Below are 56,334 nucleotides of genomic sequence, written 5' to 3' on the forward strand. Positions count from 1 at the left end.
TACGCCGTGACGAGCATCACAGCAGCAGGGCCAATCGCTCCAGGATCAGCACGCCGAAAAAGGCCAGTCCGGCTACCAGGGTCCATTTCATGATGACCACGCCCCGCCGCCGCCAGCGCGCCTGGCCGGTTGCAATGGAGAAGGCGAAGCAGAGCACGGCCGAGAACAGCAGCAGGCCGACGACAAGGCGGGCGATCAGCATGTAAACGCTCTCATCGCATCACTCACCACGCTGGTGCGAGCTCGGCGAAGCCCTTGGGCGCCTGGCGGTCGTCGTCGAAATGGACGATCTCGTAGGCCGACTCGTCGGCCAGCAGGGCGCGCAGCAGCTTGTTGTTCAGCGCATGGCCGCCCTTGAAGGAGGTGTACGCCGCCAGCAGGGGCATGCCGGCCACCTGCATGTCGCCGATGGCGTCCAGGATCTTGTGCTTGACGAACTCGTCGTCATAGCGCAAGCCGTCGGCGTTCAGCACCTTGTAGTCGTCGACGACGATGGCGTTGTCCATGGAGCCGCCCAGGGTCAGGCCGCGCGAGCGCATCAGGTCGATGTCGGCCGTCATGCCGAAGGTGCGGGCGCGGGCGATCTCCTTCTTGTAGGTGCCCGAGCCCATGTCGAAGACGAAGCTGCTGCCGGTGGCGGCCACGGCCGGGTTGTCGAACTCAATCTCGAAGCTCAGCGTGTAGCCGTGGTGGGGCTCGAGCTTGGCCCACATCAGCTTCTTGCCTTCGCCCTGGCGCACCTCGACGGGCTTCTTGACGCGCAGGAAGCGCTTGGGCGCGTCCTGCACGAGGATGCCGGCCGACTGCAGCAGGAAGACGAAGGCGGCGGCCGAGCCGTCCAGCACCGGCACCTCGTCGGCATTGATGTCGATGATGAGGTTGTCCAGGCCCAGGCCGGCGCAGGCCGACAGCAGATGCTCGATGGTCTGCACCTTGGGGCCACCCGGGTCGCCGCCAGGGCTGATGGTGGTGGCCATGCGCGTGTCGCTGACCGACGTGACGCCGACCGGGATGTCCACCGGCGGGCAGAGGTCGACGCGGCGGAAGACGATGCCGGTGTCAGCAGGCGCGGGGCGCAAGGTCAGCTCGACCTTCTGGCCGCTGTGGATGCCCACGCCGACGGCGCGCGTGATCGACTTCAGGGTGCGTTGCTTGACCATGCTCGGGATTGTCCCAGGATCAAGCCTCGCCCTTGCGTTCCACGGGCAATCTGAGCGACAGCCGCGTGCCCATGCCCGGCGAGGAGTCGATGCGCAGCTTGCCGCCCAGACGCTGGGCGCGCTTGATCTGGCTTTTCAGACCGCGTCCATGCTGGATGGTCTGCAGATCGAAGCCCGCGCCATCATCCTCGACACGGATCTCGACATAGCTGCCGTGATGGCGCGTGACCATGCGCACGCGGCTGGCCTGGGCGTGCTTGAGGACGTTGTTCAGCGCCTCCTGCATCAGGCGCAGCACATGCAGGGCATCGGGCGGCTCCAGCCAGGCCAGCGGTGGCAGGTCCTGCACATCCCAGTCGAGCTTGAGGCCGCCGGTCTGCAGGCGCTTGCCCAGTCGGTAGCGCATGGTGGCCAGCAGCGAGACGAGGTCGTGGCCGACCGGCTCCAGCGAGTCGATGACCAGGCGCAGGTCGTCCACGCATTCGCGCAGCACCTCGACGACCTTCTCGTGCGACATATTGCCCTGCTCGACCGCGACCAGGGCCGACAGCAGCGAGGAGCCCAGGCCGTCGTGCATGTCGGCCATGATGCGCTGGCGCTCCAGCAGCAGGGCCTGCTGGCGCTCGGCCTCGCGCAACTGGGCGTTCTGCATCTGCAGCACCGACACCTGCTCGTCCAGGTCCTCCTGCAACTGGCTGTTCTCGGCCTGCACCTGCTCAACGGCGCCGACATAGCGGCGCTGCACCGCATGCAGGAAGCTGAGCATGACGGTCAGCGTCGCAAACGGCATCAGGAAGAAGTGCTCGGGCCAGGCCCAGCCGGCCAGTACGGCGAGATCGTGGCCGCCAATGACGACGCCGGTGATCAGTGCCACGGCCATGATGCGCAGCTCGGTGCGGCGTTCACGCCAGGCCAGGTAGGCCACCCAGGCGGTGCCAATGGCGGCGACGGCGGCCGTCACCGTGTATTGCATGACGACCATGTCGAGCTGGCGCAGCCACAGCGGCATGCTCAGGACGCTGACCAGGGCCACGCTGGCGGTCAGCGCCCACTCCAGCCAGAGCGTGCGCCGGCTGGCGAAGCGCAGCGCGAACAGCAGGGCCGTCAGCATGACCCAGCCCATGGAGGCATGCGTGGCCCACCAGAACCAGTCCTGGCCCACGGGCGAGGCGGGCAGGCTGACGTAGTAGTGCAGATTGCGCACCATCCAGGCCGCGGCGCCCAGCGCAAAGAGCCCGTAGATGCCTTCGTCGGGCCGGCGCAACCACAGCGTCAGCGCAAACATGCCCAGCACGGCCAGCGTCAGGCTGACCGCCTGGGGCAGGCCGGTCTGGGCGCGCACCCGCCACAGCCAGCGCTTCTCGAGCTGGTCGCGCGGGCCTATCCAGATGCGCGACACGGCGTGATAGCTGCCCGCCGGCACCGGCAGCGCCACCACCACGTCCAGGCCCTGGGCACCGGCGCCGGGCAAGGGCAGCCAGATGGGCTGCACCCATTGCTCGCGCTCGGCATGCTGGTTGTCCAGCAGCAGCTGCCAGCCGCGGTCGGTGCGGGCCAGCACGGCGGCCGACAAGGTGACCAGGCGCGGCAGATACAGGGCCATGGCCTCGTCGCCACCGGCCGGCACATGCAGCCGGTACCAGCGCATCTCGTAGCCCCGGGCGTCGCTGAGCATGGCCGCGCCCGGGCGCGTGCGCACGTCGGGCATGACCACATGCTGCCAGGCCCCCGCGGCCTCGGGCGGCAGCAGTTCGGGCGGCAGGTCGAGACGGTCGCCGCCCGCCACGCTGTGCTGGCGCAGGGTCGCCCACCAGCTGTCGAGCTGGGCGCGCGTCCAGGCGGTGGTCGCGAGTTCGGCAGGCGCGGAGTCGTCGCCCGCGACGCGCGTGCTGGGCTGGGGCAAACGTTGTGCCTGCACGGGCAGGCCGGCCAACATCACCATCGCCAGCAAGCAGCTGCGCAGGATCAGGCCGAACTCAGGCATCCCTACCTTGTCTCATAGGCATTGACATGGGGCGCGAGCATGCCACATAGGCAGGCCCCGCCCCAGCGGGCGCGCACCGCTGGTGGGCGCTCGAACGACCGTTCAGCCGCCGGCGGGCAGATGCTTGCGCGCCGCTTCCCGCAACTCCTGCGACAGCCCGTTGTCGCCCACGGCTCGAGACAGCAGCAGCGCCCCCACCAGCGTGGACAGCATGGCGAGGGCCTGCTCGCGCTGCTGCGCGGGGGCATCGGCGGGCATCTGGGTCTGCAGCGCCGCGACCAGGCTGGCGACGCCGTCGGCAAACACCTGCTGCACGGCCGGCCCACCGCGCGCCGCATCACCCGCCAGCGCCACCAGGCCGCAGCCGGCACCGATATGGTCGCGGTGGGCGTCGGACAGATAGGTCTTGACCCAGGCCTGCAGGCTGCGGTCGGTCTGCTTCTTCCACTGCTCGCGGTTGGCCTGCAGCGCACGCCGCGTCGCCTGGGCGGCGAGGTCGTCCTTGGACTCGAAATGGCCGTAGAAGCCGCCACGCGTCAGGCCGGCGGCCTGCATCAGGTCGTTCAGCCCGATGCCATCGAAGCCGCGCTCGCGGAACAGCTGGGCGGCGTTGTCGAGGATGCGTTCGCGGTTCTCTTCGGCCTGGGCGCGGCTGACCTTCATGACGTCTCCTGGGGGCTCTCGGGTGGCACTTGACGAAGTTTATATGTTGACCGACATTTATATCAATCATGTCGGTCGACATGAATAAATCGATCCGGAAGGAAGTCTCATGAAGCTCAAGAACGCCGTCGTCTTCATCACCGGCGCCAACCGTGGCCTGGGCCGAGCCTTTGCCGAGGCCGCCCTGGCCGCCGGCGCGGCCAAGGTCTATGCCGCTGCGCGCGATTCCGCCTCCATCACCCTGCCCGGCGTCGTGCCCATCGCGCTGGATGTGACCGACCCCGCCCAGGTGGCCGCCGCGGCCGCGCAATGCACCGATGTGACGCTGCTGATCAACAACGCCGGCATCTCGCAAGGCGTGGGCGTGCTTGCTGGCGACGCCATCGCCACGGCACGCCGGCATCTGGACACCAATTTCTTTGGCGTGTGGGCGCTGACCCAGGCTTTTGCCCCGGTGCTGCAAGCCAATGGCGGCGGCGCGGTCCTGAATGTGCTGTCGGTGCTGAGCTGGGTGACGCTGCCCGGCCTGACGCCCTACAGCGCCAGCAAGGCGGCCGCCTGGGCGCTGAGCAACGGCTTGCGCAGTGAGTTGAAGGCCCAGGGCACGCAGCTGACCAGCCTGCATGTCGGCTATATGGATACCGACATGACGCGCGGCCTCGACGCGCCCAAGTCCTCGCCCGCCGAAGTCGCCCGTCTGGCCCTGGCCGAGCTGGAAGCCGGCGCCTTCGAGGTGCTTGCCGATGACATCAGCCGCCAGGTCAAGCAGAGCCTGTCCACGGCCGCGCCCGCCTACGCCGGCTAAGCACCGCCCAGGAGAACGCCATGCTCGCCTCCCCTGTCCATGCCGCGCCTCTGCAGGCGCATGACGACGGCCATCTCGCCGCGGCCCGGCATGCCTTCTCGGCGCCCGAACGCGTGCCGCTGAGCGCCGAGGAGCGCGCCACCCTGGCTGGGCATGCCGAGGCGCCGCTGCGCCACGAAGGCCACAAGCTGACGCGCTGGACCCTGGGCTCGGGCCCGCGCGTCGTCCTCGTGCATGGCTGGAACAGCCGCGGCGCGCATCTGCTCGCTTTCGCGCGCCCCCTGGTCGAGGCCGGCTTCTCGGTCACCCTCTTCGACCTGCCCGCCCATGGCGACTCGACCGGTCATGCGGCCAGCGTCGTCCATGCCGGCCGCGCCCTGCGCGCGGTGGTGGCCGACATCGGCGCAGAGGTGCATGGCGTCATCGGCCATTCGATGGGTTCGGCGGCGGCGCTGCTCGCGTTCGCGCACGGCTGGCAGGTCAGGCGCAGCGTGCACCTGGCCGGGCCGTCCTCGCTGACGCCCATGGTCAAGGGCCTGGCCGCCGCCCACGGCCTGGGTCCGGCGGACGCCGCAGCCTTTGCGGGCTGGGTCGAGCGCTTCATCGGCACGCGCATCACCTATGTGGATCTGGAGCGGCTGCAACACGGCCTGCGTCATCCCGGCTTGATCATTCACGACCCCGCGGATCGCACCGTGCCTTTCGCCGCTTCCGAGGCCCTGCATGCGGCCTGGGCCGGCTCCCGTTTCGAGCCCGTTCACGACCTGGGTCATCGCCGTCTGCTGGCCGATGCCGACGTCATCGCGCGCAGCATCGCCTTCATTGCCGAGGGCCGGGCCTCATGAGCGCCGTGCCTCTGCGCTGGCTGCTGACACTGGCCGCCCTGTCGGCCCTGGCGACGCTGTCGACCAATATCCTGCTGCCCTCCCTGCCCGTCATCGCCCAGGCCCTGGGCGGCGACGAAGCGGCGCTGACCGCCTCCGTGCTCGGCGTCTTCCTCGCCGTGTTCGCGTTTGCCCAGCTCATCGTCGGGCCGCTGTCGGATCGCATCGGCCGCCGGCCCGTCGTGCTCGGCGGCCTGGTCGTCTTCGTGATCGGCAGCGCCGTCTGCGGCGTGGCGGGCACCCTGCCCTGGCTGCTCGCGGGACGTGCATTGCAGGCCATCGGCGTCGCGGCCGCATCGGTGCTGGCGCGGGCCGCGGCACGCGATCGCTTCGAGGGCCCGCAGCTCGCAGCACTGCTCGGCCGCATCATGGTTGTCATGGCCGCGGCGCCCGGCTTCTCGCCGCTGCTGGGTGGTCTGGTGCAAGCCGCATGGGGCTGGCGGGCGCTGTTTGCCGCGCTGGTGCTGGCTGGGCTGGCGTTGGCTGCCGCCTATATCGGCATCGTTGGCGAAACGCTGCCCGTGGAGCGTCGCCGCCATCAGCCGGCCGGCGCGTTGGCGCGAGGCTATGTCGTGCTGCTGGGTGATGCACGCTTCATGCGCCCGGCCCTCGCAACGGCAGCCATCCTCGGCGCACTGTTCGCCTTCTTCGGCACCGCGCCGCTGGTGCTGGCGCGCGACTTCGGCTTCAGCGCCTTGCAGGTCGGGCTGTTCTTCGCGACGTCTGTGTTTGTCGTGTTTGCGGCGGGCCAGACCGCGCCGCGTTGGGCGGCGCGCTGGGGCGGCCCGACCGTACTGCGACTTGGCGCCGCGTTGGCGATGCTGGGCGGCCTGGTGATGCTGGCCGGTGGCGCGGCGGGCCTGGCTGGCTTCGGGCTGGCGGTGGCCATCTTTCTGTTCGGCATGGGCCTGGTGTCGCCTACAGGCACGGCGCTGGCGTTGACGCCGTTTGCATCCCAGGCCGGACAGGCGTCGGCGCTGCTCGGCTTTCTGCAGATGGCTGCGGCAGCCTGCATGACGACCGCTGCAGCCACTCTGCCGGGTGCGCGCATGGCTGCGTTAGCCCTGGTGCTGGCGGGCGGCGGATTGCTGGCTTTGCTGTCCGGCGCCGCAAGGCCGGCCGCTGTGGCTCGCGCGTCCTGAAAAGCAAAAGGGCGAGCCTTGCGACTCGCCCTTTCTTGATCGAACAGAGATCGATCAGTCAGCTTGCTTGCGCAGGAAGGCCGGGATCTCGATCTCGTCCATGCCATTGGACGACAGGGCCTCGACCTTGGCGGCGGCGCTGCCCGAACGGCCATGGCGCCAGACGCTGGGCACATTGGCGTTGGCGAAGTCCCCCAGGCCCAGGCCGACATTGGCCTGCTGGCCTGCCGCCGGTGCGGCCATGGCCACAGCCTGCGTCAGCACGGGCATGCCGTCGGTGCCGTTGCGCACGACCTGCTGGGTCTGCACGACCTGCAGCGGCGCCTGCTGGCGGGCGCGGCCGGCCGTCAGGCCGGTGGCAATGACGGTCACGCGCAGGGCATCGCCCAGGCTTTCGTCGTAGGCGGTGCCGTAGATGATGTGGGCATCTTCCGAGGCATAGCGCTTGATGGCGTTCATCGCATTGCGCGACTCGCTCAGCTTGAAGTTGGCGCGGCTCGCGGCGATCAGCACCAGCACGCCTCGCGCGCCGGACAGATCGATGCCTTCCAGCAGCGGGCAGGCCACGGCGGCTTCGGCCGCCTTGGTGGCGCGGTCCGGACCGCCGGCCTGGGCCGTGCCCATCATGGCCTTGCCGGGCTCGCTCATCACCGTCTTGACGTCTTCGAAGTCGACGTTGACCAGCCCGGGGATGTGGATGATGTCGGAAATGCCGCCAACGGCGTTCTTCAGCACGTCATTGGCGTGCGCGAAGGCCTGATCCTGCGTGACGTCGTCGCCCAGCACGTCGAGCAGCTTGTCGTTCAGCACGACGATCAGCGAGTCGACATTGGCTTCCAGTTCGGCCAGGCCGGCATCGGCCGCCTTGGCGCGGCGGCCGCCTTCGAATTCGAAGGGTTTGGTGACGACGCCCACCGTCAGGATGCCCATTTCCTTGGCGACGCGGGCAATCACCGGCGCGGCACCCGTGCCGGTACCACCGCCCATGCCGGCGGTGATGAACAGCATATTGGCGCCGGCGATGGATTCGCGAATGCGGTTTTCGGCTTCTTCGGCGGCGGCCCTGCCCATTTCGGGTTTGGCGCCAGCGCCGAGACCGGAGGTGCCGAGTTGCAGCAATTGGTCGGCCTTGGAGCGGTTCAGTGCCTGCGCGTCGGTATTCGCGCAGATGAATTCAACGCCTTGAACGCCCTGGGCGATCATGTGGTCCACGGCATTGCCGCCGCCACCACCGACCCCGATCACCTTGATTTGGGTGCCTTGGTCAAACTCTTCGATCATCTCGATGGGCATATCAAACCTCCTACTGCAATTGTGCCGTGGCACTCAGAAAATGAACAGTTGCTGAAACAAATTTTTCGTGGTCGGTGTTGGTTTTGGGGGGTCAAAAATTCCCCATGAACCAATCCTTGACCCGGCCGAGCAGGGTTTGCACCGAGCCGGCCTGCTGGGCTGCCTTGAAACCCCGGCTGCGCGACAGCCGGGCTTCCTCGAGCAGCCCCATGACGGTGGCCGAGCGGGGATTGGCCACCATGTCGTAAAGGGCCCCTGAATAGGTGGGCAGACCGCGCCTCACGGGTTTCAGGAAAATATCCTCGGCGAGTTCCACCATGCCCGGCATGACGGCCGATCCGCCGGTCAGCACGATGCCGCTGGACAGCAATTCCTCATATCCGCTCTCGCGAATGACCTGGTGCACCAGGGAGAAGATTTCCTCGACGCGCGGCTCGATGACGCCGGCCAGCGCCTGCTTGGACAGCATCCGGGGGCTGCGATCGCCCAGGCCGGGCACTTCCACCTGGTCGGAGGGGTCGGCCAGCAGCTGCTTGGCGACGCCATATTCGACCTTGATTTCCTCGGCATCCTTGGTCGGGGTGCGCAGGGCCATGGCGATATCGCTGGTGATCAGGTCGCCGGCGATGGGGATGACGGCGGTATGGCGGATGGAGCCGCCGGTGAATATCGCGACATCGGTCGTGCCGGCGCCGATATCCACCAGGGCCACGCCCAGGTCGCGTTCGTCGGCGGTCAGGGCGGCATGGCTGGAGGCGCTCGGGTTCAAAACCAGCTGATCGACCTCCAAACCACAGCGGCGCACACATTTGACGATGTTTTCAGCCGCACTTTGCGCCCCGGTCACGATATGGACCTTGACTTCCAGGCGGCCACCGCTCATGCCGATGGGTTCCTTGACCTCGTGGCCGTCGATGACGAATTCCTGGGGTTCGACCAGCAGCAGGCGCTGGTCGTTGGGAATATTGATGGCCTTGGCGGTTTCGACGACGCGGGTCACATCGACCGGCGTGACCTCCTTGTCGCGCACGATGACCATGCCGGTGGAGTTCTGGCCGCGGATATGGCTGCCGGTGATCCCCGTATAAACCCGGGAGATTTTGCAATCGGCCATCATTTCGGCCTCTTTGAGGGCCTGCTGGATGGACTGCACGGTGGCGTCGATATTGACGACGACGCCGCGCTTGAGGCCATGCGAAGGCGCCACCCCGAGACCGGCGATGCGCAATTCACCGCCCGGCAAAACCTCGGCCACGACGGCCATGATCTTGGCGGTCCCAATATCCAGCCCGACGACCAAATCCTTGTATTCCTTGGCCATGTCCGTCCTCAACGTTTTCTATTTACGGGTTTACCCGGAGACTGGGTCGTCACGCCGCGCAGCTTGACCGCATAGCCGTCGGCGTGGCGCAGGTCGGCGGACAGCAGTGGGCTGCGGTAGGTCGCCGTGACCTGGGTGATGGATTGGGCGAAACGGCCGAAGCGCTCGACGACCTCGGCCTCGCTGCCCCGCCCCAGTTCGATGACGGCACCGCTGCCCAGGGTCGCGCGCCAGGAGCCACGGCCGGACAGGTCCAGCCGGTCAATGCCCTCGCCGAGCTTTTCGGCGGCCGGCGACAGCGAGCGCCACATCTGCAGCATGGCGGTCGCCGACTGGGCCGGACCGGCCAGCACCGGCAGGGTCTCGTCCTCGACATCGCCGAGGTTGGCCTGGAAGACTTCGCCGAAGCTGTTGACCAGGGCGCGCTCGGCGGCGGCTTCGGTGGCCGAGTCGGCGCCATCGGTGCGCGCTTCCCAGTAGGCGGCGGCGCGGTGTTCCTCGAGATTGACCTTGAGCCGCATCGGCCAGATGCGCGTCAGCTGGGCGTGCCTCACCCAGGGCACGGCCTCGAAGGCGGCGCGGCCGTCCCTCAGGTTCATGCTGAGGAAGGAGCCGTGCAGGCGCGGCAGCGCATTGGCGCGCAGCGAGGCGACGCTGTTGCGGCTGACGTCGCCTTCGACCTGGATGGCGCGGAAGTTGAAGGCCGGCAGGCGCACCACCCAGCGCAGAGCCGCCCAAGCCGCAGTCACCACCAGCGCAGCGACGAGCAGCGCCGACACCGCATTCATCAGGCGGACGTCGGGCGGCAACGCAGCGGTGGCGGCGGCGGAGTTCATGAAATCAAGCGCGGTCAAGGCGTGCCTGCGACAGCAGCCAGAGGCAGAGATGCGGGTAGTCGATGCCGACGGCCTGCGCCGCCTTGGGCACCAGCGAGTGCGAGGTCATGCCCGGGCTGGTGTTCATCTCCAGCAGGAAGGGCTTCATGTCGGCCTTGCGCAGCATCAGGTCGGCACGGCCCCAGCCGCGGCAACCGAGCAGGCGGTAGGCGTGCAGCACGAGTTGCCTGATGTCGGCTTCGAGCGCCGCGGGCAGCGAACCGAAGACGTACTGCGTCGTGTCGGTCTCGTACTTGTTCGCGAAATCGTAGTTGCCGGCCTCGGCGCGGATCTCGATGACGGGCAGCGCGACGGCGCTCTCGCCTTCACCCAGCACGGCACAGGTCAGCTCGGGCCCCTCGATGCACTGCTCGAACAGCAGCTCGTCGTCAAAGCCCAGGGCCAGCTCGACGGCACCCTGCATCTCCGAATAGCCCATGGCCTTGGTGATGCCGATGCTCGATCCCTCGTGCGGCGGCTTGACGATGACGGGCAGGCCGAGTTCGTCGGGGATCGAGCGCACCCGCTCCCGCGTCAGCTCGGCGCGGGACAGGGCCAGGTATTGCGGCGTCGTCAGGCCTTCAGCGGCCCAGACCCGCTTGGTCATGGTCTTGTCCATGGCCACGCCGGAGGCCGTCACGCCCGAGCCGGTATAGGGAACGCCCAGCCATTCGAGGGCACCCTGGATGGTGCCGTCCTCGCCACCACGGCCATGCAGGGCGATGAAGGCGCGCTCGAAGCCTTCGTCCTTCAGCGCCTGCAGCGGCCGCTCGGCCGGATCGAAGGCATGGGCGTCGACGCCGGCGGACGTCAATGCCGCCATCACGCCATGGCCGCTCATCAGCGACACCGGCCGCTCGGCGCTGTGGCCGCCGAACAGCACGGCAACCTTGCCGAGAGACCTGGCGTCGATGTTCAGATCGATTGGCGTCTTCATCATGCGGACGCTCCTTCAGAGAAATGCTGGGCAACGAGACGCGGCAGCGCGCTCATCGAGCCTGCGCCCATGCCGATGACGACATCGCCATCGCGCGTCAACGCGGCCAGGGCCTTGGGCATGTCGGCCACGCCGGCCACGAAGTTGGAGGTGCCGACGGCCTGCGCGAGCGCCGAGCCGGTCGCACCTTCGATGGACGCTTCGCCGGCCGAATAGACCTCGGTCAGCAGCACCACGTCGGCGCCCTTCATGACGTGCACGAAATCGGCAAAGCAGTCCCGCGTGCGCGTGTAGCGATGCGGCTGGAAGGCCAGCACCAGGCGATGGCCCGGGTAGGCGCCGCGCGCGGCAGCCAGCACGGCGGCCATCTCCACCGGGTGATGGCCGTAGTCGTCGATCAGCATGAAGCGGCCACCATCGGCGGCCGGCCATTCGCCGTGCTTCTCGAAGCGGCGGCCGACGCCGGAGAAGTTGGCCAGGCCTTTCAGGATGGCCTCGTCCGGGCAGTCCAGTTCCATCGCGATGGCGATGGCCGCCAGCGCGTTGCGCACGTTGTGTTCACCGGCCAGGTTGAGCAGCACATCCAGGTCGGCCGCCTCCTCGCGCTGGCAGGTGAAGCGCATCTGTGCGCCAGCGAGAGCCTGCACATTGACGGCCCGCACGCTGACGCCTTCGCTCAGGCCGTAGCTGACGACCGGCCTCTCGATACGGCCAAGGATGGCCTTCACGCCGGGATCGTCGGCGCAGACCACCGCTGCGCCATAGAAGGGCATGCGGTGCAGGAACTCGATGAAGGCCGCGTGCAGCTTCTCGACCGAATGCCCATAGGTGTCCATGTGGTCCTCGTCGATATTGGTGACGACGGACAGCACGGGGCTGAGCTTGAGGAAGGAGGCATCGCTCTCGTCGGCCTCGACGACGATGAACTCGCCGCGGCCCAGGCGCGAGTTGGCGCCGGCGGCGTTGAGCTTGCCGCCGATGACGAAGGTCGGGTCCAGGCCGGCCTCGACGAGGATGGCCGTGACGAGCGAGGTCGTCGTCGTCTTGCCATGCGTGCCGGCGATGGCGATGCCGCGGCGCAGCCGCATCAGCTCGGCCAGCATGACGGCACGCGGTACCACCGGGACCTGGCGGCCGCGGGCGGCCTGCACCTCGGGGTTGTCGGCGGCGACGGCGGTGCTGGTGACCAGGGCTTGCGCGTCGCCGATATTGGGCGCCGCATGGCCGATCTCGACACGCAGGCCCAGGCCGCGCAGTCTCTCGGTCGTCGCGCTTTCGACGGCGTCCGAGCCGCTGACCGTGAAGCCGAGGTTGTGCAGGATCTCGGCGATGCCGCTCATGCCGGCGCCGCCTATGCCCACGAAATGCAGCCGTTGAACCGCGTGCTTCACTTCAACATTCCTTCGATCTCGTCGGCCACGCGGGCGGCCGCACGCGGGCGGGCCAGCGAGCGAGCCTTTTCGCCCATGGCCAGCAGCGCATTGCGGTCCAGGCTGCTCAGCAGTTCATGCAGCTTGGCCGGCGTCAGCTCGGTCTGCGGCAGATGGATGGCCGCGCCGTGCTGGGCCATGAAGACGGCGTTGTCGCGCTGGTGCGAGGTGGTGCTGACGACCAGGGGCACCAGCACGGCGGCGCAACCGGCTGCGCAGAGCTCACTCACCGTGATCGCGCCGGCGCGGCACACGACGACATCGGCCCAGGCCAGGGCGGCGGCCATGTCGTCGATGAAGGGCCGCACCTCGGCCGACAGGCCGGCGTCGGCATAGGCCTGCCAGACGGCACCGAGATGGTCTTGCCCGGATTGGTGGAGCACCTGGGGGCGCTGCTCCTGCGGCCACAGGGCCAGCGCCTGCGGCACCGCCTGGTTCAGCGCACGGGCGCCGAGAGAGCCGCCCAGCACCAGCAGGCGCAGCGGACCGATGCGGTCGGCAAATCGCTCGGTGGGCGACGGCAGGGCCTCGATCTCGGCGCGCACCGGATTGCCGCTGACGACGGCGCCCGCGGTTGAAGCCGCGGCGGCACCGTCGAAGCCGAAGGCAATCCGGCGCGCAAAAGGTTTCAGGGCGAGATTGCTCTTCAGCATCGCTGCATCGGCATTGACCAGCATCAGCGGCCGGCCGCTCAAGGCCGCCGTCAGGCCCGCCGGCACGCAGACATAGCCGCCCATGCCCAGCACCGCCGTCGCGCGGCGCTTGTCATAGACGCGCCTGGCGGCACCCAGCGACTTGAAGAAGCCGACGATGCCGCGCAGCATGTGGCCAATCCCCTTGCCGCGCAGGCCCGCAAAGGGCAGTGCATCGATCTCGATGCCGCGGGCCGGCACGAGGCGGTTCTCCATGCCGGTGGGCGTACCGATCCACGACACCGTCCAGCCGCGGCGCTGCATTTCCTCGGCCACGGCCAGGCCGGGAATGACGTGGCCGCCCGTGCCGGCGGCCATCACGACCAAGTGCCTGCCACTCATGACCGGCCCCCACGCATCATTTGCCGGTTCTCGAGGTCGATGCGCAAGACGACGGCCAGGGCTACGCAGTTCATCAGGATCGCCGACCCGCCAAAGCTCATCAGCGGCAGCGTCAGCCCCTTGGTCGGCAGCGCGCCGAGATTCACGCCCATGTTGATGAAGGCCTGGCCGCCCATCCAGATGCCTATGCCCTGCGCGTAGAGACCGGCGAAGACGCGGTCCAGCGCGATGGCCTGGCGGCCGATCAGGAAGCAGCGGCGGGTCAGCCAGAAGAAGGCCAGGATGACGACGGCCACGCCGGCAAAGCCCAGTTCCTCGCCGATGACGGCGAGCAGGAAGTCGGTGTGGGCCTCGGGCAGGTAGTGCAGCTTCTCGACGCTGCCGCCTAGGCCCTGGCCCAGCCACTCGCCGCGGCCGAAGGCGATCAGGCTGTGCGTCAGCTGGTAGGCCTTGCCCTGGGCGTACTTCTCATCCCAGGGGTTGAGGTAGGCAAAGATGCGCTCGCGGCGGAAATCGCTGAGCGTGATCATCAGCACGAAGGCGCCGACCAGCACCATCGTGATCAGCAGGAACATGCGGCCGTTGACGCCGCCCAGAAACAGGATGCCCATCGCGATGGCCGCGATGACCATGAAGGCGCCCATGTCGGGCTCGGCCAGCAGCAGCAGGCCGACGAAGGCCAGCGAGATGGCCATGGGCGTGACGGCCTGGAAGAAGTTCTCCCGGGCATCCATCTTGCGCATCATGTAGTTGGCCGCATACAGCGCGATGCCGAACTTGGCCAGCTCCGACGGCTGGAAGTTCATGACGCCCAGCGGAATCCAGCGCCGCGCGCCGTAGACCACCTTGCCGACGCCGGGGATCAGCACCGCCACCAGCAACACCAGGGCCGCAACGAACACCCACGGCGCCCAGCGCTCCCAGATGGCGACGGGGATCTGCACGGTGACGAGGCCCGCCACCAGCGCAAAGCCGATGGCGATCATGTGGCGCGTCAGGAAGTGGGTCGGCAGGTATTTGGCAAAGCGCGGGTTGTCCGGCAGGGCGATGGAGGCCGAATAGACCATCAAGAGGCCGAAGGCCATCAGCGCGAGCACGACCCAGACCATGGTGATGTCGAAGCCCTGCAGCTGGGTCGGCCGGCCGGCCGAGGTCGAGACCCAGTCGCGCACCGGCACGCTGGCGTCCTCACCGCCATCGCGCTTCCACAGCGACTGCAGCCGGGTGGTGAAGCCACTCAGCACAGCGTTCACAGCGCCACCCCGCGTTCGTCGGCGAGCTGCTGCACCGTCGCGACAAAGACCTCGGCGCGGTGGGCGTAGTTCTTGAACATGTCGAGGCTCGCGCAGGCCGGCGACAGCAGCACGCTGTCGCCGCTCTGCGCCTGCGCCAGGCACCAGGCCGTGGCGGCTTGCAGCGTCTCGTGGCGTTGCATGGGCACGCCGGTGTTGGCGAGCGCCGCTTCGATCTGCGGCGCATCGCGGCCGATCAGCGCGACGGCGCGGGCATGGCGGGCCACGCCGTCGGCCAGCGGCGCAAAGTCCTGGCCCTTGCCATCGCCACCGAGGATGAGGACCAGCTTGGCGGGCGCACGGTCGGCGCCCAGGCCCGAGATGGCGGCGACCGTGGCGCCGACATTGGTGCCCTTGGAATCGTCATAGAACTCGACGCCGTCGATGCTGCCCACCGGCTCGACGCGATGCGGCTCGCCGCGGTACTCGCGCAGGCCATGCAGCATGGGCGCCAGCTCGCAGCCGGCAGCGGTGGCGAGCGCGAGTGCGGCCAGTGCATTCGCCGCGTTGTGGCGGCCGCGCACGCGCAAGGCGTCGGCAGGCATCAGGCGCTGGATGATCAGCGCCTCTTCCTCATCGCCCTTGCGCTTCTTGATCGTCGGGTCCAGTTCGCGGGCGCGCACCAGCCAGGCCAGGCCGCCCTCTTCCGTCAAGCCGAAGTCGCCCGGCGCGCGCGGTGGGTTCAAGCCAAAGCGAACGACATGGCGCGACACCGTGCGGCCGGGCTTGCCACGCGTGCCCTTGACGAACACAGGCTGCGGCACCAGGCCTTCAACTTCGGCATCGTCGCGGTTCACGACGATGACCGACTCGCGGCCGAAGATGCGCGCCTTGGCGCGGCCATAGGCGGCCATGTCGCCATGCCAGTCGAGGTGGTCCTGGGTCAGATTGAGCACCGCGCCGGCGGTCGGCTCGAAGCCGGCCACGTCGTCGAGCTGGAAGCTGGACAGCTCCAGCACCCAGACCTCGGGCAGGGTCTCGAAGACCGGGCCGCGCGGCGGCGGGGGGTCGATGGGCGGCGGTGCTTCCTCGTCGGGCAACACCGCAGCTTCTTCCTCAATCATCTCTTCGACAGGCGCGTCTTCAATCTCCTCCGCGATGACCTCGGCCGGCGTCTCGACAGGCACCGGGTCAGGCTCCTTGGCCAGGGCCTCGGTCAGCGTATCCAGCAGAGTCGGGCCGATATTGCCGGCAACGGCCACGCGCTTGCCGGCGCGCTCGACCAGCAGGCCGGTCATGCAGGTCGTCGTCGTCTTGCCATTGGTGCCGGTGATGGCCAGCACGGCAGGTGCGTAGCCATGCTGGGCCTTCAAGGCGGCAAGCGCATCGGCAAACAGGTCCAGCTCGCCGCGCACGGCCGGACCGTGTTCGTAGACGGCTTTCAGGCGCGCATCCAGCGGCGACAGACCCGGGCTCTTCAGCACCGAGTTGAAGCCGGCTACCGTCTCGGGCGTCAGCTCGCCCGTCATGAAGGCGGCCGTGTCGCCCAAGGCGCCCAGTTGCGGCGGCTGCTCGCGCGAGTCCCACACCGTGACCTGCGCGCCGAAGCGCGCGCACCAGCGGGCCATCGCGAGACCGGAGTCCCCGAGGCCCAGCACGAGCACGCGCTGTTCGGCGAATGACGGCAGATCGAGCTTCATCAATCAAGCCTCGCGAAAGAGTGCACGGCCAAGCGGCCCCGGCGGAACTGGCTTTGCCAGGCCGCTCGGGGCGCCCCCTTGAGGGGGAGGCGCGAAGCGCTTCGGGGGTGGGTCATCTCAGCTTGAGGCTGGCCAGGCCGACCAGGCACAGCAGCATGGTGATGATCCAGAAGCGGATGACGACCTGGGTCTCGTTCCAGCCGCTCTTCTCGAAGTGGTGGTGCAGCGGCGCCATCTTGAAGATGCGCCGGCCCTCGCCGAACTTCTTCTTCGTGAACTTGAACCAGCTGACCTGCAGCATCACGCTCAGCACTTCGGCCACGAAGATGCCGCCCATGATGCCGAGCAAGATCTCCTGGCGCGTGATGACGGCCAGTGTGCCCAGGCCGCCGCCCAGGGCCAGAGCGCCCACGTCGCCCATGAAGACCTGGGCCGGGTGGGCGTTGAACCACAGGAAGGCCAGGCCCGCGCCGGCCATGGCCGCGCAGAAGATCAGCAGCTCACCGGCACCGGGGATGTAGGGCAGCAGCAGATAGCGCGAGAACACCGAGGAGCCGGTCACGTAGGCGAACACGCCCAGGGCCGAGCCCACCATGACGACGGGCATGATGGCCAGGCCGTCCAGGCCGTCGGTGAAGTTGACGGCATTGCTGGTGCCGACGATGACGAAATAGGCCAGGGCCACGAAGCCCCAGACACCCAGCGGCATGCTGATGGTCTTGAAGAAGGGGATCAGCAGGTCGGCCTTGGGCGGCAGCTCGGTCGAGAAGCCGCTGCTCACCCAACGGAAGAACAGCTGCACGACGCCCAGGAAGGAGGTCTCGGACACGCTGAAGGCCAGGTACAGCGCCGCGAACAGGCCGATCAGCGACTGCCAGAAGAACTTCTCGCGGCTCTTCATGCCCTCGGGGTTCTTGTCGACGACCTTGCGCCAGTCGTCCACCCAGCCCACGGCGCCAAAGCCCATGGTGACCAGCATGACGACCCAGACGAAGCGGTTGCTCCAGTCGAACCACAGCAGCGTGGACACGCCGATGCCGATGAGGACGAGGACGCCGCCCATGGTCGGTGTGCCGGTCTTGGCCAGATGGGCCTGCACGCCATAGGCGCGCACGGGCTGGCCGATCTTCATCGCGGTCAGGCGGCGGATGACCCAGGGGCCGAAGGCCAGGCCGATCAGCAGCGCCGTCATGGCCGCCATGACGGCGCGGAAGGTGATGTAGTTGAAGAGGCGCAGAAAGCCCAGGTCGGGATAGAGACCCTGCAGCCACTGGGCGAGGCTAAGCAGCATTCGGTTCTCCGGTTTGCAGGGCGGCGACCACTTGTTCCATCTTCATGAAGCGCGAGCCCTTGACCAGGGTCTGGGCCGCGTCGGGTTGTTCCTTGAGGGCCGCGATCAGCGCGGCCGTGGTGTCGAAGGCGCGGGCCTTCTCGCCATAGGCGGCGGAGGCATCGCGGGCGGCACTGCCGGCCGTCCAGAAGTGGGCGATGCCGCGCTCGGCGGCGTAGGCGCCGACCTCGCGGTGGAAGGCCGGGCCTTCGTTGCCCACCTCGCCCATGTCGCCGAGGATGAGCCAGCCCTCGCCCGGCATGCCGGCCAGCACGTCGATGGCGGCGCGCACGCTGTCGGGGTTGGCGTTGTAGCTGTCGTCGATGAGGGTCTTGCCGCGCGCATCGAGCTTGAGCTCGGAGCGGCCCTTGACGGCGCGGAAGGCCTCCAGGCCCTGGGCGATGGAGGCCAGCGGCGCTCCTGCCGCCAGCGCGCAGGCGGCGGCGGCCAACGCGTTGCGCACGTTGTGCTCGCCGGCCATGTGCAGGGCGACGGGCGCCGTGCCGGCCGGCGTGTGCAGCTCCAGCGCCCAGTGCGTGCCTATCCAGACGGCGTCGCCGGTCACGTCGGCCTCGCCGCGCAGCGCAAAGCTCAGATGGGGCCGCGAGCCGGCCAGCTCCAGCCAGATCGGCGCGCAGGCGTCCTCGGCCGGAAAGACGGCGCAGCCGCTGCCACCGAGGACCTCGATGACGGCACCGTTCTCGCGCGCCACCGCTTCTACGGTGGCCATGAATTCCTGGTGCTCGCGCTGGGCGTTGTTGACCAGGGCCACCGTCGGCTGCGTCATCGCGGCCAGCGGCGCAATCTCGCCGGGGTGGTTCATGCCCAGCTCGACGACGGCGGCGCGGTGGCTCAGCTCGTCGTCATGGCGCAGGCGCAGCAGCGTCAGCGGCACGCCGATGTCGTTGTTGTAGTTGCCCTGGGTCGCCAGGGCCGCCTCGCCCACCCAGGCGCGCAGGATGCTGGCGATCATCTGGGTCGTCGTCGTCTTGCCGTTGGAGCCGGTGACGGCGATGACGGGCAGTTGTTGCTGGCGGCGCCATGCGGCAGCGAACTGGCCCAGGGCTGCCTTGGCATCGGCCACCAGCAGGCCCGGCAGACCCGCTTCAGCGAGGCCGCGTTCGGCCAGCGCGGCGACGGCACCGGAAGCCCTGGCTTGCGCGAGGAAGTCGTTGGCGTCGAAGCGCTCGCCGCGCAGCGCGACGAAGAGGTCGCCGGGCTGCAGCGTGCGGGTGTCGCTGTGCACGCGGGCAAAGGCGGTCGCGCCGTCGCCGACCAGCGTCGAGCCGGGCAGCAGGGCCTGGGCCTGGGCCAGGGTCAGGAAGTTCACAGACCCGCCCTCTCGAGCAGGGCGGCGCGCGCCTCGGCCACATCCGAGAAGGGCCGGCGCACGCCGTTCACTTCCTGGTAGTCCTCATGGCCCTTGCCGGCGATCAGCACGATGTCGCGGGCGCCGGCATGCATGACTGCCGCACGGATGGCTTCCTCGCGTGCCTCGATGACGATGGCGTCGGGCGCGGCCACGGCGATGTCGGCCATGATCTGGGCCGGCGCCTCGGTGCGCGGGTTGTCGGTCGTGACGACGACGCGGCCCGACAGCCGCGCCGCGATGGCGCCCATCTGCGGCCGCTTGCCGCGGTCGCGGTCGCCGCCGCAGCCGAACACGCACACCAGCTCGCCGCCACGCGCCTGGGCCAGGCCTTGCAGGGCCGACAGCGCCTTGTCGAGAGCGTCGGGCGTATGGGCGTAATCGACGACGACCTGGGGCAGCTCGCGGCCATTGCCGACGCGCTGCATGCGCCCCGGCACCGGCGTCACGCGGGCCAGCACGCGGGCCACGTCGGCCAGCGCATGGCCTTGGGCGCGCAGGGCGCCGGCCACGCCGAGCAGGTTGGAGGCGTTGTAGTCGCCGATCAGGCCGGTCTGCACTTCAACGGCCTCGGAGCCCTCGTGCAGCGTGAAGGCCAGGCCCTCACCGGTGTAGCGCAGGCCGCGGGCCGACAGGCGGGCATCGGCACGCTCGAGGCCGGTGGTCCACACGTCCAGCGAGGCCAGCTCGGCGGCCAGCTCGGCGCCCTTGGGATCGTCGAGGTTGATGACCGCCGCGCGCAGGCCGGGGAAGGCAAACAGCGCCCGCTTGGCCGCCCAGTAGGCGTCCATGGTGCGGTGGTAGTCGAGGTGGTCCTGGGTGAAGTTGGTGAACACCGCCACGCGCACGGCGCTGCCGGCCAGGCGCCCTTCGACGATGCCGATGCTGCTGGCCTCGATGGCGCAGGCTGAGAAAGCGTCGTCGCGCATGCGGGCGAAGGCCGCCTGCAGCAGCACCGGGTCGGGCGTGGTCAGGCCGTTGTAGTCGAGCTTGGGCGGCTCGCCGATGCCCAGGGTGCCGACGACGCCGCAGCGCTTGCCGAGTTGCGACGAAGCCTGGGCGATCCACCAGGCCGACGAGGTCTTGCCATTGGTGCCGGTGACGGCGATGACGTCCAGGGCGTCGGTGGGCCTGCCGAAGAAGGCGGCGGCGATCTCGCCGGTGCGGGCCTTCAGGCCAGGCAGCGAGGCCACGCGGGCATCGACGAAGCCGAAGCGCTCGACATCGGCCTCCTCGACGAGGCAGGTCGAGGCGCCGGCTTCCAGCGCCGCGCTCACGAACTCGCGGCCGTCGCGCGCATAGCCGGGCCAGGCGATGAAGGCATCGCCGGGGCGAACCTGGCGGCTGTCGGTGCGCAGGGTGCCGGTGCACCATTCGGACAGCCAGCGGGCGGCGGCGTCGGAAGATTTCAAACGAGTCAGCATCAGAAGCTTTCCTCTGTGGCCACGGCCTTCTGGTTGGCGACGATCTGGCTCTTCACGTCCAGGTCGGGCTGCACGCCCAGCAGGCGCAGGGTCTGGGCCGTGACCTGGCTGAACACCGGACCGGCCACCTTGCCGCCGTAGTACACGCCGGCGGTGGGCTCGTCGACCATGACGGCCACGACGATGCGCGGGTTGACGATGGGCGCGATGCCGACGAACCAGGAGCGGTATTTGTGGCTGGCATAGCCGCGGCCCTCCTGCTTGTGGGCCGTGCCGCTCTTGCCGCCGACGCTGTAGCCGGGCACCTGCGCCTCGGGCGCCGTGCCACCCGGGCCGGCAGCAGCCTGCAGCATCAGGCGCAGATCCTGGGTGACCTTGGGCGAGAACACGCGGATGCCGGGCACCGGATGGTCGTGCGGCTGGCGCAGCATGCTGACCGGGATGATCTCGCCGTCGCGCGCGAACACCGTGTAGGCACGAGCCAGCTGGAACAGCGAGGCCGACAGGCCGTAGCCATAGCTCATGGTGGCCTGCTCGATGGGCCGCCACGACTTGTAGGGGCGCAGCTTGCCGGTGATGGCGCCCGGGAAGGTCACCTGCGGACGCTGGCCCAGGCCGATGGCCGTGAACATCTCGTGCATCTCGCGCGGCTGCATCTGCATGGCGAGCTTGGTGGCGCCGATGTTGCTGGAGAACTTGATGACCTCGCGCACCGGGATGACGCCGTGAGGCTTGGTGTCGCTGATGACGGCGCCCTGGAAGGCATATTTGCCGTTGCCGGTGTCCACCAGCGTGTCCGGCGTGCTGCGCCCCGTCTCCATGGACAGGCCGGCAATGAAGGGCTTCATCGTCGAACCGGGCTCGAAGACGTCGGTCATCGCACGGTTGCGCAACTGCTCGCCGGACAGGTTCTGGCGATTGCCCGGGTCGTAGCTCGGGTAGTTGGCCAGGGCCAGCACCTCGCCGGTCAGCGCGTCCAGCACGACGACGGAGCCGGCCTTGGCCTTGTTCTCGACCACGGCGTCGCGCACGCGCTGGTAGGCGAAGAACTGCACCTTGGAGTCGACCGACAGATCGACGTCATGGCCGTTGGCGGCCGGCACGATGTCGCCGATGTCCTCGACGACGCGGCCCAGGCGGTCACGCACGACGGAGCGCGAGCCGTCGCGGCCCTGCAGTTCTTTCTGGAAGGCCAGTTCGATCCCCTCCTGGCCCTTGTCCTCGACATTGGTGAAGCCGACGACATGGGCCGCCGCCTCGCCCTCGGGGTATTTGCGGCGGTACTCGCGGTCCTGGAACACGCCCTTGAGGCCGATGGCCTTGACCTTGACGGCAGTCTCGTCGTCGGCCAGGCGCTTGAGCCAGACGAAGCGGGTCTCGGGGTTGAGCTTGGCTTCCAGCTCCTTGTTCGACAGGCCCAGGGCCTTGGCCAGCTCGCGGCGCTTGGTCGGATCGGCGTCAACTTCCTTGGGGATGGCCCAGATCGACGGCACGGCCACGCTGGCGGCCAGCACCTGGCCGGTGCGGTCGTTGATGCGGCCACGGCTGGCGGGCAGCTCCAGCGTGTGGGCATAGCGGGCCTCGCCCTGCTTCTGGAAGAAGTCGGTGTTCAGCACCTGCACATAGACGGCGCGCGCCAGCAGGCCGAGGAAGGCCAGGCCGACCAGCGCAACCAGGAAGCGCGAGCGCCAGGGCGGCGTCTTGGACGCCAGCAGCGGGCTGGTCGAATAGCTGACCGCGCGAGCGCCGGACTGGTTGGCCTTGTTCGCTTTGCTCACGGCGTCACCCCCGAGGCGACGACGGCCGGGCTGATGACGCGCATGCCCAGGCGCTCGCGGGCGACCTGCTCGACGCGCAGATTGGTCGCCTGGGCGTGGCGCTCGGCGGCGAGGCGCTCGGCGTCGGCCGCCAGGCGCTGGCCCTCGGCCTTGGCCTTGTCGCGTTCGGCGAACAGGCGGCGCGATTCGTAGGCGCTGTGCACGAGGACGACGCCGCTGGCCAGCACGGCCAGGATGAGGATGAGGTTGAGCTTGGCCACCGCGTCACGCCTTCAGCGGCGCATCCGTGCGCTCGGCGACGCGCAGCACGGCGGAGCGCGCCCGCGGGTTGGCGGCCACCTCTGCGGCACTGGGCTTGATGCGACCCAGAGCATTCAGGATCAGCGGCGCCGGCTCCGCAAAGGGCGCGCGGCGGTCAAACACGGCCTTGCTGTGCTCGGCAATGAACTGCTTGACCCGCCGGTCTTCCAGCGAATGGAAGCTGATGACGGACAGCCGGCCGGCGGGCGCGAGCAGGCGCAGGGCCGCGTTCAGCCCTTGATCCAGCTGTTCAAGCTCGCCATTGACATGAATCCGAAGGGCTTGAAAGGTGCGCGTGGCCGGGTCCTGGCCGGGCTCGCGGGTCTTGACCGCGCGAGCCACGAGTTCGCGCAATTCGTCGGTGCGCGTGAGCGGCGTACCGGCTTCTCGGCGAGCAACAACCGCCTTTGCAATCTGGCCAGCAAACCGTTCTTCGCCATAGTCTCGAATCACCCTTGCAATCTCGCGCTCCTCGGCGCGAGCCAGGAAGTCGGCCACGCTTTCGCCGCGCGTCGTGTCCATGCGCATGTCCAGCGGTCCCTCGAAGCGAAAGCTGAAGCCGCGCTCGGGGTTGTCGATCTGCGGGCTGGACACGCCCAGGTCCAGCAGCACACCATCCACCTGATGCACACCCAGCGCCGCCAGTTCGTCGGCCATGTCGGCAAAGCCGCTGTGGACGATGGAGAAGCGCGGGTCCTGGATGGCGGCGGCCGCGGCGACGGCCTCGGGGTCGCGGTCGATGGCGATCAGGCGGCCTTGCGGGCCCAGCCTGCTCAGCAGCAGGCGGGAATGGCCGCCGCGGCCGAAGGTGCCGTCCACATAGATGCCGTCGGGGCGCGCGAGCACGCCTTCCACCGCCTCGTCCAGCAGCACGGTGGTGTGGCGGAACGTGGCGCTTTCGTTCATGCCGGCGCTCATCAGAAGCTGAAATCCTTGAGCGCGTCGGGCAGCGGGCCGGCCATCACTTCGGCCTCGTGGGCGGCATGGGCTTCGGCGTCCCAGAGCTCGAAATGGCTGCCCATGCCCAGCAGCATCACGTCGTTCTTCAGCCCGGCGCTCTTGCGCAGTTCGGGCGAGATCAGCACGCGCGCCGCCGAGTCGATGTCGACGTCCATCGCGTTACCGAGAAAGACACGCTTCCAGCCAGCAGCCGACATCGGCAGGCTGGCGACCTTGTCGCGGAAGACTTCCCAGCTCGGCCGGGGAAACAGCATCAGGCAGCCGTCGGGATGCTTGGTGACGGTCAGGCGCCCCTGGCAAAGCAGTTGCAGCACCTCACGGTGTCGGCTGGGCACACTCAGGCGGCCCTTGGCATCTAAAGCCAAGTTGGAGGCACCCTGAAAGACGATTTCCGACACTTTTCACCACGAAACGACACTTCCTCCCACTTTAAGGCCCACCCCCACCCCGGTCAAGGTTCGGCACAAGTTTTTTCAATGAAATCAAGCACTTAGCCACAACTGTTGATTTATACAGCAAGCCCAGAAAATACCGTTAAGAAATAAGGACTTGCCAAGATATTGCGAAGTGGTGCTTGAAGTGATGTGCACAACGGCATCGCGTTTGCCCCCATGCTTGAAGCGGCTTGGCCGTCGGGCGTCACGAAGGCGACACCATGTCTCACAGGGTTTTGCCGCACAAATCACGGCAAGCCTCGACGGCTGCCCGACCAGAATGCATGGGCCTCGATGATTTCTGCTGAAATTTCGTGCTGTTACAGCCCCTCCCGCCAAGAACTAAACCGGGGCTCCCACCGAATATCAAAAGAGCGAGGCAAGCCCCCATGAATTTCTTGTCCCATATGCGCATCGGACAGCGCCTCACCGCCGGCTTTGCGGTCGTGATCGCCTGCCTGATCGCCATCACGCTGCTGGGCTATTTCGGCATCCAGACGCTGAACGGCGAGATCAGTCAGCTGATCAGCGGCGACTACAAGACCGTCGCCCTGGCCAACCGCGCCAAGGCGGAGCTCGGCGACGCCTCGCGCAGCATGATGACGACGCTGATCATGACGGGCGAGGAGCAGATCAAGAAGGAGCTGGACACCGTCGCCGGCCTGATGGCAGCCCATGAGAAGACCATGGCCGAGCTCAAGCCCCTGCTGACCGACGAGGCCAGCCAGGAGCAGCTCAAGGCGGTGGAGGAGGCGCGCGCCAAGTTCATGACCGGCCAGGCGGCCTTCGTGAAGACCGTGGCCTCCGGCGACACCGAGGGCGCGCCGCTGAAGTACCAGTTCTCGGTGCGTGCCGCCCAGGGCAAGTACATGGCCGCGCTGGACAAGCTCGTCGAAACGCGCAATGCGGCCATGGACGCGGCCGGCCAGCAGTCCAACCAGGTGGCCCACAAGACCGCCCTGCTGCTGCTGGGGCTGGCCGTGGCCGCCATCATTGCCAGCGTGCTGACCAGCGTGCTGATCACCCGCGGCATCGTCAACCCGCTGCGCGGCGCCGTCGCCGTGGCACGCAAGGTGGCCTCGGGCAACCTGACCAGCGAGATCGAAGTGCGCAGCCGCGACGAGACCGGCGAACTGCTGCAGGCCCTGCACGACATGAACGAAAGCCTCAAGGGCATCGTCGGCCGCGTGCGTGAAGGCACCGAATCCATCTCATCGGCCTCCAGCGAGATCGCCAGCGGCAACCTGGACCTGTCGGTGCGCACCGAGGCCCAGGCCGCCTCTCTCGAGCAGACGCTGTCGGCCATGAAGACGCTGACCGACGCCGTGCAGCAGAACGCCCAGAACGCCCAGCAGGCCAACCAGCTGGCCCAGGCCGCCTCCCAGGTGGCCGGCGAAGGCGGCGCAGTGGTGGCCAAGGTCGTGACGACCATGGGCAGCATCGACGCTTCCTCCAAGAAGATCGTCGACATCATCAGCGTCATCGACGGCATCGCTTTCCAGACCAATATCCTGGCCCTGAACGCGGCCGTGGAGGCCGCCCGCGCCGGCGAGCAGGGCCGCGGCTTCGCGGTCGTCGCCGGCGAGGTGCGCTCGCTGGCCGGCCGCAGCGCCGATGCCGCCAAGGAGATCAAGCGCCTCATCAGCGACTCGGTCGAGAAGGTCGCCCAGGGCAGCCAGCTCGTCGCCCAGGCCGGCAGCACCATGCAAGGCGTGGTGGCGAGCGTGCAACGCATGACCGACATCATGGGTGAGATCACCCACGCCAGCGCCGAGCAGAGCTCCGGCATCGAGCGCGTCACGCATACCATCCACGACATGGACAAGAGCACGCAGCAGAACGCCGCGCTGGTGGAGCAAGCCGCCGCCGCCGCCGACTCGCTGCGCGCCCAGGCCCATGGCCTCGAAGAAGTCGTCAGCCTCTTCAAGCTCGAAGCGGCGCACTGATCCCCACCCCAAAAGATTCAGGAGACTGCATGAAGACGCACAAAGCCATCCGCTGGATTGCCGGCATCGGCCTGGCTCTCGGCATGGCCAGCACGGCAATGGCCATCGAAGTCGGTGGTCTCAAGTTCGATGACACGGTCAAGGTGGCCGGCAAGGAACTGAAGGTCAACGGTGCCGGCGTGCGCGTGCGCATCGTCGTCAAGGTCTATTCCCTGGTGCTCTATCTGCCGGAGAAGAAGGACACCACGGCCGGCGTCCTCGAAAGCCAGGGCCCGCGCCGCTTCAGCATCGGCATGCTGCGCGAGGTGACCGGTGACGAACTGGGCCAGGCCTTCATGGCCGGCATCACGGCCAACACCGACAAGGCCGAACGCTCCAAGTTCGTCAACCAGCTCGCGGTGTTCGGCGAGGCCTTCGTCAACATCCCCCAGGGCAAGAAGGGCGACATCATCACGGTGGACTGGATCCCCGACACCGGTACGGTGATGGCCCTGAACGGCAAGCAGATCGGCGAGCCCATGAAGGACATCAACTTCTACAACGCCCTCTTGAAGATCTGGCTGGGCGACAAGCCGGTCGACTCTTCGCTCAAGCCCCAGTTGCTGGGCAAGGGCTGACGCTCATGCGCCACGAAACACGCCACGCCGCCACGCGACGCGGCGTGTTTCGCTTTGGGCATGCCCAACTCATGGCAGCATGAGCGCCGCCCGGCCGTCCGAAGGCGCTCAGCTCCCGCTTGGCGGGACAGCGCACCGCGCGAAGGGTGCTCCAATGAGTTCATCTTGAGCCGCAAGCCCTCGTCCTCGCTCTTTGCCGCCCTGGCCCTTGGTGCCAGCATCGGCCTCCTGCTGCCGGCTCTGATCGTTGGCGGTCTCTTCATCGGCCTGCGCGAATCCAAGGTGGCCGAACAGGCCCTGCAGCGCGACCTCGACGCCAAGCTCGACGTGCTGGCCAGCAGCCTGCCCGAGCTGCTGTGGAACCTGGACGCCGTCGCCGCCCGCGAAGTCGTGTCGGCCATCGTCAAGTCGCCCGAGGTCGTGCGCGTCAGCGTCAGTGACGCGTCGCAAGGCCTGCCCTTCATCGAGAACCACCTGCCCGAGCGGCGCCTGGGCCAGACCCTGACCGGCGAGCGCGACATCCTGCGCGGCGCCACGCGCATCGGCCACATCCAGATTGAGATCGACGACCACCTCAGCACGACGGCTGTGCTGCGCCAGCGCTGGCTCTATGGCGCGACCGTCGGCGGCCAGCTGCTGGCCTCGCTCGCGCTGGTGCTGTGGCTGCTGAACTCGCGCCTGTTCCGCCCGCTGCGCGAACTGGGCGACTTCGCCAACGACCTCGCCGAGGGCCGCTTCAACGCCAAGCTGGAGCACACCCGCCAGGACGAGATCGGCCTGCTCGGCGGCCACCTCGAGCACATGCGCGACGCGCTGCAGCAGCAGTTCGACGCCCAGCGCAACCTCATCGAACGCCTGCGCGGCATGGCCGAGACCGTGCCTGGCGTCGTCTACCAGCTGCGCCTGGCCGTCAACGGCGAGTTCAGCTTCGCTTATGTCAGCGAGGCGGTACGCGAGTACTTCCTGCTCGGCAGCGCCGAACTGAGCCGCAGCGCCGCGCCCTGGTTCGAGCGCATCCACCCCGATGATCGAGCCGCGGTGCGCGAGAGCCTGCTGGCCTCGGCCCGCAACCTCAGCCCCTGGCAGCAGGAATTCCGCACGCCCCAGGCCGATGGCAGCGAACGCTGGATCTACGGCAATGCCATCGCCCAGCGCGAGGCCGACGGCAGCGTGCTGTGGCATGGCTTCCTGACCGACATCTCGCGCCAGCGCCGTGACGCGCTGGAGCTGGAGCGCTACCGACACCATCTCGAGGAACTCGTCGAGGCCCGCACCGCCGAGCTGGCCGAGGCCACCCAGGCCGCCCAGGCCGCCAGCCTGGCCAAGAGCGCCTTCCTGGCCAACATGAGCCACGAGATCCGCACGCCGATGAACGCCATCATCGGCCTGACCTATCTGGCCCAGAGCGACACCATCGAACCCGAGCAGCAGCAGCGCCTGCAGAAGGTGGCCAACGCCGCCGAGCATCTGCTCAGCGTCATCAACAACGTGCTGGACTTCTCCAAGATCGAGGCCGGCAAGGTCAGGCTGGAGCAGCGCGAGTTCACCGTCGGCGAGGTGCTGGACAACATCGCCAACATGACGACGCAGACGGCCGCGGCCAAGCGCCTGCGCGTCGAGACCGATGTCTCGCCCACCCTGGGCGGCCGCGTGCTGATCGGCGACCCCCAGCGCATCTCCGAGGTGCTGTTGAATTTCGCCGGCAATGCCGTCAAGTTCACCGAAAGCGGCTTCGTGCGCCTGGCCGCCCGCCTCGACGAAGGTCCGAAAGGCCTGATGCTGCGCTTCGAGGTGCAGGACAGCGGCATCGGCATCGCCGCCGACGCCCAGGCCCGGCTGTTCCGCGACTTCGAGCAGGCCGACAGTTCCACGACACGCCGTTACGGCGGCACCGGCCTGGGCCTGGCCATCTGCCGGCGCCTGGCCGAGCTGATGGGCGGCCAGGTGGGCGTCGACAGTGCCCTGGGCCGGGGCAGCAACTTCTGGTTCAACCTGCCCGTCGGGGCCGCCGTGCAGGCGCCGGTCGCACCGGTGGCGGCGCCGCGGCCGCACTCCGCGCGCGAGCGCCTGGCCGAATTGGCCCGCGCCCATCCGCATCGCCTGTTGCTGGCCGAGGACAACCCGGTCAACCAGGAAGTGGCCGTTGCCCTCATCGGCAGCGCCGGCCTGACGGTGGATGTCGCCGCAGACGGCCAGCAGGCCGTGGACATGGTCAAGGCCGGCGACTACGCCCTGGTGCTGATGGATGTGCAGATGCCCGTCATGGACGGCCTGGATGCGACCCGCGCCATCCGCAATCTGCCGCAGGGGGCGGAACTGCCCATCCTCGCGATGACGGCCAATGCCTTCGATGACGAACGCCGGCGCTGCCTGGACGCCGGCATGGACGACCACGTCGCCAAGCCCGTCGTCGCCGAGCAGCTGTTCGCGACGCTCTACGACTGGCTGTCGGGCGCGCGCAAGACCGACAAGGGCGGCACGGTCAAGGGCCGGCCGACGGGCCCAGCGACTCTTTGATGAGCCGCCCCGAGCCAGCCTGCAGAGGCCGCGCATTCATCGGGTAGAGCTTGGCGAAGATGCCGATCTGCTGGGCCGTGGCCGCGACCGGCTGGCGCATGACCATCCACAGCACGCCCTCGCTGCAGGGCGGCGTCGTCAGCGAACCCATATAGGTGTAGTAGCCCCGCTCCGTGGGCAGCAGCTGGTTCAGGTCGATCTGCACCTGGGCCGCCAGGGCCTCGCCCTTTTCCAGCGGCAGATTGGCCCAGATGGTCTGGATCAGCGGCTGGGGCTTGTTGTCGGCCCCGCGCTCCAGCAGCACGGCGACGACGGCGAGCTTGCCTTGTGAATCCTTGTGCACCAGGTGGGCCACCATGTCGAACTGCTTGCCGTTGACACGTTCTTCGCTGGGCCGGTGGAAATGGAACTGCACGAGCTCGTAGCGCCGGCCCATGACGGTCAGGCCATTGCCGGCGGCGACATTCACCTGAATCGTGTGACCGTTGTCCTGCACCGAGAAATTGCTGGCGCGGTAGTCGAAGGCGATCTTTTCCTGATCGACGGCGATGCTCTCGCGGATGTCGATGGGGCTCTGGCGCGTACCGACAGCGCAGAGCTTGTTGTCTGGCGCCAGTTCGGCCCAGTGGTCCGGGCCGATGTCGCCGGTATAGCCCCAATGCACGGGCTTGGGCATTTCGGCCTTGCCCGGCCTGGCCGCCTTGGCCGTGGGCTTGACCGTGGCCGCGCCCTCGGCCTTGGTGGACAGGCGCTCTGCCAGGCGCTGGCGCAGCACGTCCACGGGTTCCTTGGGTTCCTCGGCCTGCGCAGCCGCGCAGGCGGCCAGCAGCGCGGTGATCAGCCAACGCTTTTTCATCATGTCGGTGATTTCGGCAGGCGACCGCCAGGCTTAAGCGGCTACCGAACGGCGCACGCTGTACCAGGACACCAGGCCGATCAACATCAGCCCGGCCGACGCCAGGGCCAGGGCCACGGTCGAATGCATGACCAGGGGCACCAGGAGACCGGCGACCAGGCCATTGGCCGCCGAACCTATGCAGGCCTGCAGCGACGAGGCCATGCCGCGGCGCTCGGGCACCTGGTCCAGCACCAGCAGCGTGACGACGGGCACCATCAGCGCCCAGCCGAAGGCGAACAGGCCCACCATGGGCAAGGCCCAGAAGGCGCTCAGGGGCGCGAACAGGTTCAGCAGCACATTGCTGATGGACACCGCCACCATGATGCGAAAGCCCCGCATGATCTGGCGCTTCGGGCTCATCTTGCCGGCCAGGCGTCCGCTGACGGCGGCGCCGGCCATGATGCCGCCGATGGAGCACAGGAAGAACCAGAAGAACTGCGTCGGCGCGAAATGCAGGTGCTCGCCAAGGAAGACCGGCGTGGCCAGCACATAAAGGAACATGCCGTTGAAGGGGATGCCGCTGGCCAGCACCAGCATCATGAACTGGCGGCTGCTGCACAGCCGCCAGTACTCACGCATCAACGCACCGACGTGAAAGGGCTGCACCATGTCCGCGTGCAGCGTCTCCGGCAGCAGCCGCCAGTTGGACACCAGCAGGGCCGCGCCGACGGCGGTCAGGAACCAGAAGATGGAGTGCCAGTCGGCGTGCACGAACAGGAAGCCGCCCACCATGGGCGCAATCGCCGGCGCCACGCCGAAGAACAGCGTCACCTGCGACATCACGCGCTGGGCATCCGCTGGCGGGAACATGTCGCGGATGATGGCCCGCGACACGACGATGCCGGCGCCTGCCGACATACCCTGCACCGTGCGCCAGAACACCAGCTGGCCGATGGAGCCCGCCACCGCGCAGCCGATGCTGGCCACGGTGAAGACCGCGAGGCCGATCAGCACGACGGGCCGGCGGCCGAAGCAGTCCGACAGCGCGCCGTGGAAGAGGTTCATGAAGGCGAAGCCCAGCAGATAGGCAGACAGGGTCTGCTGCATCTGTACGGGCGTCGCGTCCAATGCCGACGCGATGCCGGCGAAGGCCGGCAGATAGGTGTCGATGGAGAAGGGCCCGACCATGGCCAAACAGGCCAACAGCACGGACAGGGCCCAGCGGGGCGCGCGCCAGAGGCGGCTGGCGTCAGGATTCATCGAGGGGGTGCTTGGATGAGGCGGCAGCCGCGGGTTGCGGCTGCCGGCGAGTGTATCGACCCCTTGCGCGCCCGCGGCGTCGCGGGGTTGACTCAGGCGAAGCCGGCCCGGGCCCGCGCGGTCTTGAACTGTGAGATCACGTCCAGCAGCCCGGCCGCCTGCTGCTGCAGGCTCTCGGCCGCCGCCGCGCTCTGCTCGACGAGGGCGGCGCTCTGCTGCGTGCCCTTGTCGATGGAAGCGACCGACTGGTTGGCTGCCGGCCTCAACCTTCTCGACGCTGGCGCCGATCAGGCCCTTGATCTCGCGCGCCGCCTGGGCGCTGCGCTGGGCCAGCGCCCTCACCTCGCCAGCCACGACGGCAAAGCCGCGGTCTGAACCTGGACCGGATCCTCGGGGTCCGGGATCATCTGTTCTCCCGTCGGGGCTGACGCCGCGACTGCACTGACCATCGGCGCCGCGCGCCAGCGGCACCAGACCCGAACGTCATGACAATGTGAAATCCAGCCACTGCCATCGCGCTTGGCGAGGGAAAAGCGTCGGGGAGAAAGCCGGCTGAAAGAAAGAGTGAAGCAAGCCGATAGGCCGGATTCTGTGCACCGCCCTCCCCTTGCGGTTCGGACGGCGTGACCGCCATTCCTCTGGGCCGGACATCACTGCCCGGCTCGGTGCCACCTACCCGCCAGCTCTGCGAGCCGCATCAACGCTGGCCTACTTGGTGTTGCTGCGCGTAGAGATTGCCCGTTTCACCTCTGTCGGGCAGAGCCCGACAGAGGTGCTATGCCGTTCGGGCTTGCGCCCGATGGTGCGAGGCTTTCGCCTCACCCCAACGCCAGCTTGCGCTGGCGCCGCATAGACCACCCATCGGGGTGTCCCAGCAGAACTCGTCTCTGTTGCTCTGATCCTCGGCTTTCGCCGGGCAGCCGTTAGCTGCTACGCCGCTCTATGCAGTCCGGACCTTCCTCCAGGGCCTCGTTTCCGAGCTTGCCCCAGCGGCGGTCTGGCTTGCTTCACGGGGGTGATTATCGCAGCGGGCATCTGGCTTGCCCGCTGAAGCACCCACCGGAGACCCAGACATGACTTCACCCGTCAGAACCGGACAGGCACAGCCCATGTCCCGCCAGGAGTTCGGCGAGCGCTTCCAGCAGCGCTTTGCCGATCCGGCCTTCGAGAGGGAACGCCAGGCGCTGGCCAGGCTGGAGCAGATCGCCTGGGAAGCCTTCCAGGACGGTCGCAAGGCCCCCATCACCGTCAAGGCCGGCGAGGGCTTCTCCGACCCCGGCTACGACCTGTCGCGCGAATGGCGCGATCTGCATCTGCGTTTGAAAGAGGCCCAGGCGCAATGGGCCGACCGCGCCACCCCGTCGCGCCTGCTCGTCATCAACGCCTCGCCGCGCAACGACGGCAGTTGCCCGGGCGAGATGTCCAAGACCTGGCGGCTGACGCAGATCGCGCGCCGGGCCGGCGAGAGCGAGGGCCTGAACGTCCAGGTGCTGGACCTGAGCCGGCTGACCTCCGACTACGACCGCCACATCCACCCCTGCAAGGGCTGCGTGTCCACCGCCATGCCGCTGTGCCACTGGCCGTGCAGCTGCTATCCCAACCACGCCAGCGGCCAGACCAATGACTGGATGGCCGAGATCTACGAGCAATGGGTGCGCGCCCACGGCGTGCTGCTGCTGACGCCGGTGCACTGGTACCAGGCCCCCAGCCCGCTGAAACTGATGATGGACCGCCTCGTCTGTGCCGATGGCGGCAACCCCGACCCCACCTCCACCCAGGGCAAGAAGGCCCAGCTGGCGCGCGAGCTGGAGCTCCGGGGCTGGGACTATCCCAAGCACCTGGCCGGCCGCGTCTACGGCCTGGTCGTGCATGGCGACGTGGCCGGCATCGACGGCACGCGCCGCGCCCTGTCGGACTGGCTGGACTGGATGGGCCTGGTCGATGCCGGCTTTGGCGCCCGGCTGGACCGCTACATCGGCTACTTCGAGCCCTATGCCACCAGCCATGACGCCCTGGACGACGACGCTGCAGTGCAGGAGGAAGTGCGCCAGGCCGCCCTGGCCGTGGCGCGGGCCGTGCCGCTGCTGCGCGACGGCCTGCTGCGCCAGAGCGACGAGAAGCTGCTGCGCCCGCGCCCCAAGTGAGCGCTGCTGGCACACTGCAGCGGTCCCAGCGAACCGGAGCCCCGCGATGAAAGCCGCCAGCATCCTCGACACCATCGGCAACACGCCGCATATCCGTCTGCAGCGCCTGTTCAGCGGCGCCGAAGTCTGGGTCAAGTCCGAGCGCAGCAACCCCGGTGGCTCCATCAAGGACCGCATCGCCCTGTCCATGATCGAGGACGCGGAAGGCCGCGGCCTGCTCAAGCCCGGCGGCACCATCATCGAGCCCACCTCGGGCAATACCGGCGTCGGCCTGGCCATGGTGGCCGCCGTCAAGGGCTACAAGCTCATCCTCGTCATGCCCGACAGCATGAGCGTCGAGCGCCGCCGCCTGATGCTGGCCTATGGCGCCGCCTTTGACCTGACCCCGCGCGAAAAGGGCATGAAGGGCGCCATCGCCCGCGCCCGCGAGCTGCTGGAGCAGCATCCCGGCTCCTGGATGCCGCAGCAGTTCGAGAATGCCGCCAATCCGGCCATCCACGTGAAGGCGACGGCCCAGGAGATCCTGAAGGACTTCCCCGACGGACTGGACGCGCTGATCACCGGCGTCGGCACCGGCGGCCACATCACCGGCTGCGCCCAGGTGCTCAAGACCGCCTGGCCCCAGCTCAGGGTCTATGCCGTCGAGCCCAGCGCCTCGCCCGTCATCAGCGGCGGCCAGCCCAGCCCCCATCCCATTCAGGGCATTGGCGCCGGCTTCATCCCGGCGGTGCTGGACACCGCCCTGCTGGACGGCGTCATCCAGGTCGAGGCTGAGGCAGCGCGCGAATACGCCCGCCGCTGCGCGCGCGAGGAAGGCCTGCTGGTCGGCATCTCCAGCGGCGCGACGCTGGCGGCCATCGCTCAGAAGCTGCCCGAGCTGCCGGCAGGCGCCCGGGTGCTGGGCTTCAACTACGACACCGGCGAACGCTATCTGTCGGTCGACGGTTTCCTGCCGGCGGGCTGATCACTCGCCGCCGGTGTCGTCGTCGACGGCGCCCTCGTTGTCCTTGCGCGCCTGCTTGGCCAGGTCGGCCTTCAGCGGCTTCAGGGATTCGATGAGGGTCTCGGGGGGCTGCGGCGCCACCAGGCGCAGGGCCGGCGGCGGCAGGCTGGCCAGATAGGGCGGGCCGAAGACGTATTGCTGTTCCTGGCGGCTACCCACCTGCAGGCCCAGGCCCAGCACGAGCAGGGCGGCGATGCCGCCGTTCAAGATGCGCCGCGCGCCCGGCCAGACGAGGCGGGCATGCCAGGCGATCAGGAAGGCGCCGGCCACCGGCGTCGCCAGCGACTCGACGACCATCAGCCGCGGCCAGGAGAAGGCATAGGCGATGGCCGGCAGCACCCATTCCAGGACCTGCAGGGCGACCAGCACGAGCAGGGCGCGGCGCAGATGCGTCGTGAAGGGGAAGCGGTGCTGGAAGAGCTGACTGGCCAGCGACCACAGTCCGGCCCAGGCCAGCACGAAGGCCAAGGGGCCCAGCAGCGGCGAGGCGTAGTCGATCCAGCGCGAATCGGGGTCGACGGCGCTCCAGCGGTCCAGCCACTGGAAGAACAGCATGGACAGCAGCAGCAGGGGCAGCAGGGCCCAGTGCCGCACCGGGTGCACGATCATCAACTGCTCGGGCGCCAGTGCATCGGCGCTGGTGCGCAGGCGCAGCGAGCAGGTGGCGAGCTGGAAGGCGCCGCCTTCAGGCAGGGTGGCTTCTTCGCCGGCGGCCAGGCGCTGGCCGGCGACGGCGCCGCCATTGCGGCTGTCCAGCAGCCGCAGGCGCACGCCGCCCTCAGGCGTGAGCTGCAGTTCGGCATGCTCGGCAGCGATGTGGCCGTCGTCCAGCACGATGTCGCAGGCCGGCGAGCGGCCGATACGCACCGGCCAATGCGTCACGCGCTGCACCACGGCGGCGCGGCCGTCGCGGCCCAGCAGCTCGACGACGGCAGCGGCCGGCGCCGCCACGGGAGGCGTCGGCATCACTTGGTCTTGCTGCTGTTCGTCCACGCGAAGCCCTCCAGGTAATGCGCCGCCAGCTTGAGCGCGTTGTCGAAGCTGACACCGCGGGCGTCGAAGCGGCCCAGGGCGCCTTCGGTGGGCGAGTCCACCGTCGTCACGAGGATGCTGAGGTCGTGCAGGCCGTCCAGCTTGCGGTAGGCGCGCAGGCAGACGACGGCGCGCAGCGGCAGGCCGTCGCGGTCGACGAACTGCTCCTTGCAGTAGGGGGCTGTGCGCGACTTGTCGGCGGCACCCAGGCGCTCATTACGAAAGCTGCCCGAGTACTGGCGCGCAAAGCGCAAGGCACCCAGCTTGGCGCCGTCATAGGCCTCGTGGGACATGTCCAACCAGCCGGTCTGCAGATTGCCGCTGACGAAGAGGGCATGGTCCATGCGGCATTGCGAACGCTCGAAGTCCAGGCCCTTGGTGTCGGCCGAGGTGCCGCGGCCCCAGCACCGCATGAAATCCTGCTTGGGCACGGGCAGGCGGTAGCGGTCGTGGTTGGCGCTCTCCCAGGGCGCCGCCAGGAAGCGGGTGACGAGTTCGTCCTGGTAGCGCGTCAGCTGGTCGCGCAGCCGGCCCCAGGCCGCGCTGCGGATGGGCTTGGCGGCGAGGCTGCGCTTGACCAGGCTCTCGGCAAACTCGCCGGGCACCAGGAAGCTGACCTGCTGGGCGAACAGCAGCGTCGACACGTTCACACCAACCACCAAGCCGTCCTCGTCCAGCACCGGGCCGCCGCTCATGCCGGGGTTGATGCCGCCGGCGTAATAGATCAGCGGGTCGAAGCTGCGCTCCACCAGGCCGTTGTAATTGCCCTCGACGACGGCAAATGCCACGTCGTGCGGATTGCCCATGGAGTAGATGCGCTCGCCCTTGGCCAGGGGCTGGTTCTGCGGGCGGAAACCCAGGGCGCCGCGGCCCTTGAGCCCCCCACCTTTGCCGTCATCGACAGCGCGCAGCAGGGCCAGGTCGCGGCGCGCATCGAAGTCCAGCAGCTCCAGCGCCCCGCCCTGGCCATCGGTGGTCGCATAGCGCAGACGGTAGCTGTCGGGCTCGAGCGCGAACTGGCTGATGACGTGGTAGTTGGTGACGATATGGCCGTCGTTGCTGACCAGGAAGCCCGAGCCGACCGAGGCCTGGCTGTCCTGGGTCTTCAGCAGGGTGCGGATCTGCAGCAGCTGGCCCTTGCTGCGCTCGTACAGGCGCCGGGCGCTGGCCGACACGGTGGGCGGCTGCTGGGCCTGGGGTTGCTGCGGGTTGGGGGCGGCGACGGGCGCGGGTGGCGGCGATTGCGCGCCGGCGGCGATGGCCAGGCCGGCGAGAGCCGCACCCAGCAGGGACTTCAGACAGGACTTCAGCAAACGAGACCTCCCGTGGAGGCCGTCGATGCTAGCCGCTTTGCGTGCAGCAGCCGTTCGTCAGCACGCAAGGCCCGTGAAGGACTCGGGATCATCCGTGGCCGAAGCGGACCTGGTTGGGCGTCTTTTCCGGCTGCAGCTGGAAGGCCTGCGGGTGCTTGCGGAACAGCTTGGTGGCCGGCGCGGACTTCGGCAAAAGGCCGGCATCCTTCAGCGCCTTGGCGGCGGTGCCGAGGTCATGCCACTGGCCATCGGCCAGCTTGGGCAGCAGGGCCAGCACGGCGTTGATCTCCTTGGCCGCCGCCACATGGGCGTCGACCGGCGCTGGCACCGGTGCCGCCTTGGGTGCGGGAGCCGGGGTGGGTTTCGGTGCGGGCTCAGCGGCCTTGGCCGGCGCGGCCTTCTTCGCAGTCGGTTTGGCCGCGGCAACCTTCTTGGCGGGCCTGGCGGGCTTGGCAGCCGGCTTGGGCGCCGAGCGGCCGCTGTCGTGCGCCAGCTCGTTGAACTGGTCGTAGATCTGGATGACGCCGTCGCCCGTCTTGCCGTACTGGCCGAAGCCGCGCAGCCAGGCGCCCTTCTCGCGCAGCCTCAGCACCAGGGGCGCGAAGTCGCTGTCCGACGACACCAGCACGATGACGTCGGGCTGCTCGGTGATGGCGATGTCCATGGCGTCGACGGCCAGGGCGATGTCGGTGGAGTTCTTGCCGATGGCCAGGTTGACGATGGCGCGCAGGCCCAGGCGCTTCATGAAGGCCTGTTGGTGGTGGGCCTGCTCGGCATTGCAATAGGCGCGGCGGATGTGGACGGCCTCGTAGTCCTTGAAGCACATCTGCAGGGCCTGTTCGATGACGTCGGTGGCGACGTTGTCGAAGTCGACGAGGAAGGCGACTTTCTTGGTCGTCATGCGATCAGTTTCCAATTGAGGGTCTCGCCGCCGCGCAGGGGCTTCAGCTGGGCTTCGCCGAAGGGCACGGCACTCGGCAGCGTCCAGGGCTCGCGCTTCAACGTGACGGTGCCGGTGTTGCGCGGCAGGCCGTAGAAGTCGGGGCCATGGTGGCCGGCAAAGGCGTCGAGCTTGTCCAGGGCGCCGATGGCTTCGAAGGCCTCGGCATACAGTTCCAGCGCCGAGATGGCCGTGAAACAGCCGGCGCCGCAGACCGAGTTCTCCTTCAGCTGGGCGACATGCGGGGCGCTGTCGGTACCGAGGAAGAACTTCGGCAGGCCCGAGCCCGCGGCCTTCAGCAGGGCCTGGCGGTGCTCCTCACGCTTGAGCACCGGCAGGCAGTAGTAGTGCGGGCGCAGGCCACCGGTGAAGATGGCGTTGCGGTTGTAGAGCAGATGCTGGGGCGTGATGGTGGCGGCCGTGAAGCGGTCGCTCTCGGTCACGTACTGGGCCGCTTCCTGGGTCGTGATGTGCTCGAACACGACCTTGAGCTCGGGCATGGCGGCGCGCAGCGGTTTCATGACGCGCTCCACGAACACGGCCTCGCGGTCGAAGACATCGATGTCGCCGTCCGTCACCTCGCCATGCACCAGGAAGAGCAGGCCCTCGCGCTGCATGGCTTCCAGGGTCTTGTAGGTCTTGCGCAGGTCGGTCACGCCGGCGTCGCTGTTGGTCGTGGCGCCGGCCGGGTAGAGCTTGAGGGCGACGACGCCGGCGTCCTTGGCCCGCTTGATCTCGTCCGGCGGGGTGTTGTCCGTCAGATACATCGTCATCAGCGGCTCAAAGTCCAGGCCTTCGGGCAAGGCGGCCAGGATGCGCTCGCGGTAGGCCACGGCCTGGGCGGCCGTCGTGACGGGCGGGCGCAGATTGGGCATGACGATGGCGCGGGCAAACTGGCGCGCCGTGTAGGGCAGCACGCTGGCCAGGGCCGCCTCGTCGCGCAGGTGCAAGTGCCAGTCGTCAGGGCGGGTGATAGTGAGCTGTAAGGGCGCTTGGGTCATAAAACCGGATTGTCGCTTCCGCGCTGTCTTCGGCTTCAGTCACACTCCGCACCTGATCGAAAAAAGGAGACAGCTTCCTCCCATCATGAACAACGCGAAACGCCTGGTCGGCACCCTGGTCCTGTTGGCAGCCTTTGGCGGCGCCCTCTTCTTTGCATTGCGCAGCAACGAGGAGCACAAGCAGATCGCGCAGGAACAGGCGGCAATAGCGAGCGCCGAGCCGCTCAAGGGGCTGATCGCCGTCGATGTGGAGGCCTTCTTCAAGGACGAGCGCGTCGCCAAGGTGTTGGGCGGCGCCAAGCTGCCGGTGCAGGTGGCCCGCGTCGGCAGCCGCGACATGGCGGCCAAGATAGGCGCGGCCGACCAGCCCGACTTCTTCATCGCCAGCGGCGTCGTCGCCGCCAACATGATTGCCGATGCCGCCCGCAAGGCCGGCAAAACGGCCACCCAGACCTCGCCCTTCCACACGCCGCTGGTCGTCGCGTCCTGGGAGCCGGTCGCCAAGATCCTGGCCGCCAACGGCATGGCCAAGGCCCAGGCACCCAAGGTCTACAGCCTGGACATGGAGAAGCTCACGCAAGCCATGCTGGCCAAGCAGCGCTGGCGCGACCTCAAGGGCAGCGGCGACTACGCGGTGTCGCGCAGCGTGCTGGTCAGCACGACCGACATCCGCCGCAGCAACTCCGCGGCCATGTATCTGGCCCTGACGAGCGCCGCGCTGAACGGCGACGTCGTCGCCGACCGCACGGCGGCGCAGAAGTACGCGACGCAACTGGCCGAACTGTTCAAGCGCCAGGGCTTCCAGGAGAACTACGTCAACGGCGCCTTCGACGACTACCTCGCCATCGGCATGGGCAAGACGCCGCTGACCTTCATCTACGAGGCCCAGATGGTGGCCCAGGCGCAAAAAGGCGGCGTCCGGCCCGAGATGGTGCTGATGTATCCCCAGCCCACCATCGTCAACAAATGGGTGCTGGTGGCGCTGAACGAGCGCGGCAAGCAGCTGGCCGAACTGCTGTCCACCAACAAGACGCTGCAGGCCGTGGCCCTGGAGCAGGGTTTCCGCACCGGCGACACGGCCGCCTTCGCCGAGGCCGCCAAGACGGCCGGCCTGGCCGTGGACGTGAAGCTCAACCAGGTCATCGACCCGCCGGGCTTCGATCTGATGTTTGAAATGATCGACATCGTCAGCCGGGAGATGAACCAGTGATGCGCCGTGCCTTCTTGCTGTTGAGCTTCACGCTGCTGGCCGCCTGCGGCAAGAAGCCCGACGAAGCCCCCGTGCCCACCGCGCCGCCGCCCGCCGCCACCGGCGCGACGCTGCAGGTGCTGGCCACCAGCGATCTGAAGGACATCGAGCCCCTGGCCGCCCAGATCCGCCAGGCCACTGGCGTGGACGTGCAATTCCGTTTCGGCGGCACCATGGAGAGCACCCAGGAGGTGCTGAGCGGATCGCAGGCCGACGCGGCCTGGTTCGCCAATGCCAAATACCTGCTCAGCGACGCGGCCGGCCAGCGCAAGGTCAAGCTGCAGGAAAAGATCATGCTGTCGCCTCTTGTCGTGGGCGTCAGCAAGAGCGACGCCACGAAGAACGGCTGGGACAAGCCCGACGCCAAGCTCACTTGGGCCGACATCACCCGCGCGGCCAAGGCCGGCAAGCTGCAATACGCCCTGTCCAACCCGGCCACCAGCAACCAGGGCTTCATGGCCCTGCTCGGCGTCGTCGCCGCCGCCGGCGGCAAGGGCGAAGCGCTGAGTGCCGCCGACGTGGACCGCGGCGCGATTGCCGACTTCTTGAAGGGCTACAAAATAGTCGGTGACAACTCGACTTATCTCGCCGACCAGTTCATCAAGCAGCAGGGCACGCGGGCCAACGCCTTCATCAACTACGAGAGCTGGCTGCTGACGCTGAACGCCAGCGGCAAGCTGCGCGAGCCCCTGCATCTGATCTACCCCTTCGAGGGCGTGGCCACGGCCGACTACCCCTTCATGCTGCTCAACGACGCCCGCCGCGCCGATTACCAGAAGGTGGTGGACTATCTGAAGAGCGACAGCGCCCAGCTCTGGCTGGCCAAGCAGACGCTGCGCCGGCCCATCAAGTCCGAGCTGGCCGCCCAGGTGGCCGACGTCCTGCCGGCGCGCGGCTTCCAGGTCGAGCTGCCCTTCTCGCCCGACCGCCAGCTGGCCGACGGCCTCATCGACGCCTATCTGAACGAGTTCCGCAAGCCCATCGCCAGCACCTTCGTGCTGGACACCAGCGGCAGCATGCAGGGCAAGCGCCGCGAGCAGCTCGTCGAGGCCATCCACTACCTGGCCGGCGCCGATGCCTCGCTGACGGGCCGCGTCGCCAAGCTGACCAACCGCGAGCGCCTGTGGTTCCTGCCCTTCAGCGACCGCCCGCGCGACCCCGTCGCCTTCGAGATCCCCGCCGGCAGCAAGGTGGCCAAAGGCGTGCTGCCCCAGGCCGACACCGAGGCCAAGCTGAATGAGCTCAAGCGTGTGCGCGATGCCGCCGATGAGCTGAAGATGGCCGGCGGCACGGCCCTCTACGACGCGGTGCTGGCTGGCCTGCAGCACATGCTGGAGGAGCGCAAGCGCCACCCCGAGTACCAATACTCGGTCGTTGCCTTCACCGACGGCAAGAGCAATATGGGCCGGCGCCTGGATGACTTCAAGCGCGCCTATGAGCAGCTGCCCGAGGACGTGCGCGGCATCCCCGTCTTCATGGTGCTGTTCGGCGAGGCCGACGCGGGCGACCTGAAGGCGCTGGTGGAGATCACCGGCGGCCGTGTCTTCGATGCACGCAAGACGCCGCTGTATGCGGTGTTCAAGGACATCCGGGCCTATCAATGAGTCACGCACGGCCGTTCCGAAGTGACGAGCGCCCCCTCGGGGGGCAGGCGCAAAGCGCCGTGGGGGCCGCATGATCGGCGGACTGCTGAGATGGCTGAACGCGCCGGCCAACTGGACCGGGCTGCTGGCGGCGACCGGCGTGCTGGTGTTGAAGGCCCTGGGCTTTCTGGGCGGCTGGGCCCTGGGGCTGGCGGCCCTGGGCTATGGCGTCGGCCTGGTGGCCGGGGCACTGTGGTGGGGCTGGCCCAGCACCAGGGAAGACGCCTGGGAGGCGCTGAAGTTCGAGGACGAGGGCGACGCCCGCGAGGCCATGGGCCGGGCCCTGGCCGGCGTGCGTGGCCTGACCGAGCACAACCCGGGCGGCCGCATCCCGGCGCCGCTGGCCCAGCGCATCAAGCAGCTCTGCCAGCGCCTGGAAGGCCTGCTCGACCAATGGGAGCGCAGCAAGGGCAGCTTGAGCCTGCAGGAGACCTTCCATGCGCGCCATATCGCCATCAGCTATCTGCCCCAGGCGCTGAACACCTACCTCAGCATCCCGCCCCAGTTCGCCACCACCAAGCTGCTGGCCAACGGCAAGACGGCCCAGACCACCTTCGAGGGCGTGCTGGCCGAGCTGGAGACCAAGGTCGAGCAGCTCGGCGACGACCTCGCCTCGCAGGACGCCCAGGCCTTCCTGCGCCACAGTGAATTCCTGAACCAGAAGTTCGGCCACAAGGACATCGCATGAACACGACGACCACCGCGACCGCCACCCCCTCGTTCACGTTGACGCCGCCCGAAGTCATCACGCCGGTGCAGCCGGTCCAGGCCGTCGAGGCCGTGCCGCTGAAGGCCGAGGTGGCCGACAAGGTCGACGAACAGGTGCAGCGCTTCATCGAGGCGCTGGAGAAGGAAGACCTGCACAGCGAACCCTTCAAGGCCAAGCTGGACAGCGCCTTCCAGCTCGGCCGCCAGGAGATCAGCGTCGCCGCCGGCCTGATGCAGGGCAGCCTGATGCAGCGCAACTTCGTCGGCGCGACGGACACGCCGGCCTTCAAGGCCATTGCCGCCATCCGCGGCCAGCTCGACGAGCTCAACCCCGGCAAGGACGGCGACCTGCTGCAGCCGCGCAAGCTGCTGGGCATCATCCCCTTCGGCAACAAACTGGAGGCCTATTTCCGGCGCTTTCAGTCCGCCAGCTCGCAGCTGCAGACGGCCATGACCCAGCTCTATGCCGCCAAGGACGACATCCAGAAGGACGTCATCGACATCGAAGGCACGCGCGCCAAGCTGTGGGACGCGATGCAGAAGCTCGCCGGCGCCGCGCGCTTCGCCCGCGTGCTGGACGAGCGCCTGGCCACGCGCGTGCAGCAGCTGCAGGCGACCGACCCGATGAAGGCCAAGGCCCTGGAGCAGGAGGTGCTGTTCTATGCCCGCCAGAACCTGGCCGACATCCAGACGCAGCAGGCCGTCTGCGTGAACGGCTATCTGGCCCTGGACGTGCTCAAGAAAACCGGCCGCGAAATGATGATCGGCTGCGACCGCGTCGCTACCACCGGCATGAGCGCCCTGGCCGTGGCCCAGACCGTGGCCCGCGCCACCGGCAACCAGATCGAGGTCATGCAGATGCTGCAAGGCGTCAACAAGACCATCGGCGATCTGATCAACCAGACCGGCACGGCGCTGAACCAGCATGTCGACGCGACGGCCGAGTTCTCGGCCAACCCCATGCTGGGCATCCAGCAGATCCAGTCCATGTTCGACCAGACCTTCCAGGCCATGGACGCGATGGACAACTTCCGCAGCAAGGCCATCGAGACCATGGGCACCAACAACAAGCTCATCCAGGAGCAGCTGGCCCGCTCGGAGACCTATCTGGATCGCGTGCGCCAGCAGCAGGCCAAGGAAGCGGTGGGCGGCACGGCCATCGACGGCCCGGTCAAGCTCTAGTCGGCTTCTTCAAGGTGGCCGGCCAGCAGGCCGGTCAGCCAGTCCATGAAGACGCGCACTCGCCGCGGTGTGTGACGGCGCTGGCTCATGACGAGCTGCACCGGCATGGGCGCGGGTTCGTAGCCCTGCAACAGGCGCACGAGACGTCCGTCCGCCACCGCCGTCCGCATGCCCACGCAGGGCGCCTGGGCGATGCCCATGCCGTTCAGCGCCGCGACCTCGTAGGCGTCCGTGTGGTTGACGGCGACGCGCGCCGGCAGGCTGAGGCTGCGCGTGCGGCCCTCGGCGTCCACCCAGTCAAAGCGCGGCCGGCGGTCGGCCCAGGTCTGGCTGTAGTGCACCAGTTCGTGGCCCTGGGTGACGAGGTCTTCCGGCGTGGCCGGCGTGCCGCGCCGGGCCAGATAGGCCGGGCTGGCGACGTTCATCATCGCCAGCTGCCCGACCGGCTTGGCCACCAGCATGGGATCGTGCACGGCGCCGACGCGCAACACGCAGTCAAAGCCCTCCTCCACCAGGTCCACGCGACGGTCCGTGCAGCTCAATTCGACCTGCAGGCCCGGATGCTCGGCGAGGAAGGTCGGCAGGGCCGGCAGTACGACGTCCAGGGCCAGGCGCACCGGCAGGTCGACGCGCAGCCGGCCGCCGAGCTGCTGGTCCTGCTGGAACAGCGCCTCGATCTCGCCCGCGTCGGCCAGCAATGAGCGGGCGCGCTCGGCGAGCAGCTCGCCGTCCGAGGTCAGGCTGACGCGCCGCGTCGTGCGCAGGAAAAGCCGCGTGCCGAGCTGGGCCTCCAGCCCGCGCACCACCTGGCTGACCCGGCCCTTGGGCAGGCCGAGCTCGTCCGCCGCGCGGCTGAAATGGGCCAACTCAGCCACCTGCAGAAAGACTCGCAGCGCATTCAGATCGAGATTGGGCGACATTCGGAGCACTGTCATTTCAATTTATCGAACTTTATCCATCCATCAAAGAACAATAAATTCTCTTCGTCCACCCACCACGGAGAGAACCATGACTTCCACCCCCGTCACCCTGATCACCGGCGGCAGCCGCGGCCTGGGCGCCCAGATGGCCCTGGCCCTAGCCCGCGACGGCCACGACATCGTGCTGACCTACCGCGACGCCGCCGCCAAGGCTGAGGCCGTCGTCGGCCAGATCCAGGCCCTGGGACAGCGCGCCCTGGCCCTGCCGCTGGACGTCGCCGACACCGCCGGCTTCCCGGCCTTCGTCGAGCGCGTGAAATCTGGCTTGGCCGCCTGGGGCGCCAGCCGTCTCGACGGCCTAGTCAACAACGCCGGCGCCGGCGCCCACGCCAGCTTTGCCGAGACGACGCCGGCCCAGTTCGACATGCTGCTGAACATCCACCTCAAGGGGCCCTTTTTCCTGACCCAGGCCCTGCTGCCCCTGCTGGCCGACGGCGCCAGCATCCTGAACATCTCCAGTGGCCTGGCCCGCTTCACCATCCCGGGCTACGGCGCCTATGCGGCCATGAAGGGCGCGGTCGAGGTGCTGAGCCGCTACCAGGCCAAGGAGCTGGCCGCACGCGGCATCCGCGTCAACACGCTGGCGCCAGGCGCCATCGCCACCGACTTCGGCGGCGGCGCGGTGCGCGACAACGTCGAGCTGAACCGCTTCGTCGCCTCGGTCACGGCCCTGGGCCGGGTCGGCGAGGCCGAGGACATCGGCGGCGCCGCGGCAGCCCTGATGCGGCCGGGCGCGGGCTGGATCACCGGCCAGCGCGTCGAGGCCTCGGGCGGCATGTTCCTGTAAGGCGAAGCCCCTCGTCCAGTCCCGCCTCGGCCCGCAGGTGGCAAAGCGCGGTCTGACAACCGGGATGACGCATCCGGCACGGACCGGGCCGCGTAAAGGCGGTTACTTCCCCACGGAGACCGCCATGACCACCACCCCGACCCAAGTCGTCCAGTCCATGTACGCCGCCTTTGGCCGCGGCGACGTGGAGGGCCTGCTCGGCCTGTGCACCAACGATGTCGACTGGACCATGCTGGGCAGCATCGACCTGCCCTATATCGGCCAGTTCCAGGGCCAGCAAGCGCTGCTGCGCTGGTTCGGCCTGGTGGCCGAGTTCGACGACATCCAGGCCTTCGAGCCGCGCGAGTTCTTCGCCGGCGCCGACCACGTCACCGTGCTGGGCTGGGAGCGCACGCGCGCCAAACCCGGCCAAGGCGTGTTCGAGACGCCCTGGGTGCATCTGTTCAGCGTGCGCGACGGCAAGGTGGCGCGCTTTGTCGGCATGTATGACACCGCCGCCGTCGAGGTGGCGCGGCGCAAGGCTTAAACCGCGCCGCGCACCTGCTGGCTGCTGAAATAGGCGGCCTTGCGGGCACGCATGACCTCGCCCAGGGGCCGGTGAGCGGCCAGGGCCTGCCAGGGGTCGAAGACACCGGCCTCGACGCGGGCGATGAAGTCCACGTCGGTCGACGGCGCCTCCAGCACCAGCTCGGCCACGTCGACGAAAGGCGCGACCGACTCGGGCCATTCGACGGACGCGTCCTCCAGCGGCGTGCGCGCCTCGTCGACGAAGAACTGCAGTTGCAACCGGTACTTCAGCGGCCCGGCGGCGGCCTGGGCCGTGAGATCGCCGGCCCAGTCGCCATTGACCTCGGCGCGCGGCTTCAGCCCGGCCGGCGGCAGCAGGCGGACCTTGACGGCGGCAGGCCCGCAGCTGATGGGCAGGGTGCTGGCAAAGGCCTCGGTCGCAAAACCCGTGAAGGGTTTGCCGGCCGTCGCGGCCAGGCGCTTGAGCTGCTTGAAGCCGCCGATGAGGCCGAAGGTCTTGAACATCCAGCCGATGACGGCGCCCGGGCTGCGGCCGGCGGCTTCCACAAGGCCGAAGAAGTGGCGGCTGTCGGGAAAGGCAAAGGCCACCTGGTTGATCAACGAGATGTCCTGGTGATCGGTGCGGCCGCCCAGGGCCGCTTCGCCCTCGACACCGAAGACGCGCATCGCGAAGCCGCGGATGTCGGGCCGGCGGTTGCTCTGCTTGTCCATGGCGCCGTTGGACAGGCGCACCCAGACCTCATGCACGCCGGGCGTGGCGAAGAGGCCATGGCGGGCATGCTCGGGCAGGTCGTCCAGCACGCGCAATTTGCCGCGCACGGCGGCCAGGGGCTTGCGGTGCAGGGCGCGGCCACTGCCGAAGCGCTCGTCCTTGCGCTTCTGCATCGCGGCCATCATCTTCGCCGCCTCGGCATGGCGGGCGGCCTCGTCGGCCGCGATGACTTCCTTCCATCCCGTACCGACGCTGCTCATGGCGCGCTCCTTGTCATGCCGCCGCGCTTGCAGGCGCGACGTCCTTCGGCAGGCGTCGCACAGCGCGCAGGCGCTGTGCTCGGTCCGGCCTCAGTGCTGAAGAATCTTGGCGAGGAAGTCCTTGGCGCGCGGCGAGCGCTCGTCGGGCTTGTTGAAGAAGTCACTGCTGCTGCAGTCCTCGATGATCTTGCCGGCGTCCATGAAGATGACGCGGTTGCTGACGCGCTTGGCGAAGCCCATCTCGTGGGTCACGCACATCATGGTCATGCCCTCCTGGGCCAGCTGCACCATCACGTCCAGCACTTCGCCCACCATCTCGGGGTCCAGCGCCGACGTGGGCTCGTCGAACAGCATGACGATAGGGTCCATCGACAGCGCGCGCGCAATGGCCACGCGCTGCTGCTGGCCGCCGGAGAGCTGGCCGGGGAACTTGTCCTTGTGCGCGGACAGGCCGACGCGGTCCAGCATCTTCAGGCCGCGCACCTTGGCGTCCTCCGCCGAGCGGCCCAGCACCTTGATCTGGGCGATGGTCAGGTTCTCGGTCACCGACAGATGGGGAAACAGCTCGAAATGCTGGAACACCATGCCGACGCGGGAACGCAGCTTGGGCAGGTTGGTCTTGGGATTGGCGATGGAGATGCCGTCGACGACGATGTCGCCCTTCTGAAAGGGCTCCAGCGCATTGACCGTCTTGATCAGCGTCGACTTGCCCGAGCCCGAGGGGCCACAGACGACGACGACCTCCCCCTTCTTGATGGACGTCGTGCAATCGGTCAGCACCTGGAAGCTGCCGTACCACTTGGAGATGTTCTTGATGTCGATCATGGCGGACTCAACTCAGCGAATGATGGCGATCTTCTTCTGCAGACGGCGGACCAGGGTCGACAGGCCGTAGCAGATGACGAAATAGACGACGGCGGCGACGAGATAGGTCTCGACCGGGCGGTTGAAGTTCTTGCCCGCAACCTCGAAGCCCTTCAGCAGGTCGTACTCGCCGACCGCATAGACCAGGGACGTGTCCTGGAACAGGATGATGGTCTGTGTCAGCAGCACCGGCAGCATGTTGCGGAAGGCCTGGGGCAGCACGACCAGCTTCATGGTCTGGCCGTAGGTCATGCCCATGGCATAGCCGGCATTGACCTGGCCGCGCGACACCGACTGGATGCCGGCCCGCATGATCTCGGAGTAGTAGGTCGCCTCGAACAGCGTGAAGGTGATGAAGGCCGACATCTGCCCGCCCAGCGGCCCCAGCAGCTTGGGGATGAGCAGGAAGAACCACAGGATCACCATCACCAGCGGGATGGAGCGCAGGGTGTCGACATAGAAGGCCGCCGGCGCCGACAGCCACTTGTGGCTGGACAGGCGCATCATCGCGAGCAGCGTGCCCAGGATGATGCCGCCCACCATGGCGACGAAGGTCAGCTGGAGGGAGAACCAGAAGCCCTTGGCGACAAAGCTCTGGATGACGGCCCAGTTCAGGAAGGAATAGTCGAGATTCAGCATCACTTGCCTCCCGACTGGCCAGGGATGCGCACCCGGGCCTCGATGAACTTGGCGATGCGGTTGATCGCGAAGGCCGAGACGAAATACAGCGCCGTGACGGGGATGAAGATCTCCTCGAAATGGGACGTCTCTTCGGAAGCCTGCTGGGCGAACTGAGCCAGCTCGGGGATGCTGACCGCGAAGGCCACGGCCGAGTTCTTGACGATGTTCATGCTCTCGCTCGTCAGCGGCGGGATGACGATGCGAAAGGCCATGGGCAGCAGCACGTGGCGGTAGGTCTGCGGCAGCGTCAGGCCCATCGCCAGGCCTGCATAGCGCTGACCGGTCGGCAAGGTCTTGATGCCGGCCTTGACCTGCTCGCCGATACGCGCGCTGGTGAAGAAGCCGAGGGCGAAGACGACGAGGACGGAGGGCGGCAGCGCCTCGCGCAGCGACGGGAACAGCGACGGCAGCACGTGGTACCAGAGGAAGACCTGCACCAACAACGGGATGTTGCGGAACAACTCCGTCCACGCCTCGCCAAAGCGCGCCAGCCATTTGTTGGGCGCCGTGCGGATGATGCCGATCAGCGAGCCCACGACCAGCGCCAGCAGCAGCGCCAGCAGCGAGACGCTCAGCGTCCAGCCCCAGGCATTCAACATCCATTGCAGATAGGTCTGCTCCTTGCCGCCGGGGCCGAAGCAGCCGGCGACCGCCTCTCCGGTGGCGGTGTCATTGCAGTAGAACTGCCAATCCCAACTCATGGCCCTCTCCTCAAGCCTTCTATCTAAAGCAAAGCGGGTGCCAGGCACCCGCTTTGCGGTGGTTCAGGACAACGCGCGAATCACTTCTTCGCGGCGTAGTCTTCCATCGGCTTGTCGTTGGGGTTGGCCCAGGCATCCTTGGTGGCAGCCGACAGCGGCAGGCCGATCTTGGTGTTGGTCGGCGGGATGGGCTGCATGAACCACTTGTCGTAGAGCTTGGCCAGCTCGCCCGACTTCATCATGGCCTTGATGCTGTTGTCGACGGCCGTCTTGAAGGCCGGGTCGTCCTTGCGCATCATGATGGCGATGGGCTCGACCGACAGCACTTCGCCGACGATCTTGAAGTCGGCCGGGTTCTTGGACGTGGCGATGTTCTTGGCCAGGATGGAGCCGTCCATGACGAAGGCGTCGGCACGGCCGGAGTCCAGCAGCAGGAAGCTGTCGGCGTGGTCCTTGCCGAAGACTTCCTTGAAGTCAACGCCCGTGGCGCGCTCATGCTTGCGCAGGGTCTGCACCGACGTCGTGCCCGTCGTCGTGGCGACGGTCTTGCCGTTGAGCTGGTTGATCGCCGTGATGCCGGAATTCGCCTTCACGGCGATGCGCACTTCCTCGACATAGGTCGTCACGGCGAAGGCGACGTCCTTCTGGCGGGCGGCGTTGTTGGTCGTCGAGCCGCACTCCAGGTCGACCGTGCCATTGACCGTCAGAGGGATGCGGTTGGCCGACGTGACCGGCTGGTACTTGACCTCGATCTTGCTGCCCAGCTGCTTGCGAAGGTCGGCCACGACGTGCTCGCAGACGTCGATGTGATAGCCGACGTATTTGCCGTCACCGATGGTGTAGGACAGGCCCGAGGATTCGCGCACACCCATGGTGATGACGCCGCTGTCCTTGATCTTCTTCAGGGTGTCTTGGGCATGCACAGCCGTGGCGGCGGCAAACAGGGCCGCGACGAGCAGAACTTTCTTCATGGAGACTCCAGCAACAGGAAGTGGATATCGATAACAGCCGTGAGCAGACCACGCCGCACGCTCAGCCCGAATACGGGTTTACACGATGCATGCCGAAGCCGGATGAGCTCATGCCTGGGACGATAGATAGTCCCACAAAGCCAAGGAGGCTGGTTTGACCCGGCGCGAAAGCTCGGGCTTTTCGCGGTAGATGCGCAGCTCCATGCTGACGCTGAAGGTCCCCGGCACGGCGGCCGGCACGAGGCGGCCGCTGGCCAGCTCCTTCTGCACCGAGCTGGCGGGCAGGAAGGCGAAGCCGTGGCCCTCCAGCGCCATGGCCTTCAGGCCTTCGGCCATGTCGGTCTCGTAGATGGCGTCCAGGTTGAGCGCGCAGTCGGCTTCCTTGACGATGAGCTCGACCAGGCGGCCGAGATAGGCGCCGGACGCGTAGCTGAGGAAAGGAATTTTCTGGCCCGGCCGGCCCGGCAGGCGGAACATCGGCTCGCCCTGGCTGTCGGCCTTGGCATAGGGCGACAGCGTCTCGTGGCCCAGCGACACCATCTGGTAGCGCTCGGGGTCCAGTTGCAGCGGCTGGCTGGCGTGGTGATAGACCAGCAGCAGGTCGCAATTGCCTTCGCTGAGCTGCAGCATGGCGTCGTGCACATTGGCCGCGTTGAGCCGGCACTTGATGGCGCCGAAGCCGCGGCGCAGGCTCATCAGCCAGTGCGGGAAGAAGGAGAAGGCCAGCGAGTGCGGCACGGCGAACTCGATCATGTCCTGGTCGGCCGCCTGGTGGCTGCGCAGCATATTGCGCGTCGCCTGCAGATTGCCGAGCAGCTCGACCGCCTGGGCCAGCAGGGTGGCGCCGGCGGCCGTCAGCCGGGTCGGGTAGGACGAGCGGTCCACCAGGTCGACGCCAGCCCAGGCTTCCAGAGCCTGGATGCGGCGCGAGAACGCCGGCTGGGTCACGTGGCGCAGCTGGGCGGAGCGGGAGAAGCTGCGCGTCTCGGCCAGGCTGACGAAGTCTTCAAGCCATTTGGTTTCCACCGCCGGCAGTGTAGCCAAGGCCTTCGCCACGACCCCGAGGCCGCGGTGATTTCTGACCTCGCACCTGGCCAAATAGCACTTCTGCCCCCCTAAGCGCGGTCCCTAGGTCCATCACTCCCCCCCAACTGAAGGGGCGCAACACAGCCCAGCGCGAAGACGCTTGTTTACAGTCCGTGCCAACACCCAACTCGAACAAACCCTGGACGGAGAACGCCATGCGCGCGATGAGCAAACTTCTGGCACTCGCCTTGACGGCCACCATGCAGTCGGCCATGGCCGGCGCGGTCTTCCTGGACTTTGAAGACCTGCAGACATCCGCGCCGATGACGACGCGCTACGCCGCCCAGGGCGTCAACGTCACGGGCTCCGCCTGGGGCGCCACGTCTGCCAACTGCGAATACCCCGGTGGCCAGCTCGGCCAGGTCAGCTTCACCCGCCCGAACAGCTGCGGCGCGCTGTGGCTGGTCCAGGACCCGACCAAGCCCAGCACCAACACCGCCAAGTCGCTGACCCTGAGCCTGACGGACGGTTTCATCGACGCGATGTCCTTCGTCTACTCCGGCAGCGTGGCCTTCCCCAATCTGCAGGTTCACGTCTTCGACGCCGCCGGCCAAGAACTCGGCCTCGGCCTCACCGGCCTGACGGGCACCACCTGCCGCGACTTCCTGTTCTGCAACTGGTCGCAGACGATGACGCTGAGCTTCACGGGCGTTGCCCGTTCGGTGACCTTCACCGCCGTGGATACGACCATTCTGCTCGACGACCTGCGCTTCACGACGCCGGCGACCACGCCGGGCAACCTGCCTGAGCCGGCCAGCATCGCGCTGGCCCTGGGCGCCCTGGGCGGCCTGGCCTGGAGCCGCCGCCGCGCCGCTCGCTAAGGCAGCACCTCTTGCAAGAACGACCGCTGCGGCGGTCGTTTTTCATTGGCGCGCCCAAAACGCGACGCGCGCCACGGCCGGCGGGCCTCCGAAGCCTCTCCCGGCGACAGGCCGCAGGAATTCCACGCTGCGGCAAGGCTTGAATCGCCATCCTCCGTCCCTATAATGCCTGTCTGCTAGCACTCAACACATTCGAGTGCTAACGAATCGGGCCGACCGGTATTGATCTGGCGGCCCCGTTTTTTCGGCGAGCCGCGGCATTGCGGCCGCTCCAGTTCCAACTCTCAAGGAGATTCCATGAAGCTGCGCCCCTTGCACGATCGCGTGATCGTTCGCCGTCTGGAGCAAGAAACCAAGACCGCCTCGGGCATCGTCATCCCCGACAACGCCGCCGAGAAGCCTGACCAAGGTGAAGTCCTGGCCGTCGGCCCGGGCAAGCGCAACGACAAGGGCGAATTCGTGGCCCTGAACGTGGTCGTCGGCGACCGCGTCCTGTTCGGCAAGTACTCCGGCCAGACCGTCAAGGTCGACGGCGACGAGCTGCTGGTCATGCGCGAAGAGGATCTGTTTGCTGTCGTGCAGAAGTAATCTGCGACCAAACAAATCGACTCTGACCCCAATTTAGATATCCGGAGAATCAAATGGCAGCAAAAGACGTGATCTTTGGCGGCGAGGCCCGTGCCCGCATGGTTGAAGGCGTGAACATCCTGGCCAATGCGGTCAAGGTGACCCTGGGCCCCAAGGGCCGCAACGTGGTGCTCGAGCGCTCCTTCGGCGCCCCCACCGTGACCAAGGACGGCGTGTCCGTGGCCAAGGAAATCGAGCTCAAGGACAAGCTCCAGAACATGGGCGCCCAGATGGTCAAGGAAGTTGCTTCCAAGACCAGCGACAACGCCGGTGACGGCACCACCACCGCCACCGTGCTGGCCCAGGCCATCGTCCGCGAAGGCATGAAGTACGTGGCCGCCGGCATGAACCCGATGGACCTGAAGCGCGGCATCGACAAGGCCGTCACGGCCCTGGTCGAGCAGCTCAAGGCCGCCTCCAAGGCCACCACGACCTCCAAGGAAATCGCCCAGGTCGGCACCATCTCGGCCAACAGCGATGCCGACGTCGGCCAGATCATCGCCAACGCGATGGACAAGGTCGGCAAGGAAGGCGTCATCACCGTCGAAGACGGCAAGAGCCTGAACAACGAGCTGGACGTCGTCGAAGGCATGCAGTTCGACCGCGGCTATCTGTCGCCCTACTTCATCAACAACCCGGAAAAGCAATCCGCCATCCTGGACAACCCCTTCGTGCTGCTGTACGACAAGAAGGTGTCCAACATCCGCGACCTGCTGCCCACGCTGGAAGCCGTCGCCAAGGCTGGCCGTCCGCTGCTGATCATTGCCGAGGAAGTCGAAGGCGAAGCCCTGGCGACCCTGGTGGTCAACACCATCCGCGGCATCCTGAAGGTTGTCGCCGTCAAGGCTCCGGGCTTCGGCGACCGCCGCAAGGCCATGCTGGAAGACATCGCCATCCTGACGGGCGGCAAGGTCATCGCCGAAGAAGTCGGTCTGTCGCTCGAGAAGGTCACGCTGGCTGACCTGGGCCAGGCCAAGCGCGTCGAAGTGGGCAAGGAAAACACCACCATCATCGACGGCGCCGGTGCGGCTGGCGACATCGAAGCCCGCGTCAAGCAAGTGCGCATCCAGATCGAGGAAGCCACCAGCGACTACGACCGCGAGAAGCTGCAAGAGCGCGTGGCCAAGCTGGCCGGCGGCGTGGCCGTCATCAAGGTCGGTGCTGCCACCGAAGTCGAGATGAAGGAAAAGAAGGCCCGCGTGGAAGACGCGCTGCACGCCACCCGTGCCGCCGTTGAAGAAGGCATCGTCGCCGGTGGCGGCGTGGCCCTGCTGCGCGCCAAGCAAGCCGCTGGCACCATCAAGGGCGACAACGCCGACCAGGACGCCGGCATCAAGCTGGTCCTGAAGGCCATCGAAGCCCCGCTGCGCGAGATCGTCTACAACGCCGGTGGCGAAGCCTCCGTCGTCGTCAACGCCGTGCTGGCCGGCAAGGGCAACTACGGCTTCAACGCCGCCAACGACACCTATGGCGACATGATCGAGATGGGCATCCTGGACCCGACCAAGGTGACCCGCACCGCGCTGCAGAACGCCGCCTCCGTCGCGTCGCTGATGCTGACGACCGAGTGCATGGTTGCCGAGGCTCCCAAGGAAGAAGCCGCCGGCGGCGGCATGCCGGGTGGCATGGGCGGCATGGGTGGCATGGGCGGCATGGATATGTAAGACATTGCGGGACAGACCTGACGGGCGTACTCGCCCGGCTGCTCTGTCCCCAACTGATCAAGCATTCAAAAAGGGGCTGCGTGAGCAGCCCCTTTTCTTTTGACCTCGCGTGCCAGACCTGACCGGGTACTCCCGGGCTGCTCTGGCACCGACTGGCTTTGTCATTGCGGGACAGACCTGGCGGGCGTAACCGCCCGACTGCCCTGTCCCCAACTGATCAAGCATTCAAAGAAGAAGGGGCTGCGCGAGCAGCCCCTTTTTTCTTGTCAATCGCCCGTGGCCCGGGCCGCCGAGCGCGTCAGCGTGTAGGTCAGACCGATGCCGATCGTGGCACCGGTGGTCTGGCGCACCAGCGGGCTGGCGCGGTTGGCCGCGCCCGCCACGCTGTCGACGCGGCCGATGGCGAACAGGCGCAGATCGGGCGTCAGCGGGTAAGACACGCCGCCCTTGAGCCGCCACGCGATCAAGCCCGAACGGGCCGCATAGGCCGGCCTGTCCGGCAGGACCTCGCCGGGCTCGACGGTGTAGTAGGTCGCCCCGAGGCGGCGGTCGCCGAACAGCAGGCCGGCGCTGACGCCATAGCTCCAGCCCATCTTCTCGCGCCGCTCCAGCGACAGTTCCGGCTCCAGGCTCATGCCGCGGTGGTGACGCAGGTTGCTGGCTTCGAAGACACCGCGAACCGGCACCTCGAAGCTCAGCCGGTTGGCCGCTTCGCGGCCGTTGAGGTACCAGCGCGCCACGGGCCCGAACTCCACCAGCGAGGGCAGCCGCGGCATGCCCTCGCGCGCCCGCAGCGCCTTGCCGCCTGCGCTCAGCGAGCCGGCGAACGACACGTCCAGCTCGAAGCTCTCGGTGCGGATCGCGCGCAGCCCGGCGCCCTCGTTGTCGGCCCTCAGCACCTTGCCGCGGTAGATCACATAGGGCAGCACCAGCGTGCGGCTGACCTGTTGGTCGGCGCCCGGGTAGGCCTGCTGCGACAACGTGCCCGCGGCCACGCCCAGTTCCCACAGCGGCAGATCCGGCCTGGCCGGAGCGGCGTCATCTGCATGCACGAGGGTGGCGGCGCAGGCCAGGCTGATTCCAAGAAGACGCTTCATGGGCGATGGGCGGTTGGTGACGGCGCGCATCATGCCTGCACCAGCGCCAGCCAGGCCTCGGCGAAGCGATCGGCGTCGCACAGCGGGCTGGCGGTCATGCGCTGGCGCAGCCCGCCGCGCAGCGTCGCCAGCCCTGTCCTGTCGCCAGCCCGGCGCACCGCCAGACGCAGATAGTCGTCTTCGTCAACGGCTACCCAGTCCCCCGCCAGCCCCAGGGTCTGCAGCCAGCTCAGGCCCTGGCGCGAGATCGGCGCCGCCCCGGGCAGGGTCAGCACCGGCACCCCCATCCACAGCCCGTCCAGCGTCGTCATGCCGCCGCTGTAGGGAAAGGGGTCCAGCGCGATATCGACCTGTCCGAAGGCAGCGAAATAGTCGGCCAGCGGGCCCGGGCCCTGCAGCTCCAGCCGTCCCGGGTCGCCCGGCCAACGGGCGAGCAGGGCCGCGCGCCCGGCCTCATGCTGCAAGCCCGGCGCCTTCAGCAGCAGCCGGCTGTCGGGCACCGCCTGCAGCACGCGGGCCCACAGGGCCAGCACCTCGTCACCCAGCTTGTGCAGGGCGTTGAAGCAGCCGAAGCAGACCGGTCCCGCGCGCACCGACACGGCGGGCGCCTCGGCCGGCGGCGCGTAGACCGTGAAGCTTTCGGGCAGGCGCAGCAAGGTCTCGACAAAACCGGCCTCGCTGCCCAGCGGCAGCAGCCAGCGGTCGCCGATGAAGCCGTCCATCTCGGCCAGGCCCGTGCTGCCGGCATAGCCCAGCCAGCTGAGCTGGCGCGGCGCGGGCCGGCGCGCGAACACCCCCAGGCGATGGCCGCCGGTGTGGCCATTCAGGTCGACCAGCACGTCGATGCCGTCGGCCGCGATGCGCTCGGCCAGCGCGGCATCCTCCCAGCCAGTCACCTCCAGCCAGCGCGGCGCGGCAGTACGCAGCCGCTGCGTCAGCGCGTCGTCGCTGCCATGGTTGGCGTAGACGAACAGCTCGCAGCGCCGCGCCAGCGCCGGCAGCCAGGCCTCGGCCAGGCGCCCGACCGGATGGCTGCGCAGATCGGCCGATACCAGGCCCACGCGTAAAGGCCCCGGCGCACGCGCAGGCCTTGCCACCGCGGGCGCC

At 68.0% G+C, this 56,334-nt stretch carries 51 protein-coding genes, 1 other RNA gene and 1 pseudogene (1 of these 53 running past the window's edge); 17 read left to right on the forward strand and 36 right to left on the reverse strand.

What is annotated here, in order from left to right:
• Positions 1 to 16 precede the first annotated feature (16 nt).
• The 4 genes from J2X20_RS09100 to J2X20_RS09115 form a co-directional block, all read right to left on the reverse strand.
• Positions 17 to 202, reverse strand: a complete 186-nt coding sequence (locus J2X20_RS09100; protein WP_310263592.1) for a hypothetical protein — start codon at positions 200 to 202, stop codon at positions 17 to 19.
• Between the two features lie 22 nt (positions 203 to 224).
• A complete protein-coding gene (gene lpxC, locus J2X20_RS09105; RefSeq protein ID WP_310263594.1) occupies positions 225 to 1,160 on the reverse strand; it encodes a UDP-3-O-acyl-N-acetylglucosamine deacetylase in 936 nt (311 codons plus the stop codon).
• Positions 1,161 to 1,179: 19 nt separating this feature from the next.
• Positions 1,180 to 3,144, reverse strand: coding sequence for a sensor histidine kinase (locus tag J2X20_RS09110; RefSeq protein WP_310263596.1), 1,965 nt, complete (start codon positions 3,142 to 3,144; stop codon positions 1,180 to 1,182).
• 102 nt (positions 3,145 to 3,246) lie between these two features.
• Positions 3,247 to 3,807, reverse strand: a complete 561-nt coding sequence (locus J2X20_RS09115) for a TetR/AcrR family transcriptional regulator (RefSeq protein WP_310263598.1) — start codon at positions 3,805 to 3,807, stop codon at positions 3,247 to 3,249.
• A gap of 109 nt (positions 3,808 to 3,916) precedes the next feature.
• On the opposite strand from J2X20_RS09115, the gene J2X20_RS09120 reads away from it, so the two are divergent.
• From J2X20_RS09120 to J2X20_RS09130, 3 genes are read left to right on the forward strand one after another with little or no spacing between them, the layout of a single operon-like run.
• On the forward strand, positions 3,917 to 4,612 hold the full coding sequence (locus J2X20_RS09120; RefSeq protein WP_310263601.1) for an SDR family oxidoreductase: 696 nt from the start codon (positions 3,917 to 3,919) through the stop codon (positions 4,610 to 4,612).
• A gap of 20 nt (positions 4,613 to 4,632) precedes the next feature.
• Positions 4,633 to 5,457, forward strand: a complete 825-nt coding sequence (locus J2X20_RS09125; RefSeq protein ID WP_310263604.1) for an alpha/beta fold hydrolase — start codon at positions 4,633 to 4,635, stop codon at positions 5,455 to 5,457.
• Positions 5,454 to 6,638 carry a Bcr/CflA family efflux MFS transporter gene (locus tag J2X20_RS09130; protein WP_310263606.1) on the forward strand — a complete coding sequence of 395 codons (1,185 nt, stop codon included), beginning with the start codon at positions 5,454 to 5,456 and terminating at the stop codon, positions 6,636 to 6,638. The genes J2X20_RS09125 and J2X20_RS09130 overlap by 4 nt, the downstream gene beginning before the upstream one ends.
• A 54-nt stretch (positions 6,639 to 6,692) precedes the next feature.
• Here J2X20_RS09130 and ftsZ read toward each other — a convergent pair whose 3' ends face one another.
• The 15 genes from ftsZ to J2X20_RS09205 form a co-directional block, all read right to left on the reverse strand.
• Positions 6,693 to 7,931 carry a cell division protein FtsZ gene (gene ftsZ / locus J2X20_RS09135; RefSeq protein ID WP_310263608.1) on the reverse strand — a complete coding sequence of 413 codons (1,239 nt, stop codon included), beginning with the start codon at positions 7,929 to 7,931 and terminating at the stop codon, positions 6,693 to 6,695.
• 91 nt (positions 7,932 to 8,022) lie between these two features.
• Positions 8,023 to 9,252 (reverse strand): cell division protein FtsA, encoded by a 1,230-nt coding sequence (gene ftsA, locus J2X20_RS09140; protein ID WP_132570473.1) that lies wholly within the window; start codon positions 9,250 to 9,252, stop codon positions 8,023 to 8,025.
• Positions 9,253 to 9,260: 8 nt separating this feature from the next.
• Complete coding sequence (locus J2X20_RS09145) at positions 9,261 to 10,088, reverse strand: cell division protein FtsQ/DivIB (RefSeq protein ID WP_310263610.1); 828 nt, start codon at positions 10,086 to 10,088, stop codon at positions 9,261 to 9,263.
• 4 nt (positions 10,089 to 10,092) lie between these two features.
• On the reverse strand, positions 10,093 to 11,067 hold the full coding sequence (locus J2X20_RS09150; RefSeq protein WP_409034144.1) for a D-alanine--D-alanine ligase: 975 nt from the start codon (positions 11,065 to 11,067) through the stop codon (positions 10,093 to 10,095).
• Positions 11,064 to 12,455 (reverse strand): UDP-N-acetylmuramate--L-alanine ligase, encoded by a 1,392-nt coding sequence (gene murC / locus J2X20_RS09155; protein WP_310263613.1) that lies wholly within the window; start codon positions 12,453 to 12,455, stop codon positions 11,064 to 11,066. Before murC ends, J2X20_RS09150 begins: the two co-directional genes overlap by 4 nt.
• Positions 12,452 to 13,528, reverse strand: coding sequence for an undecaprenyldiphospho-muramoylpentapeptide beta-N-acetylglucosaminyltransferase (murG, locus tag J2X20_RS09160; protein WP_310263615.1), 1,077 nt, complete (start codon positions 13,526 to 13,528; stop codon positions 12,452 to 12,454). Before murG ends, murC begins: the two co-directional genes overlap by 4 nt.
• Positions 13,525 to 14,739, reverse strand: coding sequence for a putative lipid II flippase FtsW (gene ftsW, locus J2X20_RS09165; protein WP_409034160.1), 1,215 nt, complete (start codon positions 14,737 to 14,739; stop codon positions 13,525 to 13,527). Before ftsW ends, murG begins: the two co-directional genes overlap by 4 nt.
• A gap of 38 nt (positions 14,740 to 14,777) precedes the next feature.
• Positions 14,778 to 16,460, reverse strand: coding sequence for a UDP-N-acetylmuramoyl-L-alanine--D-glutamate ligase (gene murD, locus J2X20_RS09170; RefSeq protein WP_310263618.1), 1,683 nt, complete (start codon positions 16,458 to 16,460; stop codon positions 14,778 to 14,780).
• Positions 16,461 to 16,572: 112 nt separating this feature from the next.
• On the reverse strand, positions 16,573 to 17,751 hold the full coding sequence (gene mraY, locus J2X20_RS09175) for a phospho-N-acetylmuramoyl-pentapeptide-transferase (RefSeq protein WP_310263620.1): 1,179 nt from the start codon (positions 17,749 to 17,751) through the stop codon (positions 16,573 to 16,575).
• Positions 17,741 to 19,111 (reverse strand): UDP-N-acetylmuramoyl-tripeptide--D-alanyl-D-alanine ligase, encoded by a 1,371-nt coding sequence (locus J2X20_RS09180; RefSeq protein ID WP_310265145.1) that lies wholly within the window; start codon positions 19,109 to 19,111, stop codon positions 17,741 to 17,743. Before J2X20_RS09180 ends, mraY begins: the two co-directional genes overlap by 11 nt.
• A 5-nt stretch (positions 19,112 to 19,116) precedes the next feature.
• Positions 19,117 to 20,583 (reverse strand): UDP-N-acetylmuramoyl-L-alanyl-D-glutamate--2,6-diaminopimelate ligase, encoded by a 1,467-nt coding sequence (locus tag J2X20_RS09185; protein WP_409034145.1) that lies wholly within the window; start codon positions 20,581 to 20,583, stop codon positions 19,117 to 19,119.
• Complete coding sequence (locus J2X20_RS09190) at positions 20,583 to 22,361, reverse strand: peptidoglycan D,D-transpeptidase FtsI family protein (protein WP_310263623.1); 1,779 nt, start codon at positions 22,359 to 22,361, stop codon at positions 20,583 to 20,585. The genes J2X20_RS09185 and J2X20_RS09190 overlap by 1 nt, the downstream gene beginning before the upstream one ends.
• Positions 22,358 to 22,621, reverse strand: coding sequence for a cell division protein FtsL (gene ftsL / locus J2X20_RS09195; protein WP_310263624.1), 264 nt, complete (start codon positions 22,619 to 22,621; stop codon positions 22,358 to 22,360). The genes J2X20_RS09190 and ftsL overlap by 4 nt, the downstream gene beginning before the upstream one ends.
• A 4-nt stretch (positions 22,622 to 22,625) precedes the next feature.
• Complete coding sequence (gene rsmH / locus J2X20_RS09200) at positions 22,626 to 23,567, reverse strand: 16S rRNA (cytosine(1402)-N(4))-methyltransferase RsmH (RefSeq protein ID WP_310263626.1); 942 nt, start codon at positions 23,565 to 23,567, stop codon at positions 22,626 to 22,628.
• Between the two features lie 11 nt (positions 23,568 to 23,578).
• On the reverse strand, positions 23,579 to 24,010 hold the full coding sequence (locus J2X20_RS09205) for a division/cell wall cluster transcriptional repressor MraZ (RefSeq protein WP_310265147.1): 432 nt from the start codon (positions 24,008 to 24,010) through the stop codon (positions 23,579 to 23,581).
• Between the two features lie 434 nt (positions 24,011 to 24,444).
• On the opposite strand from J2X20_RS09205, the gene J2X20_RS09210 reads away from it, so the two are divergent.
• The 3 genes from J2X20_RS09210 to J2X20_RS09220 all read left to right on the forward strand — a co-directional run bounded on the left by J2X20_RS09210 (position 24,445) and on the right by J2X20_RS09220 (position 29,135).
• Positions 24,445 to 26,001 carry a methyl-accepting chemotaxis protein gene (locus J2X20_RS09210; RefSeq protein WP_310263629.1) on the forward strand — a complete coding sequence of 519 codons (1,557 nt, stop codon included), beginning with the start codon at positions 24,445 to 24,447 and terminating at the stop codon, positions 25,999 to 26,001.
• Positions 26,002 to 26,030: 29 nt separating this feature from the next.
• Positions 26,031 to 26,618, forward strand: coding sequence for a chalcone isomerase family protein (locus tag J2X20_RS09215; protein ID WP_310263630.1), 588 nt, complete (start codon positions 26,031 to 26,033; stop codon positions 26,616 to 26,618).
• 165 nt (positions 26,619 to 26,783) lie between these two features.
• Positions 26,784 to 29,135, forward strand: a complete 2,352-nt coding sequence (locus J2X20_RS09220) for an ATP-binding protein (protein ID WP_310263631.1) — start codon at positions 26,784 to 26,786, stop codon at positions 29,133 to 29,135.
• Here J2X20_RS09220 and J2X20_RS09225 read toward each other — a convergent pair.
• The 4 genes and pseudogenes from J2X20_RS09225 to rnpB form a co-directional block, all read right to left on the reverse strand.
• Positions 29,101 to 29,994 carry a carbonic anhydrase gene (locus J2X20_RS09225; RefSeq protein WP_310263633.1) on the reverse strand — a complete coding sequence of 298 codons (894 nt, stop codon included), beginning with the start codon at positions 29,992 to 29,994 and terminating at the stop codon, positions 29,101 to 29,103. The genes J2X20_RS09220 and J2X20_RS09225 overlap by 35 nt on opposite strands.
• A gap of 30 nt (positions 29,995 to 30,024) precedes the next feature.
• Entirely contained in the window at positions 30,025 to 31,233 is a 1,209-nt protein-coding gene (locus tag J2X20_RS09230) for a multidrug effflux MFS transporter (RefSeq protein WP_310263634.1), read from the reverse strand.
• 92 nt (positions 31,234 to 31,325) lie between these two features.
• Positions 31,326 to 31,602 (reverse strand): annotated as a pseudogene (locus J2X20_RS09235) (methyl-accepting chemotaxis protein); the annotation flags it as partial.
• A gap of 193 nt (positions 31,603 to 31,795) precedes the next feature.
• Positions 31,796 to 32,242: RNase P RNA component class A (rnpB, locus tag J2X20_RS09240), an RNA gene on the reverse strand.
• Positions 32,243 to 32,306: 64 nt separating this feature from the next.
• Between rnpB and J2X20_RS09245 the strand changes: the two genes are divergently transcribed.
• Both J2X20_RS09245 and cysK read left to right on the forward strand, forming a co-directional pair.
• Positions 32,307 to 33,377, forward strand: a complete 1,071-nt coding sequence (locus J2X20_RS09245) for a flavodoxin family protein (RefSeq protein ID WP_310263635.1) — start codon at positions 32,307 to 32,309, stop codon at positions 33,375 to 33,377.
• Positions 33,378 to 33,423: 46 nt separating this feature from the next.
• The gene (cysK, locus tag J2X20_RS09250; RefSeq protein ID WP_310263637.1) at positions 33,424 to 34,341 is read left to right on the forward strand and encodes a cysteine synthase A; all 918 of its coding nucleotides are present in this window, start codon (positions 33,424 to 33,426) and stop codon (positions 34,339 to 34,341) included.
• On the opposite strand, the gene J2X20_RS09255 is transcribed toward cysK, so the two are convergent.
• The 4 genes from J2X20_RS09255 to pyrC form a co-directional block, all read right to left on the reverse strand.
• A complete protein-coding gene (locus J2X20_RS09255) occupies positions 34,342 to 35,346 on the reverse strand; it encodes an FHA domain-containing protein (protein ID WP_310263639.1) in 1,005 nt (334 codons plus the stop codon).
• Entirely contained in the window at positions 35,346 to 36,725 is a 1,380-nt protein-coding gene (locus J2X20_RS09260; protein WP_310263641.1) for a S1 family peptidase, read from the reverse strand. The genes J2X20_RS09255 and J2X20_RS09260 overlap by 1 nt, the downstream gene beginning before the upstream one ends.
• 88 nt (positions 36,726 to 36,813) lie before the next feature.
• A complete protein-coding gene (locus J2X20_RS09265; RefSeq protein ID WP_310263643.1) occupies positions 36,814 to 37,626 on the reverse strand; it encodes an NYN domain-containing protein in 813 nt (270 codons plus the stop codon).
• A complete protein-coding gene (gene pyrC, locus J2X20_RS09270; RefSeq protein WP_310263646.1) occupies positions 37,623 to 38,666 on the reverse strand; it encodes a dihydroorotase in 1,044 nt (347 codons plus the stop codon). Before pyrC ends, J2X20_RS09265 begins: the two co-directional genes overlap by 4 nt.
• Positions 38,667 to 38,751: 85 nt before the next feature.
• On the opposite strand from pyrC, the gene J2X20_RS09275 reads away from it, so the two are divergent.
• The 4 genes from J2X20_RS09275 (at position 38,752) to J2X20_RS09290 (ending at position 43,448) form a co-directional block, all read left to right on the forward strand.
• A complete protein-coding gene (locus J2X20_RS09275) occupies positions 38,752 to 39,876 on the forward strand; it encodes a hypothetical protein (RefSeq protein ID WP_310263648.1) in 1,125 nt (374 codons plus the stop codon).
• The gene (locus tag J2X20_RS09280; RefSeq protein WP_310263649.1) at positions 39,876 to 41,519 is read left to right on the forward strand and encodes a substrate-binding and vWA domain-containing protein; all 1,644 of its coding nucleotides are present in this window, start codon (positions 39,876 to 39,878) and stop codon (positions 41,517 to 41,519) included. Before J2X20_RS09275 ends, J2X20_RS09280 begins: the two co-directional genes overlap by 1 nt.
• A 70-nt stretch (positions 41,520 to 41,589) precedes the next feature.
• Positions 41,590 to 42,246 carry a hypothetical protein gene (locus J2X20_RS09285; protein WP_310263651.1) on the forward strand — a complete coding sequence of 219 codons (657 nt, stop codon included), beginning with the start codon at positions 41,590 to 41,592 and terminating at the stop codon, positions 42,244 to 42,246.
• Positions 42,243 to 43,448 carry a toxic anion resistance protein gene (locus J2X20_RS09290; protein ID WP_310263653.1) on the forward strand — a complete coding sequence of 402 codons (1,206 nt, stop codon included), beginning with the start codon at positions 42,243 to 42,245 and terminating at the stop codon, positions 43,446 to 43,448. Before J2X20_RS09285 ends, J2X20_RS09290 begins: the two co-directional genes overlap by 4 nt.
• Here J2X20_RS09290 and J2X20_RS09295 read toward each other — a convergent pair.
• Complete coding sequence (locus J2X20_RS09295) at positions 43,445 to 44,383, reverse strand: LysR family transcriptional regulator (RefSeq protein ID WP_310263655.1); 939 nt, start codon at positions 44,381 to 44,383, stop codon at positions 43,445 to 43,447. The two genes, J2X20_RS09290 and J2X20_RS09295, sit on opposite strands and share 4 nt — an antisense overlap.
• A gap of 73 nt (positions 44,384 to 44,456) precedes the next feature.
• Between J2X20_RS09295 and J2X20_RS09300 the strand changes: the two genes are divergently transcribed.
• Both J2X20_RS09300 and J2X20_RS09305 read left to right on the forward strand, forming a co-directional pair.
• A complete protein-coding gene (locus J2X20_RS09300) occupies positions 44,457 to 45,215 on the forward strand; it encodes an SDR family NAD(P)-dependent oxidoreductase (RefSeq protein ID WP_310263656.1) in 759 nt (252 codons plus the stop codon).
• A gap of 124 nt (positions 45,216 to 45,339) precedes the next feature.
• Positions 45,340 to 45,741, forward strand: coding sequence for a nuclear transport factor 2 family protein (locus J2X20_RS09305; RefSeq protein WP_310263659.1), 402 nt, complete (start codon positions 45,340 to 45,342; stop codon positions 45,739 to 45,741).
• Here J2X20_RS09305 and J2X20_RS09310 read toward each other — a convergent pair.
• From J2X20_RS09310 to J2X20_RS09335, 6 genes are all read right to left on the reverse strand, one after another.
• Complete coding sequence (locus J2X20_RS09310) at positions 45,738 to 46,715, reverse strand: catalase family protein (RefSeq protein ID WP_310263661.1); 978 nt, start codon at positions 46,713 to 46,715, stop codon at positions 45,738 to 45,740. The two genes, J2X20_RS09305 and J2X20_RS09310, sit on opposite strands and share 4 nt — an antisense overlap.
• Positions 46,716 to 46,805: 90 nt before the next feature.
• Entirely contained in the window at positions 46,806 to 47,540 is a 735-nt protein-coding gene (locus J2X20_RS09315; RefSeq protein WP_310263663.1) for an amino acid ABC transporter ATP-binding protein, read from the reverse strand.
• A gap of 12 nt (positions 47,541 to 47,552) precedes the next feature.
• Entirely contained in the window at positions 47,553 to 48,218 is a 666-nt protein-coding gene (locus tag J2X20_RS09320; protein WP_310263665.1) for an amino acid ABC transporter permease, read from the reverse strand.
• Positions 48,218 to 48,961 (reverse strand): amino acid ABC transporter permease, encoded by a 744-nt coding sequence (locus J2X20_RS09325; RefSeq protein ID WP_310263667.1) that lies wholly within the window; start codon positions 48,959 to 48,961, stop codon positions 48,218 to 48,220. The genes J2X20_RS09320 and J2X20_RS09325 overlap by 1 nt, the downstream gene beginning before the upstream one ends.
• 80 nt (positions 48,962 to 49,041) lie before the next feature.
• The gene (locus tag J2X20_RS09330; protein ID WP_310263669.1) at positions 49,042 to 49,932 is read right to left on the reverse strand and encodes an amino acid ABC transporter substrate-binding protein; all 891 of its coding nucleotides are present in this window, start codon (positions 49,930 to 49,932) and stop codon (positions 49,042 to 49,044) included.
• Between the two features lie 108 nt (positions 49,933 to 50,040).
• A complete protein-coding gene (locus J2X20_RS09335) occupies positions 50,041 to 50,958 on the reverse strand; it encodes a LysR substrate-binding domain-containing protein (RefSeq protein ID WP_310263672.1) in 918 nt (305 codons plus the stop codon).
• Positions 50,959 to 51,182: 224 nt separating this feature from the next.
• Between J2X20_RS09335 and J2X20_RS09340 the strand changes: the two genes are divergently transcribed.
• From J2X20_RS09340 to groL, 3 genes are all read left to right on the forward strand, one after another.
• A complete protein-coding gene (locus J2X20_RS09340; RefSeq protein ID WP_310263674.1) occupies positions 51,183 to 51,839 on the forward strand; it encodes a hypothetical protein in 657 nt (218 codons plus the stop codon).
• 297 nt (positions 51,840 to 52,136) lie between these two features.
• Complete coding sequence (locus J2X20_RS09345) at positions 52,137 to 52,427, forward strand: co-chaperone GroES (protein ID WP_056202831.1); 291 nt, start codon at positions 52,137 to 52,139, stop codon at positions 52,425 to 52,427.
• A gap of 53 nt (positions 52,428 to 52,480) precedes the next feature.
• On the forward strand, positions 52,481 to 54,130 hold the full coding sequence (gene groL / locus J2X20_RS09350; RefSeq protein WP_310263677.1) for a chaperonin GroEL: 1,650 nt from the start codon (positions 52,481 to 52,483) through the stop codon (positions 54,128 to 54,130).
• A gap of 266 nt (positions 54,131 to 54,396) precedes the next feature.
• On the opposite strand, the gene J2X20_RS09355 is transcribed toward groL, so the two are convergent.
• Entirely contained in the window at positions 54,397 to 55,227 is an 831-nt protein-coding gene (locus J2X20_RS09355) for a MipA/OmpV family protein (protein WP_310263679.1), read from the reverse strand.
• Between the two features lie 29 nt (positions 55,228 to 55,256).
• A protein-coding gene (locus tag J2X20_RS09360) for a tetratricopeptide repeat protein (protein ID WP_310263681.1) crosses the window boundary here: on the reverse strand, positions 55,257 to 56,334 show its final stretch. 1,118 nt of this gene lie beyond the right edge of the window; only the last 1,078 of its 2,196 coding nucleotides appear in the window; the start codon falls outside the window, past its right edge; its stop codon occupies positions 55,257 to 55,259.

Origin of the sequence: Roseateles saccharophilus (genome assembly GCF_031458095.1) — a bacterium.
In the GTDB taxonomy this organism is placed as follows: Bacteria; Pseudomonadota; Gammaproteobacteria; order Burkholderiales; family Burkholderiaceae_C; genus Pelomonas; species Pelomonas saccharophila_A.

Bases quoted from the DNA above. Each gene is read 5' to 3' on its own strand.
- J2X20_RS09100 (WP_310263592.1), bottom strand. From the start codon at position 202: ATGCTGATCGCCCGCCTTGTCGTCGGCCTGCTGCTGTTCTCGGCCGTG.
- lpxC (WP_310263594.1), bottom strand. From the start codon at position 1,160: ATGGTCAAGCAACGCACCCTGAAGTCGATCACGCGCGCCGTCGGCGTG.
- J2X20_RS09110 (WP_310263596.1), bottom strand. From the start codon at position 3,144: ATGCCTGAGTTCGGCCTGATCCTGCGCAGCTGCTTGCTGGCGATGGTG.
- J2X20_RS09115 (WP_310263598.1), bottom strand. From the start codon at position 3,807: ATGAAGGTCAGCCGCGCCCAGGCCGAAGAGAACCGCGAACGCATCCTC.
- J2X20_RS09120 (WP_310263601.1), top strand. From the start codon at position 3,917: ATGAAGCTCAAGAACGCCGTCGTCTTCATCACCGGCGCCAACCGTGGC.
- J2X20_RS09125 (WP_310263604.1), top strand. From the start codon at position 4,633: ATGCTCGCCTCCCCTGTCCATGCCGCGCCTCTGCAGGCGCATGACGAC.
- J2X20_RS09130 (WP_310263606.1), top strand. From the start codon at position 5,454: ATGAGCGCCGTGCCTCTGCGCTGGCTGCTGACACTGGCCGCCCTGTCG.
- ftsZ (WP_310263608.1), bottom strand. From the start codon at position 7,931: ATGCCCATCGAGATGATCGAAGAGTTTGACCAAGGCACCCAAATCAAG.
- ftsA (WP_132570473.1), bottom strand. From the start codon at position 9,252: ATGGCCAAGGAATACAAGGATTTGGTCGTCGGGCTGGATATTGGGACC.
- J2X20_RS09145 (WP_310263610.1), bottom strand. From the start codon at position 10,088: ATGAACTCCGCCGCCGCCACCGCTGCGTTGCCGCCCGACGTCCGCCTG.
- J2X20_RS09150 (WP_409034144.1), bottom strand. From the start codon at position 11,067: ATGATGAAGACGCCAATCGATCTGAACATCGACGCCAGGTCTCTCGGC.
- murG (WP_310263615.1), bottom strand. From the start codon at position 13,528: ATGAGTGGCAGGCACTTGGTCGTGATGGCCGCCGGCACGGGCGGCCAC.
- murD (WP_310263618.1), bottom strand. From the start codon at position 16,460: ATGAAGCTCGATCTGCCGTCATTCGCCGAACAGCGCGTGCTCGTGCTG.
- mraY (WP_310263620.1), bottom strand. From the start codon at position 17,751: ATGCTGCTTAGCCTCGCCCAGTGGCTGCAGGGTCTCTATCCCGACCTG.
- J2X20_RS09185 (WP_409034145.1), bottom strand. From the start codon at position 20,583: ATGCTGACTCGTTTGAAATCTTCCGACGCCGCCGCCCGCTGGCTGTCC.
- rsmH (WP_310263626.1), bottom strand. From the start codon at position 23,567: ATGAACGAAAGCGCCACGTTCCGCCACACCACCGTGCTGCTGGACGAG.
- J2X20_RS09210 (WP_310263629.1), top strand. From the start codon at position 24,445: ATGAATTTCTTGTCCCATATGCGCATCGGACAGCGCCTCACCGCCGGC.
- J2X20_RS09215 (WP_310263630.1), top strand. From the start codon at position 26,031: ATGAAGACGCACAAAGCCATCCGCTGGATTGCCGGCATCGGCCTGGCT.
- J2X20_RS09225 (WP_310263633.1), bottom strand. From the start codon at position 29,994: ATGATGAAAAAGCGTTGGCTGATCACCGCGCTGCTGGCCGCCTGCGCG.
- J2X20_RS09230 (WP_310263634.1), bottom strand. From the start codon at position 31,233: ATGAATCCTGACGCCAGCCGCCTCTGGCGCGCGCCCCGCTGGGCCCTG.
- J2X20_RS09245 (WP_310263635.1), top strand. From the start codon at position 32,307: ATGACTTCACCCGTCAGAACCGGACAGGCACAGCCCATGTCCCGCCAG.
- cysK (WP_310263637.1), top strand. From the start codon at position 33,424: ATGAAAGCCGCCAGCATCCTCGACACCATCGGCAACACGCCGCATATC.
- J2X20_RS09255 (WP_310263639.1), bottom strand. From the start codon at position 35,346: ATGCCGACGCCTCCCGTGGCGGCGCCGGCCGCTGCCGTCGTCGAGCTG.
- J2X20_RS09265 (WP_310263643.1), bottom strand. From the start codon at position 37,626: ATGACGACCAAGAAAGTCGCCTTCCTCGTCGACTTCGACAACGTCGCC.
- pyrC (WP_310263646.1), bottom strand. From the start codon at position 38,666: ATGACCCAAGCGCCCTTACAGCTCACTATCACCCGCCCTGACGACTGG.
- J2X20_RS09275 (WP_310263648.1), top strand. From the start codon at position 38,752: ATGAACAACGCGAAACGCCTGGTCGGCACCCTGGTCCTGTTGGCAGCC.
- J2X20_RS09280 (WP_310263649.1), top strand. From the start codon at position 39,876: ATGCGCCGTGCCTTCTTGCTGTTGAGCTTCACGCTGCTGGCCGCCTGC.
- J2X20_RS09285 (WP_310263651.1), top strand. From the start codon at position 41,590: ATGATCGGCGGACTGCTGAGATGGCTGAACGCGCCGGCCAACTGGACC.
- J2X20_RS09290 (WP_310263653.1), top strand. From the start codon at position 42,243: ATGAACACGACGACCACCGCGACCGCCACCCCCTCGTTCACGTTGACG.
- J2X20_RS09295 (WP_310263655.1), bottom strand. From the start codon at position 44,383: ATGACAGTGCTCCGAATGTCGCCCAATCTCGATCTGAATGCGCTGCGA.
- J2X20_RS09300 (WP_310263656.1), top strand. From the start codon at position 44,457: ATGACTTCCACCCCCGTCACCCTGATCACCGGCGGCAGCCGCGGCCTG.
- J2X20_RS09305 (WP_310263659.1), top strand. From the start codon at position 45,340: ATGACCACCACCCCGACCCAAGTCGTCCAGTCCATGTACGCCGCCTTT.
- J2X20_RS09310 (WP_310263661.1), bottom strand. From the start codon at position 46,715: ATGAGCAGCGTCGGTACGGGATGGAAGGAAGTCATCGCGGCCGACGAG.
- J2X20_RS09315 (WP_310263663.1), bottom strand. From the start codon at position 47,540: ATGATCGACATCAAGAACATCTCCAAGTGGTACGGCAGCTTCCAGGTG.
- J2X20_RS09320 (WP_310263665.1), bottom strand. From the start codon at position 48,218: ATGCTGAATCTCGACTATTCCTTCCTGAACTGGGCCGTCATCCAGAGC.
- J2X20_RS09325 (WP_310263667.1), bottom strand. From the start codon at position 48,961: ATGAGTTGGGATTGGCAGTTCTACTGCAATGACACCGCCACCGGAGAG.
- J2X20_RS09330 (WP_310263669.1), bottom strand. From the start codon at position 49,932: ATGAAGAAAGTTCTGCTCGTCGCGGCCCTGTTTGCCGCCGCCACGGCT.
- J2X20_RS09340 (WP_310263674.1), top strand. From the start codon at position 51,183: ATGAGCAAACTTCTGGCACTCGCCTTGACGGCCACCATGCAGTCGGCC.
- J2X20_RS09345 (WP_056202831.1), top strand. From the start codon at position 52,137: ATGAAGCTGCGCCCCTTGCACGATCGCGTGATCGTTCGCCGTCTGGAG.
- groL (WP_310263677.1), top strand. From the start codon at position 52,481: ATGGCAGCAAAAGACGTGATCTTTGGCGGCGAGGCCCGTGCCCGCATG.
- J2X20_RS09355 (WP_310263679.1), bottom strand. From the start codon at position 55,227: ATGAAGCGTCTTCTTGGAATCAGCCTGGCCTGCGCCGCCACCCTCGTG.